Here is a 55,522-nt window from a genome sequence, read left to right as displayed (position 1 = left end):
GTGGCCCAGCACCCGCGGGAAGCTGCCCCACAGGCGCGGATGCGGCGAGGCGTCGTGCGGCAGGCCGTCGGAGCCGATCATGGTGTGGTCGAATTTCAGGATGCGCTGCACGTCGTTCTCGTCGAGCCGGAAGTAGATGCCGCCAGCGGGGCTGAGCCGGCGGATCGCTTCTTCCTCGCCGACGCCCATCTCCTTCGCGATGGCATCGAGATCCCGGCCCGCATGCTCGGGCATGGGTTTGGACCAGCTTACGATCACGCGCGACGAAGTCGCCGCGCGGTCGGCCGAGAGGATGGTCGAGCCGGCCGTGTACGGGTAGCAGTCCAGGCAGATCGGCTGCTTCGCCATGTTCTTCTCGACGAAGGCCAGCGCTTCCTCCGAACGGCCGTGGTTCGCCGGCCCGACCACCTTCATGTGCGAGATCACCACCTGCACGCCGACCTCGCGGCCGACGCGGAAGGTCTCTTCCAGCGAGTCGATCACGCGGTCCGCCTCGTCGCGCATGTGGGTGCAGTACACGCCGCCGAAGTCCTTGAGGGGGCGGCAGGTCTCGATCACCTCCTCGGTCGGGGCTGCGACCGAGGGCTCGTAGAAGAGCCCCGTGGAGACGCCGATGGCGCCGGCTTCGAGCGCCTCCTGCACCAGGGCGCGCATGCGGACGATCTGTTCCTCCGTGGCCGGCAGGCCCAGGTCGTCCAGCGTCGCGACGCGCAAGGTGGTGTGGCCCACGAGCAGCGCGCAGTTGGTCGCCGCGGGCTTGGCGCGCAGTGCCTCGATGTACGAGGCGAAGGTGGGGAAGGAGAACCAGCCGCCTTCCTCGTCGAGCAGGTTCAATGGCGGCGTGACCGGTTGGGTGATTCCGCCCGGCATCGGGGCCAGCGAGATCCCGCAGTTGCCCGCGATGACGGTGGTGATGCCCTGGCTGACCTTGGGCGCCATGTCGGGATTGGAGAGCATGAGGCGGTCGTCGTGCGTGTGCGCATCGATGAAACCGGGCGCCGCGATGCGGCCGCCCTGGTCGATCTCGACCTGGCCGTGCATCGCCGACAGATCGCCGATGCGCGCGATGCGCTCGCCGCGAATGCCGATGTCGCCCGCGAAGCGCGGCGCGCCGCTGCCGTCGACGATGCTGGCGTTGCGGATCAGTAGGTCGAATTTTTCCTGCATGGGGTGTCTCGGGTTGAAAGGGATCACAGCAGCGCGCCGCGCGCGGCGATCGGCCAGAGGGCCTCGACCCGCTCGCCGCGCACGCAGACCAGTTCGTCGTAGAGGTTGACGGTCGGGTCGCAATGGCCGGGCACCAGCATCAGCGGGTCGCCCAGCGTGAGCGCCGCGGCATCGGGGGTGGCCAGTACGCCATGCTCGTCGGAGGCTTTCACATAGCGCAGGTCGGGTCGCTGCCACACGATGGGCAGGCCCGAATCCACGCTGGATGCCTTGAGGCCGGCATCGACCACCGCTCGCTCGGGCGTGGCGCGGCTCATGACCGTGGTGCGAACGAACAGCGCATGCTCGAAGGCGACGTCGTTCTCGCCACGCTGGTTGTCGCCGTAGTCGCGGTCCATGAACACATAGGAGCCGGCCTGGATCTCGTTGAAGACGCCGGAGTCGCGCTCGTGCAGGAAGGTGCCGGTGCCCGCGCCGGTCACACGCTCGACGGGCAAGCCGCTGGCCTCGATGGCCTCGCGGGTCGTGCGTGCGGCTTGCGCGGCCCCGGCAATGGCGGCCGCGCGCTCCTGGGGCGAGCGCATGTGCTGGGCCGGGCCGTGATAGCAGTGCAGGCCCATGAAGCGCAGCGGCGTGCTGGCGGCAACCTGGCGCGCGAGGCGCACCGCCTCCTCGCCGGGGGCGACGCCGCAGCGGTTGGCGCCGACGTTGACCTCCACATAGACATCCAGCGTGACCGCATGCGCCTGCGCCGCGGCGGCGAGCGCCTGCACCTGCAGCGGGTGATCGACCAGCACGCCGATGCGCGCCCTGCGGCCCAGGGCCGCGAGATGGCGCAGCTTGGCGTCGCCCACCACCTGGTTGGTGACCAGGACGTCCTCGATGCCGGCCTCCACGAACACCGCCGCCTCGCTGACCTTCTGGCAGCAGATGCCGACGGCGCCCAGTGCCACCTGGCGCCGCGCGATCTCCGGGGTCTTGTGGCACTTGGCATGGGCGCGCAGCCGCACCTTGCTGCCGCGCAGCGCCTCGGCCATGCGCATCAGGTTGCGCTCGAAGGCGTCGAGGTCGAGCACCAGCGCCGGCGTGTCGATGGCGACCAGAGGGTCGCCGGGCCTTGCGGCTTTCCAGGGGAGCATGGGGACAGCCTCGCGTTCAATCGATCTTCGCGCCCGATTCCTTGACGATCCTGGCCCACTTGGCCGTCTCGCGGCGCGAGAGATCGAGGAACTGCTCGGGCGTGCTGGGGTCGGTCTCGGCGCCCAGCACCTTGAAGCGCTCGCGCAACGCCGGGTTGGCCAGCGCGGTGCGGATCTCGGCATTGAGGCGGGTGACGACGTCGTTGGGCATGTGGGCCGGCCCGACGATGCCGCCCCAGGCGGTCACCTCGAAGCCCGGCACGCCGGCCTCGGCGATGGTGGGAATGTCCGGGTAGGTGGACGAGCGCTTGCTCGATGAAATTCCCAGCGCCCGCACGCGGCCCGACTGCGCCTGCGGTCCCGACACCGGCGTGTTGATCATCATGAGCTGGACGCCGCCGCCGATCAGGTCGGTCATGGCCGCGGTCGCGGCCTTGTAGGGGACATGCAGCATGCTGGTGCCGGTCACGGACTTGAAGAGCTCCACCCCGAGATGGGCGGTGGTGCCGTTGCCGTCCGAGGCGAAGGCCAGCTTGTCCGGGTTCTTCTTTGCGTAGGCGATCAGCTCGGGGACACTCTTGACCGGCAAGTCGTTGTTGACGACCAGCAGATTGGACAGTCGCAAGGTGTTGGCGATCAGCGTCAGATCCTTCTCCACGTCGTACGGCACGTTGCTCAGCAGCGAGCGGTTGGTGGCCAGCGAGACGACGTTGCCATAGGCCAGCGTGTAGCCGTCGGGCGCAGAGCGCACCAGGTCCATCGTCCCGATCGTGTAGGAGCCGCCGGGCTTGTTGTCGATCACGATGGGCACGCCCATCTGCTGCGACAGTTGCGTGCCCAGTGCGCGCATCAGCGCGTCGGGTGCGCCGCCCGCGGCCGACGGCACGATCAGGCGGATCGGCTTGTCGGGATAGGCTGCGAGCGCCGGCAGCGAGAGGGCCGACAGCGTGGCGAGGACAAGGGCAGGCAGCAGGGAGCGCAGACGCATGGCAGTAACCTCCGGCAATGTGGAACGACGGGCCGGAAAGCACGGCCTGAGGCGAGTGTCAGGTCACGCATTCAAAAAATAAACTACCTGAAACTACATCTATCCTTCATTTTTTCTTACGAAGAGAACGCCATCGCCTCGGCCTCCTTCACGATCCAGTCCTCGAAGGCGCGCACCCGCTCGGGCAGCGGCGCCTGGTCGCGCCAGGCCAGGTAATAGGCGCCCTCCGTCCGCACCTTCAGCGCGAAGGGCGCGACCAGCCGGCCCGCGGCCAGGTCGTCGCGCACGAAGGCGTCGAGCGCGACCATCACGCCCAGCTGGTCGGCCGCGGCCTGGTAGGCCAGCGCGGCGTTCTCGAATCGGAGGCCGCTGTTGCCGTCGATCTGCGGCGCGCCGGCCTCGGCCAGCCAGGCCGGCCAGTCCTTGGGCCGGTTCATCGAGCACAGCAGCACGTGCCGCGCGAGGTCGGCCGGCTTGCGAAGCTGCGGGCCCCGCTCCAGCAGGCCCGGCGCGCACACCGGCAGCAGCGTCTCCCCGAACAGGCGCCGCAAGCCCGGGCCAGCGGGCGGCTGGGGCTCGGAATGGATGCTCACGTCCACCTCCTCGCGCGCGAAATCGGCGCGCTCGTGCGAGGTGGTGATCTGCACGTCGATGCGCGGGTGCAGCGCATGGAAGCGCGCCAGCCGCGGCACCAGCCAGCGGATCGCGAAGGTGGGCGGCAGCTTGATGCGCAGGCGCCGCTCGTCGGGGCCGGCCTGCAGCTGGCGCGTGCCGTAGTCGATCTGGTCCAGCGCCGCGCGCGCGGTGTCGAAGTAGCGCTGCCCCGCGGGCGTGAGCGCGATGCCGTGCCGGCCGCGCTCGAACAGCGCGAGGCCGAGCCAGCCTTCCAGCGTGGCGATGTGGCGGCTGACCGCGCCCTGCGTCACGCACAGCTCCTGCGCCGCGCGCGTGAAGTTGCCGCAGCGGGCCGCGGCTTCGAAGGCGCGCAGGGCGTTGAGGGGTGGAAGACGGCGCGTCATGGTTTGGAGTAGCCATGAGCTTTGCTCATGGGGTGCATGCCTTAATTGTGATTGCCGCAGCGCCGCCGCGTCCATAGCATCGACCCCATTACAAGTCCAGGAGACGAGCCCATGGTGACGATGAAGAAAGCGCATGCCTGCCTGCATGCCGGCCTGGCCGCCGCGCTGCTCGCTCTCGCGGGCGCTGCCGCAGCCGACAGCGTCTATCCCAGCCAGCCGATCAAGCTCATGGTGCCGTGGCCCGCCGGCGGCGGCGTCGACACCACCGCACGCATGATCTCCGAGCCGCTGGCACAGAAGCTGGGCCAGCCGATCGTCATCGACAACCGCGGCGGCGCCGGCGGCAACATCGGCACCGAGCTCGCGGCCCGCGTCAAGCCCGACGGCTACAACCTGCTGATGGGTTCGATCAGCCCGAACGCGGTCAACCTGCATCTCTACACCAAGCTGGGCTTCGACCCGGTGAAGGACTTCGCCCCCATCGTCTACGTCTCGGCCGTGCCGAACATCCTGGTGGTGCCGGCCTCCTCGCCCTACAAGACGGTCAAGGAGCTGATCGACGCGGCCCAGGCTAACCCCGGCAAGCTCAACTACGGCTCGGGCGGCGTCGGCTCCTCGCAGCACCTGGCGGCGGTGCAGTTCATGTCGGCCGCAAAGATCGACATCGTGCACGTGCCCTACAAGGGCACCGCGCCGGCCGAGGCGGACCTCGCGGCGGGCCATATCTCGCTGATGCTGGACACCACGACCTGCCTGCCTTTCGTGGCGAGCGGCCGGATGCGCGCCCTGGCCGTGGCCTCGAAGAAGCGCAACCCGGCGCTGCCGAACGTGCCCACCTTCGACGAGGTCGGGCTGCCCGGCATCTACGCCTCTTCGTGGTATGGCCTCATGGCGCCGGCCGGCACGCCGCGGCCCATCATCGACAAGCTCAACGCCCACGCCAACGAGGTGCTGCAGTCGGCCGACATGAAGCGGCGCATGGCCGAGTTCGGTGCCGAGATCGGCGGCGGCACGCCGGAGGAGTTCGGGCAGTTCATCGTGTCGGAGATCAAGCGTTACGAATCGATCGTGCGGCTCTCGGGCGCCAAGCTGGATTGATGCCGATGCCCGATTCGCTGTCTCCCCGCACCCTGTTCGACAAGATCTGGGCGCAGCACGTCGTGATGCAGCGCGACGACGGCCAGAGCCTGCTCTACGTCGACCGCCACCTGGTGCAGGACGGCTCGGCGCCGGCCTTCCAGATGCTGCGCCAGCGCGGCCTGCCGGTACGCCGGCCCGATTTGGCCTTCGCCACGCCGGACCACTATGTGCCCACGGCCTCGCGCGACCTGGCGCGCATCGCCGATCCGGATAAGCGCGCCATGGCCCAGGCGCTGGCCGACGACTGCGCCGCATCCGGCATTCGCTTCTTCGGGCTGGACGATGCGCGCCAGGGCATCGTGCACGTGGTCGGCCCCGAGCAGGGCCTGAGCCTGCCGGGCATGCTGATCGTCTGCGGCGACAGCCACACCTCCACCCATGGCGCGCTGGGGGCGCTGGCCTTCGGCATCGGTGCCTCGGAAGTGGCGCATGTGCTGGCCACGCAGACCCTGTGGCAGCGCAAGCCGCGCACGCTGCGCGTCAGCGTGGACGGCCGGCTCGGGGACGGCGTAACCGCCAAGGACCTGATACTTGCCATCATCGGCCGCATCGGCGCCGCGGGCGCGACCGGGCATGTCGTCGAGTACGCGGGCGAGGCGATCCGCGCGCTGTCGATGGAAGCGCGCATGACCGTGTGCAACATGTCCATCGAGGCCGGCGCGCGCGCCGGGATGATCGCGCCCGACGACACCACCTTCGCCTGGCTCGCCGGTCGCCCGCAGGCGCCGGCGGGCGCCGACTGGGACGCTGCCCTCGCGCGCTGGCGCCTGCTGCCCGGCGACGAGGGCGCCGCCTTCGACCGCGAGCTGGCGCTGCATGCCGGCGAGATCGCCCCCATGGTCACCTGGGGCACCAGCCCCGAGGACGTGCTACCCATCTCCGGCCGCGTGCCCGATCCGGCCCAGGCCGGCGACGCCGACCGGCGCGCAGCGATGCAGGGCGCCCTCGCCTACATGGGCCTCGCGCCCGGCCAGCGGCTGGAGGACATCGCGGTGCAGCGCGTCTTCATCGGCTCCTGCACCAACGGCCGCATCGAGGACCTGCGCAGCGCCGCCGCGGTGGCACGCGGCCGCCGCGTGGCCGAGGGCGTGGAGGCCTGGGTCGTGCCCGGCTCCGGCCTGGTCAAGCAGCAGGCCGAGGACGAGGGCCTCGATGCCGTGTTCCGTGCCGCCGGCTTCCAGTGGCGGCATGCGGGCTGCTCGATGTGCCTGGGCACCAACGGCGACCAGGTCGCGCCGGGCCAGCGCTGCGCCTCCACCTCCAACCGCAACTTCGTCGGCCGCCAGGGCCCGGGCGCGCGCACCCATCTGATGAGCCCGGCCATGGCCGCCGCGGCCGCGGTGACCGGGCGGCTGACCGACGTGCGCGGCCTGCTGCCGGCGCATTGAGGACGAGCCCCATGCAAGCCTTCACCCAGCTCGATGCCGTGGCCGCGCCGCTGCCCCGCATCAACGTCGACACCGACCAGATCGTGCCGGCGCTCTACCTGCAGAAGCCGCGCGCCGCCGACTTCGGCGCCTTCCTCTTTCGCGACGTGCGGCACGATGCGCAGGGCGCGCGGCGCCCGGACTTCCCGCTCAACGATCCGGCGTATGCGCAGGCCCGCATCCTCGTGGCCGGCCGCAACTTCGGCTGTGGCTCCTCGCGCGAGCATGCCGTGTGGGCGCTGGCCGACGGCGGCTTTCGCGCGGTGGTCGCGCCGAGCTTCGGCGACATCTTCTTCTCCAACGCGCTGAAGAACGGGCTGCTGCCGGTGCGCCTGCCCGAGCCGCGCGTCGAGGCGCTGCTGGCCCTGCTGCAGCGCGAGCCCGGCACGCGCCTTCGCATCGACCTGGCTGCGCAGCGCGTGCATGCGGGCGACGGCGGCTGCGATGCCTTCGAGATCGATCCCTTCGCGCGCCACTGCCTGCTCGAGGGCCTGGACGAGCTGGACTACACGCTCGGCCAGTCCGGGCGCATCGAAGCCTTCGAGCGCGAGCGCGCCTTGTCCTTTTCACCCATTCCATCGGCCTGAAGAAAGAGTTGTCCTCCATGAAGATCGCAGTGTTGCCGGGCGACGGCATCGGTCCCGAAGTCACGGCCGAGGCCGTGCGCGTGTTGAAGGCCGTGCTGGGCTCCGGCCAGGCCGTGGAGCTGGTGGAAGCGCCCATCGGTCAGGCCGGCATCGACAGCGCGGGCGACCCGTTGCCGCAGGCCACGCTCGAGATCGCACGGGCCGCCGACGCCATCCTGTTCGGTTCTGCCGGTATGCCGGGCGACGAGGCCATTCCCTTCGCCGTGCGGCCGGGCGCCAGCCTGCTGCGGCTGCGCCAGGACCTGGGCTTGTTCGCCAACTTCCGGCCGGCCTTTCTTTTTCCCGAGCTGATCGGCGCCTCGACCCTCAAGCCCGAAGTGGTCGAGGGCCTGGACCTGATGATCCTGCGCGAGCTCACCGGCGACGTCTACTTCGGCGAGCCGCGCGGCAGCGGCACGAACGCGCGCGGCGAGCGCGAGGCGTTCAACACGATGCGCTATTCCGAGCCCGAGGTGGAGCGCATCGCGCACGTGGCCTTCCGCACCGCGCGTGCGCGCAAACGCAAGCTGTGCTCCGTCGACAAGGCCAACGTGCTGGAGGTGATGCAGCTGTGGCGCGAGGTGGTGACACGCGTGGGCGCCGAGTATCCGGACGTCGAGCTCACGCATCACTTTGTCGACGCCGCGGCGATGCAGCTGATGCGCGCACCGAAGCAGTTCGACGTGATCGTCACCGGCAACATCTTCGGCGACATCCTCTCGGATGCGGCCGCGATGCTGACCGGCTCGATCGGCATGCTGCCTTCGGCCTCGATGGCCGCCGGCACGAAGGGGCTGTACGAGCCGGTGCACGGCACCGCGCCCGACATCGCGGGCAAGGACCTGGCGAACCCGCTTGCCGCCATCCTCTCGATGGCGATGATGCTGCGCTATTCCTTCGGCCTTGCCGAGCAGGCGGACCGCGTCGAGGCCGCGGTGCGCCGGGTGCTGGCGGAGGGTCTGCGCACGGGCGACATCTTCCAGGGCGGCTGCCGCCGCGTAGGCACGCGCGAGATGGGTGAGGCGGTGGTCGCGGCAGTGCGAGGCTGACCGATGGCTCGGGTCCGCGTGCTGTCGCCGCTTTCGCCCAGCAGTGGCCGGCTTCAGCGCGCCAGCATGGCCTTGAGCTGCACGTACGCCTTCGGGTCCTCCTGCCGCAGCGCCTCGATGTCCTTCTGCAGCCGTTCCAGCCGGGGCAGGCGCGCGTTCTCCTTGATCTGCGCGACCTCCTTCGCCAGCGCCAGGAAGTCCTTGATGCGCCGGTCGTCCTTCGCGCCCGCCGGCAGGCGCTCGACCAGCACCGAGAGCGCGTCCATCAGCCGCCCGATCTGGCGCCCGTAGCTGTGCTGCTGCAGCACGTCACGCTCGATGGCGGGTGCGGAGGAGTTGTTGTAGGTGACGTTGAAGAAGGACCAGCCGCTGTTGATCGGCTGGGTCAGCTCGCTGGGCGCGAGCGAGGGCGGGCTCCAGGCTTGCAGGGGCCAGCCCCACCAGGTGCCTCGGGTTGCTGCCGCGCCGTCGCCATTTGTCGTCGCCATGGGTCCTCCTGCCAGGCACACTTCGCGCCCCGCGCATCGTAGCCCTGCGGCGCCTCGTGCGCCACTTCGCGCGCTCAGCGCACGAAGCGCCCTTCCGGCGTCACCCGAACCATCTCGATGAAGCGTGACCCGGTCCCGTTGCCGGCCGTGAAGTCGATGTCCATGCCGGCCAGCCGGAGCTTGAAGGCGCGCAGCGCCGCATGCAGGCGCGCGCGCGTCAGGTCGCGGCCCGTGCGCTTGAGCGCCTCGATCATCACCAGCCCGTTCAGGTAGCCCTCGAAGCTGCCGTAGCCCACCGGCACCTGCGCGCGCTCCGCCAGGCGGCGGTAGTCGCGCGCCACGGTCTCCACCTCGCCCCAGGGATAGGGCATGACCTGCGAGATGGCCAGGCCGCTTGCCTGCAGTTGCACCACCTTGGCCGTGACCTCGCCCGGCACGATCGACATGCCATAGAACATCGGCTTGCTGCCGGCGGCGTACGTGGCCTTGATCACCTCGCCGGCCACGGTGCCGGCCAGGTACATCAGCACGGCCTGGGGCTGGCTGTCCGCCAGCGTCTTGCCGGCCTCGGCGGCGTTCGAGCCGTCGCCCTTGACCGAGATCGCGGCCGCGGGCGTGAGCTTATGGGTGGTCATGGCCGCGCCGATCAGCTTGACCGCCTCGGCGCCGCCGGGGTTGTCGAGGTGGGCGATGGCGATCTTGTTGACGCCGACGGTGGTCAGGTGCTCGACCAGGGCCTGCGCCTCGCGCGCATTGCTGGCGCGCACGAAGTAGGCCGAGCCCGCGACGCGTTCGCGTGCCGAGTCGCCCACCCCGTAGCCGCCCACGCTGGGCGCGCCGCTTTGCTGCAGCAGCTTGGCCGCGGCAGCCGTGGTGCCGGAGCCGACGCAGCCGAAGAAGGCGAACACGCGGTGGTCGTTCAGCAGCTTGGTGTAGTTCTCGACCGCCTTCTCGGGCTTCAGCTCGTCGTCGAGCGCCACCAGCTTGATCTTGCGGCCCCCGATGCCGCCCTGCTCGTTGACGGCGTCGAAGGCGAGTCCGGCGCCGTTGTGGACGACCTTGATCTGCGAGCCGAGGGGTCCGCTCAGGACGGCGGAGCTGCCCAGCACGATCTCGCCGTCGCTCACGCCGTTCTCGGCGGCCCGCACGGACGACAGCGGCACCAGGCCGGCGGCAAATGCCGCGCTGGACGCGACAAAACTTCTGCGTTGCATGAAACGAATCCTCTTCCCGGGTGATGGTTATGGTGGATAAGGATTGGACGTGCGGCGCGAAGCGCGTCCGGTCAGGGTTTACCCAGCCTGCCCCGGGCTTATTTCACGATGCACTGGCGCCCGGGGCGTTGCGTGAGGAAGATCGGCCGGCGCTCAATCGCCACCTGGTGCACTGACCCATGAAAGGAAATGCCATGGATTGCGATGTCCTGATCGTCGGCGCTGGCCCCACCGGCCTCATGCTGGCCAACCAGCTCGCACGCCGCGGCGTGCGCACGCTGATCATCGACCGCCATGCCGGCCCCGCGCGCGAAACGCGGGCCCTGGGCGTGCAGGCGCGCACATTGGAGATCTATTCGAAGCTGGGCGTCGTGGATCGCGCGCTCGCGCTCGGCAAGCGCGGCGACGGCGCCAACATGTGGGCCGAGGGCCGCCGCATGGCGCGTGTGCCGCTGGCAGACGCCGGCGCGCGGCTCACGCCCTATCCCTACATCCTCGTGCTCGGCCAGGACGACAACGAGAAGATCCTGGGCGAGCGGCTGCACGACTTCGGCCTGTCGGTGCAATGGAACACCGAGCTGCTGGCGCTCACGCAGACGCCCGAGCGCGCCGTGGCCACGCTCAAGCAGCCCGACGGCAGCCTGCGCGAGATCGAGGCCGCCTGGGTGGCCGGCTGCGACGGTGCCCGCAGCGCGGTGCGCGAGCAAAGCGGCATCGGCTTCCCCGGCGCGCCCTACGAGCACGTGTTCTTCGTCGCCGACGTGGAAGCGACCGGCAGCATGGTGCCCGACGAGGTCAACGTCTACCTGTGGAAGGACGGCTTCCACCTGCTCTTCCCGATGCGCGGCCAGGACCACTGGCGCATCGTCGGCATCCTGCCGCCCGCGCTGCGCGGCAAGGAGGATGTGCGCTTCGAGGACGTGATCCCCTCGCTGCGCGAGGAGGCGGGCGCGGGCCTGGCCTTCAAGGAGTGCAGCTGGTTCTCCACCTACCGCATCCATCACCGCAGCGCCTCGCACTTTCGCGAGGGCCGCGCCTTCGTGCTCGGCGATGCGGCCCACATCCACAGCCCGGTCGGCGCGCAGGGCATGAACACGGGCCTGCAGGATGCCTACAACCTCGGCTGGAAGCTGGCGCTGGTCACGCAGGGCCGTGCCGATGCGGCGCTGCTGGATTCGTACGAGGCCGAGCGCCTGCCGGTCGCGCGCCGGCTGCTGGACACCACCGACCGCGGCTTCAAGCTGGTGGTGTCGGACAGCTGGTGGGCCGGCCTGCTGCGCACCGAAGTGCTGGCGCGCGTCGGCGCGCTGGCGATGGGCCGGCCGCGCATCCAGCAGACGGCCTTCCGGGTGATCTCGCAGATCGGCATCAACTACCGCGCGAGCGCCCTGTCGGTGTCGCTGGACGACCCGCCCCAGGGCGCGCCGCGCGCGGGCGATCGCTTCCCGTGGATGCGCTTGCGCTTCTCGGCGAACGGGCCGCAGGAGGACCTGTTCGACAAGCTCGACGACCTGCATTTCCATCTGCTCGTGTTGGGGCAGCCCGCGCCGCAGCAGCCCCTGTTGCTTCCTGCCGAGCTCGTTCGCGTCCACGCCTTGCCTTCGGACCCGGACAACGCAGCGGACCTGACACGCCAGAAGCTGCCGATGACTTCGTTCTACCTGCTGCGGCCCGATGGGTATGTGGCGCTGTGCGGCGCGCAGCTCGACCTCGCGGCCCTCGCGCGCCACGCCGCCGGGCCGCTGGGTCTGCTGACTCTCCCCCTTGGATAGGATTGCGAGGGCCGCCCGCGCACGCTAAGGTGTGCCGCCCAATGCCGAAGGACGGTGCACCATGGTCTCTACGCTGACGCGCTGCGTCGCCATCGCCCTGTTCGGGCTGCTCGTGCTGGCGGGCACATGGCGGCCCGCCCAGGCCGGCACCACCAGCGCCTTCACCCTCTCCCCGCAAAGCTACGCCGGCTCGCGCGAGCGGCAATACAAGGTCTACGTGCCGGACGGCATCGCCACCCCGGCGCCGATGGTGATGGCGCTGCACGGCTGCCAGCAGACGCACGACGACGTGCTGCGCGACTGGGGGCTCACGGCCGCGGCCGACCGCTTCGGCTTCGTCCTGGTCGCGCCCTTCATCACCAGCTACGACGGGCTGCGCAACACCAACTGCTGGGGCTTCTGGCTCGACCAGCACCGCCACCAGGGCCGCGGCGAGCCCGAGGACCTGCACCAGATCGCGCGGCAGGTGGAGGCGCGCTTCGGCATCGACCCGCGGCGGCGCTATGTCACCGGGCTGTCCTCGGGCGCGGCGATGGCGGTGGTGCTCTCGGTCACGCACAACGAGTACTTCGCCGCGGCGGCCAGCGCCTCGGGCCTGCCCTATGGCGAGGATGCGGCCTCGGTGTCTTTCTCGGGCTGCCCCGGCAGCGCCACCTTCCACGCGGTGAGCCAGGTGGTGGCCGACATGCGGCGCGAACGCAATGCAAGCTACGCGATCCCGCTGCTGGTGCTGCAGAACAACGTGGACTGCACCGTGATCCAGCCCGCCGGCCGCAACCTGCGCGATGCGCAGCTGCAGCTCAACGGCGATGCCGCGCATGACACGCCGGCCGAGGCACTGGCGCGGCAGCGGCCCTGCACGCCGGTCAACGGGCCGGACTACGCCTGCCAGCAAAGCTTCTACACCGTCGATGCGCAGCCCGGCAGCCGCTCGCTGGTGGAGACCGTGTTCTACAACGGGCCGACCGCCACGCCCGCTCGCGGCGACACCGATCACGGCCACTACTGGATCGGCGGGCAGGCGGGCCGCGACGGCAACTGGCCCCTGCAGCGGGCCGAGCTATCCGGACATCGTGTGGGATTTCTTCTCGCGCCATGTGGCCGATACCGGCGGCCCCGTACGCCGCCGCCTCCACCGCCCCCCGCCGCCGCCCAGTTGCACCAGCGGTGGTCGCCGCGCCGGGCGCATGGAGCGGGCCGCGCGACCTTGGGCGGATTCTTCAACCTGCGCGCGATCAGCACGGGCGACCTGCGCGACATCGGCTTCGCCTGGGACTACTTCTTCACGAGCGTCGCCCTCCACCAGGGCGCGGATGGGCGCTGGTTCGTGCAGCCGCCGGCCGGCTGCGGCTGAACGACGGGCTCAGCCGCGCGCCGCTGCGCCGGCGACGGCTTCCTCGGGCCGCTCTTCGCGCCCGTCCGGATGCCGCGCAAAGCGCGCCGGGCTGCGTCCATGCACCGGCGCGGTGTCGCCCCAGGGCCAGCCGCCGAACTGCGTGCGGCGGTAGTCGGCCATGGCCTGCGCGATCTCGGCCTGCGTGTTCATCACGAAGGGGCCGTACTGCGCCACCGGCTCGCCGATGGGGCGGCCCTGCAGCACCAGGAACTCGCTTTCCTCGTCGCCGTTGATCAGTTCCACCCGCGCTTCCGCGCGCAGTTCGATCGCGGCATGGTGGTCGACCTGCCCCCCCGCCACGCCGACCGAGCGGCCCTTGAAGAAGTACAGCGTGCGCCGCGTGCCCTCGCCCGTCGCGGCCGGCAGCACCCAGCAGGCCTGGGGCTCCATCTTCACGGTCCAGATGGCCAGGTCCGCATCGGGCTGCGCGGCCCAGGAATCGGGCGGCGGCGCCAGCGGACCCCCGGCACCCGGCTCGCCCTCGATCGGCGCGATGCGCCCGGCAATGCTCGCCACCTCGGTCGAGCGGCCGTCGGCGTCCATCGCGGTGAAGCGGGGGATGTCCTCGGCCCAGAACATCGTGAAATGCGGCTGCGCCATCTTGTTGCGCGCCGGCAGGTTGAGCCAGATCTGGAACAGCTCCAGCGGATTGGGCGCGGCCTTGTCGAGCAGCGGGAACATCTCCGCATGCACGATGCCGCGGCCGGCGGTGAGCCATTGCACATCGCCGCCGCCGAAGCGGGCGGTTGCGCCCAGCGAATCGGAATGGTCGATCAGGCCCTTGCGCACCAGGGTCACGGTCTCGAAGCCGCGATGCGGATGACCCGGGAAGCCCGGCACCGTCGTGCCGTGGTACATGCTCCAGCCGTCCTTGCGGCTGAAGTCCTGGCCCAGGTCGCGGCCGGCCAGCGGGGCCTCGGGGCCCATCTGCGCGTTGGCGCGCGGATAGGCGTCGTCGTGGTAGGCGCAGAAGAGGAAGGGGTCGACGGTTTTCCAGGGGAAGCCCAGGGCTTCGATGCGTACGATGGGGCTGGCGGTGCTCATGATGTTTTTCCTGCTTGACAGAGGCTCATTCTGTTCCGATCGATGCGACGGAAAGTGGTTCGCCCCAGATGAGGACGATGCAGCCCGGGTGAAGTGCCGGCCGCAGGACGCTGTCGCCCCGGCAGCGCAACGATCTGCGGGCGCATTGCGCTTCTGTTCGACGAATGGGCGTCGGCAGGGCGGGCCCACAATTCCGGCGCGTACCAGCGCCTCCAGGCCCGACACGGCAGGCAGCGGCGAGAGAGACCGCCGCGATTTCCACGAACAGAACGACATGGACCAGCAGCCACTTCAGCAGAGTTACCCGGACCGCCGCCATGGGGATGGCGGCGTCCCTACCCGCACCATGCGCACCCAACCCTTGGCGCTCGTGCCGGCAGCGGCGTGGCGTCCGGCGCGAAGCCGGCTGACGCGCTTCGCAGTGCCGTTCCTGGCCGTGCTCGCGTATTACGCGCTGGGCATCTGCACCTTCGCGGTGATGGCCGCGGGCAACGTGCCCGGCGGCGGCGACGTGCCGCAGCTGGCCTGGTACGCCACCGAGATCACCAGCCCGATCGCCCTGGCCATTGCGCTGGCGGCCGGGCGCTGGTGGGTCTGACACCCAACCCGGACGGCTTCCCGTTCCGGCCACGGTGCCTTCCTACAGCGCGGAGGCGGGGCCGGGGACTACCTTGCAAGCAAGGAGTCACGCATCATGCCCATCGCCACGCCACCCCCGGATTTCGATCCCACCATCGTGCCGCCATCGCACAAGGAGCCCACGCAAGCCGAGGCCTGGGAGACCGGGATCGCGACGGACCCGCCCATGAAGACCGATGCGCCAGCGGGTGAAGAGAAGCGGCTCACCGACCTCGTCAAGCTCTGGCCCGAGGACCGGGCGAAGGCTTCTTGGCTGCTCAGTCAGGCGGATGTTCCCGGAGAGGGAGCGCCGTGATGGCCGCCATCCTCGCCGTGCGCTATCTGTGGATCCGCTGCGTGCGGACGACGGAGGCGCGGACCCAGTGACAGTGACCGTGCTCGCCATCGGCTGGCGATGCGCGACCACGCGAACTACAGGCGCTCAAGACCAGGGCGGGTCGCCGGCGCGCTAAAGCGGCCATGGCCATCGCGGTATTTGAGGGTACGGCAGTACATCGGCTTTCGGAGAGAGGCGCCAATGGGTAACCGCGAAGGCGCGAAAGTTCCGACTCAGTGATGGTGCCCGTGCTCTCCATGCACATGGCGATGCGCGATTTCCTCCGCCGTCGCGGTGCGCACGCCGGTCACGGTCAGGCTGAACTTGAGCGACTTGCCGGCCAGCGGATGGTTGCCGTCGAGGATCACCTGCGGGCCCTTGATCTTCACGACGTTGAAGACCTGCGGCTGGCCCTGGTCGTCCCGGCCCTCGAGTTGGCCGCCGACCTTGACGCCGGGCGGGAATTCCGCCTTCGAGATGGTGCGCATCAGCGACTCGTCGCGCTGGCCGAAGGCGTCGTCGGGCGCCAGGTGCAGCGTGGCCTGGAAGCCCGTTTCCTTGCCTTCGAGCGCAGCCTCGATCTTGGGGAAAGTGTTGTCGTAGCCGCCATGGAGGTAGACCATGGGGTCGTGGCTTTCGTCGATCAGCTTTTGGGTGGTGGCGTCGGCGACCTTGTAGCGCAGGGTGACGACGGTGTCTTTCTGGATTTTCATGGCGGAGGAGGGCTGGACTGTCGGAAGCGGGATTTTCGGTCAGGTCGGGGGCAGCCTCCTCCGGGCGCTCAGAACTCCTGCGACACCGGGCGCAGCACCACCTCGTTGATGTCGACGTTCGCCGGCTGCTCGACTGCGTAGACCACGGCGCGCGCCACGGAATCCGCCGGGATCTGGTTCGCGTCGTAGAAGGCCTTCACGCCGGCCGCGGCCTCCGCATCGCTGCTGCCGAACTTGAGCTCGGACTCCACCGCGCCCGGCGACACGATGGTCACGCGCACGCCGCTGTTGCCCACCTCCACGCGCAGGCCCTCGGAGATCGCGCGCACCGCATGCTTGGTGGCGCTATACACGGTGCCGATCGGCGTGAACACCTTCAGCCCGGCGATCGAGGCCACGTTGACGATGTGGCCGCTGCCCTGCGCCTGCATGCGCGGCAGCACCGCGGCGATGCCGTAGAGCACGCCCTTGATGTTGACATCGATGGTGCGGTCCCACTCGTCGACCCGGAGCCTGGCCAAGGGCGACAGCGGCATCACGCCCGCGTTGTTGACCAGCACGTCGATGCGGCCGAAGGCCTCGACGGTGGCGGCCGCCAGCTTCTCGAGATCGGCGCGCTTCGCCACGTCGGTGGCGACGGCGATGGCCTCGCCGCCGGCCTCGCGGATCTCGGCGACCAGCTGCTCGAGCCGGTCGGTGCGCCGCGCCGCCAGCACCAGCTTCGCGCCGCGTGCGGCCAGGTGGCGCGCGGTCGATTCGCCGAGCCCGCTGCTCGCGCCGGTGACGATGGCAACCTTGCCGCGGATGTTGTCTTGAACGGATGTCATGGAAGCTTCCTTTCGAGGAGGGGTTGAGGAGGAGTGACGTGAGTGTGGAAAATTCTGGCGTTCCCGTAAATGAAACTCCAGCGCGTTCAGAATTCGCATTTTCGGAACACTCCGCTCTTGACGCTCTTGAAGAAGGCCGCGCCCCATGTCCAACCGCCTCGAAGCCCTGCGTGTCTTCTGCACCGCCGCCGACGCGGCCAACTTCCGCGATGCGGCGATCCGCCTCTCGGTCTCGCCCCAGGTGGTGACGCGTGCGGTGCGCGAACTGGAGGAGGAGCTGGGCGAGCCGCTGTTCCACCGCAGCACCCGCGGCGTGCAGCTCACCGACTTCGGGCGCGCCCTTGCCGAGCGGGCGCGCACGGCGGTGGGCGGCGTGGATGCGCTCTTCCACCGCACCGACCGGCGCGCGCTCTCGCAGCACGCGGGCACGGTGCGCGTGACTGCGCCCAGCGTGCTCGGCCGCCGTTGGATCCCGCAGGCCCTGGCGCCGGTGCTGGCGGGGCACCCCGGGCTGGTGCTGGACCTGCGCCTGTCGGAACAGCTGGCCGATGCGGTGGGGCAGCAGATCGACGTCGGCGTGCGTGTGGGCGGGCAGCCCGGCGGCCGCTTCGTGGCCCGCACGGTGGAGCGCATGGCGTTGATGGTGGTGGCGGCGCCGGCGCTGGTCGCGCGCACCGGGGTGCCGCGCAGCGTCGAGGAGCTCCAGCGCCTGCCGCTCACGGCCCTGGTCGACCGCGATTCGGGACGGCTCTGGCCCTGGTCCTTCAGCCGCAAGCGGCAGATGCCGGTGTCCGCGCCGGCCTTCGTCACCGACGACACCGATGCCGAATGCACCGCCGTGCTGGCCGGCCTGGGCTTCGGCCAGCTGGTGGCGCCGCTGGCCGAGCCCTGGCTGCAGACGGGGCAGCTGGTGTCGGTGCTCGAGGCCGAGGCGCCCGAGCCCTGGCCGGTGCACGTGTGGCGTGCACAGCGCTCGCCCGTGCCGGCGCGCGTGCGGCTGGTGTACGACGCGCTGGTGCGGGCGTTGGGCGGCGGGGCCAGGCCGGCGCGCTGAGCCGGCGACGCGCGGCTGGGGTTCGCGCCTACTCGAACTTGCAAGCTTGCCGCATGGCGATGGCCGCTGCGCGGAAGACAGTGGCCGCACCAACCACGAGGCCGCCTCCATGAAGCCCAAGCAGCTCTTCGAACTCTGCCGCCAGTCCGTCGTGGCCTGGGTCGACGACTACGCGCCGAGCATGGGCGCCGCGATCTCCTACTACACGATCTTCTCGCTCGCTCCGCTGCTGGTGATCGTGATCGCAATCGCGGGCGCGCTGTTCGGGCGCGAGGCGGCGCAGGGCCGCATCGTGGCTCAGATTTCGGGCCTGGTGGGGCGCGAGGGCGCCACCGCCGTCGAGGCCATGCTGCGCAGCGTGAGCGAGCCCGACAAGGGGCTGATCGCGGGGCTGGTCAGTGCGGTGGTGCTGCTGGTCGGCGCGACCACCGTCTTCGCCGAGCTGCAAAGTGCGCTCGACCGCATCTGGCACGTGCCGGAGCGCGAGAAGCCTTCGGGCATCTGGGCGGTGCTGCGCGCGCGGTTGCTGTCCTTCGGCCTGATCCTGGGCCTGGCTTTCCTGTTGATGGTGTCGCTGGTGGTGAGCGCGGCCCTGGCGGCCTTCGGCAGCTGGTTCGGCGGACTGATGCCGGGATGGGAGCTGCTGCTGCAGGGGCTCAACGTGCTGATCTCGCTGGGCATCGTGACGCTCCTCTTCGCGCTGATCTACAAGCTGATGCCGACGGCGCGCATCGCATGGCGAGACGTGTGGATCGGCGCCATGGTGACCGCCGTGCTCTTCGAGCTCGGCAAGCTGGGCATCGGGCTGTACCTGGGCAAGAGCGGCGTCAACGAGTCCTTTGCCGCGGCGGGCTCGCTGGTGCTGCTGGTGGCGTGGGTGTACTACGCCGCGCAGATCTTCTTGCTGGGGGCGGAGTTCACCAAGGTCTATGCCAACGCGCACGGCTCGGTCTCGGGCACGAAGGCGGTGGCCGCCACCGAGGCCGCAGCGGAAGATGCGGCGGCAGGCACGGATCGCGTCGAGGCCGGGAACATCCCTGGGGCTGCGACGCCGCCGCCTGCGGACTACGCGGGCCTCGGCCGCACGGCGCGCGCGCAGGAGGAGATCGATCGCCGTGTCGATCGTGCAAGCGCCGCGTTGCTGCGCCAGCTGATGTGGCTGGGGGCGCTCACCCTCGGCAATGTCCTGGCCAATCACTGGACGCGGCGCCAGCGCAAGGCCGGCCGGCGCCGCGCCGCACGGCACTGAAGCGAGCGCGATCCGCGCGCCCGCCCCTTACTCCGCGCCCACGCTCCCGGTGATCGGCAGCACGATCCCGGTGATGTAGCTGGCGCAGCAAGGCGCCGCCAGGAACACATAGGCCGGCGACAGCTCCTCCGGCTGGGCCGGCCGCTTCATGTCGGTGTGCTTGCCGAAGTTCTGCACCTCCTCGCCCGAGCGGTCGGCGGGATTGAGTGGCGTCCACACCGGGCCCGGTGCCACCGCGTTGACGCGAATGCCCTTGTCCAGCAGGTTGCTGGCCAGCGACTTGGTGAAGGCATGGATCGCGCCCTTGGTGGTCGAATAGTCCAGCAGGTGCGCGCTGCCTTCCAGCCCTGTCACCGAGCCTGTGTTGATGATGGAGCCGCCGCGCGGCAGGTGCGGCACCGCGGCGCGCGCCATCTGGAAGTAGCCGTAGATGTTGGTCTTGAAGGTGAGGTCCAGCCGCTCGTCCGTGATGTCCTCGATGCTCGCCGCGTGCAGCTGGAAGGCGGCGTTGTTGACCAGGATGTCGAGCTTGCCGAAGGCCTCGATGGTTTCCTTGACCGCGCGCCGGCAGAAGTCCGGGTCGCGCACGTCGCCGGGGATCAGCACGCAGTGCCGGCCCTCGTCGTGGATGCAGCGGCGCGTCTCCTCGGCATCGACCTGTTCGTCCTCGAGGTAGACGATGGCCACGTCCGCGCCTTCGCGTGCATAGAGCAGCGCCACCGCGCGCCCGATGCCGGAGTCGCCGCCGGTCACCAGCGCCACCATGCCGTCGAGCTTGCCGCTGCCGAGATAGCCCGAGGCCTGGAAGCGCGGCTGCAGGTCCATATCGGACTCGAGGCCGGGCTTCTTCAGGTGCTGGGCCGGCATCGGGTTCTCGGGCTCGGGGCGGTGGCCGGCCTGCACGGCCTTCTTGCTGGGCTTGGCGTCGCCGGCCTTGCGGTCCTTGGCGTCCTGTTCGCGCTGCACCTTGCGCTGCTGCTCGGCGACCTCGCTGGTGTCCGAAGAGAGAGTGTCCGGGGTGGAAGGCATGGAAAGGCTCCTGCTGGATGAGGGGAATGGAACTCACCGTAGCCAGCCCTCGGGAGGCGCCATGTCGTCCGATGCCGCATCGCCCGCGCAGACTCGATGACGTCCCACAGCGGGATGCGGCCGGGGCCGATGCGGCCTTCGATGCGGCCCGGCGAACTTGCGCCATCCAACGAAGAACGATCGCAGCGCCTCCTCAGTACCTCCAGCAGCCCCGCGAAGGCCGGGAACGATGGTGGACGCGGTCGAACCAGGGCTCATCACCGGCGCCGCCGACGACGACCCGAGCGGCATCGCCACCTATTCGCAGGCCGGCGCGCAGCTGGGCTACGGCGCGTGCTGGACGCTGCTCTTCGCCTACCCGCTGATGGTGGGCATCCAGCTCGCCAGCGCACGCATCGGCCGCGTCACCGGCAGGAGCCTGATCGCGAACTTCGCGCAGTTCTGCCCCCGCTGGCTGGTGGCCGCGCTGGTGCTGCTGCTGCTGACCGCCAACGTCATCAACCTGGGAGCCGATCTCAATGCGATGGGCGCCGCCGCCGCGCTGGTGCTGCCGGGCCGCGCCGCCTGGTACGTGCTGGGTTTCGGGCTGGTGTCGCTGCTGCTGCAGGTCTTCCTGCCCTACGAGCGCTATGTGCGCGTGCTCAAGTGGCTGACCCTCTCGCTCTTCGCCTACGTGGCGGTGGTGTTCGCGGTGGATGTGGACTGGCCTGCCGCGCTGAAGGGCACCTTCATGCCGTCCGTGCAATGGAACAAGGAGTACGTGACGACGGTGGTCGCGATCCTGGGCACCACCATCAGTCCCTACCTCTTCTTCTGGCAGGCGGAGCAGGAGGTCGAGGAGATCAAGCGCGTGCCGCGCGACCAGCCGCTGCGCGTGGCCCCCGAGCAGGCGCGGCGCCAGCTGCGGCGACTGCGCATCGATACCGCGGTCGGCATGGGCTTCTCCAACCTGGTGGCCTTCTCCATGATCGTCGCCACCGCCGCCACGCTGCACGCCCACGGCATCACCGACATCGAGACCACCGAGCAGGCGGCGGAGGCCTTGCGCCCCATCGCGGGCGAGGCGGCCTTCCTGCTCTTCGCGCTCGGCATCGTCGGTACCGGCCTGCTGGCCTTGCCCGTGCTCGCCGGTTCGGCGGCGGATGCGGTGGCCTGCTATTTCCATGTGCGCAGAGGCCTGGATCTGCCGCTGGCCGAGGGCCGCAGCTTCTACGGCATCCTGGCCGCGGCCATGGTCATCGGCCTGGTCATCGGGCTCTCGGGCGTGAACCCGATCTCGGCGCTTTACTGGTCGGCGGTGATCAACGCCGTCATCTCGGTGCCGGTGATGGTGGCGGTGATGATCGCGGCCACCAGCCGCAAGGTGATGGGCCCGATGGTCCTGCCGCTCAAGTGGAAGGTGCTGGGCTGGCTGGCCACAGCCGCGATGGCGGCGGCTTCACTGGCGCTGCTGGTCGTCTCCGTCGGCTGAGCCGTCAGGCCTTGAAGCGGCGGTGGTAGTGCGCGATGCGCTCCAGCGCATAGTCGGCGGCGGCTTCGCGGATCGTGTTGCGATCCCCCTGGAAGCGCTTCGTCTCGGTGAAGCTCTGCGTGCGGCTGCCGTCCCGGAAGGCCCAGGCGAAGCACTGCGTACCGGCCGGGATGCCCGCGTCGGTATCGTCCGCCACGCCGGTGTTGGCGATCGCCACGTTGGCGCCGCTGTGCGAGAGGGCGCCGCGCGCCATCTCCAGCGCCACCGGTTCGCTGGTGAGGTTGAAGCGCTCCAGCGTCGCCTGCCGAACGCCGAGGTGGCGGTGCTTGGCCTTCGGGTCATAGACCACGAAGGCCGATTCCAGCACCTGGCCCGCGCCAGGCGCCGAGGCCAGGCGGGAGGCGATCAGTCCCGCCGTGCAGGACTCGGCGGTCACCAGCACCAGGCCGTGTTCCTGCAGGTACTGCGCCGCGGCATGGCCGGCGCCGTTGCCATCCGTATTCGCCATGGGGTTGTCTCCTGAACGCGGGGGTTCACTACGCTAGGAAGCGGGGGCGGCACGGCGTGTCCGTGGCGCGCGGGGGCTGCTGTAGGACGAGGCTTGGAAGGGCGGGCACTGTATATTCATCCAGATTGCCCCATGTCCGCCGATCCCCCCTCCTCTTCGCCCGCCGAGCCGCTGCCCGGCGCCGGGCTCGCGGTCTCGGTCAAGACCCTGTGCGCCTTCGCCGCCCGGGCCGGTGACCTGGATCTGCGCTTCGTGCCCGCACCCAGCGCGCAGGAAGGCGTGGCCGGCCATCGCCTGGTGCAGGGCCGGCGCGGCGCGGACTACGAAAGCGAGCTGGGCCTGAGTTCGCGTTTCGGCCGCCTGCAGGTGCGCGGCCGGGCCGACGGCTACGACCCGCTGCGTCGCCGGGTGGAGGAAATCAAGACCTTCCGCGGCGACTTCGAGGCGATTCGCGCGAACCACCGCGCGCTGCACTGGGCGCAGGCGCGCTGCTACGCGTGGATGCTGTGCGAGGCGCGCGGCCTGGACAACCTCGAGGTGGCGCTGGTCTACCTCGACCTGGGCTCGGACGACGAGCACATGCTCACCGAGACGATGACGCGCGAGGCCTTGTGCGCGCACTTCGAGGCGCTGTGCGGGCGCTACCTGGACTGGGCCGAACAGGAGGCTGCGCACCGCACGGCGCGCGACGCCGCGCTGGACGCGCTGGCCTTTCCGCATGCAGCCTTCAGGCCCGGTCAACGCGAGCTGGCCCAGGCGGTCTATCGCTCGGCCGTCGCCGAACGCTGCCTGCTCGCGCAGGCGCCCACCGGCATCGGCAAGACCGTCGCCACCCTCTTCCCAATGCTGAAGGCCGTCAAGGCCGGCGGCCGGCAGCGCATCGACAAGCTTTTCTTCCTCACCGCCAAGACCTCGGGCCGCGCGGTCGCGCTGGAAGGCCTGCGTCTTCTGCGCGACGGCGCGGGCCGGCCGCTGCGCGTGCTGGAACTGGCGGCGCGCGAGAAGGTCTGCGAGCACCCGGACAAGGCCTGCCACGGCGAATCCTGCCCGCTGGCGCGCGGCTTCTACGACCGCTTGCCGGCCGCGCGTGCCGAGGCCGTGGGCGCGGCCTGGCTGGACCGCGCTGCGCTGCGGCGCATCGCGCTGGCGCACGAGGTCTGCCCCTACTTCCTCGCGCAGGAGCTGGCGCGTTGGTGCGACGCCATCGTCGGCGACTACAACTACTACTTCGACGCCAGCGCCTTCCTGTGGGCGCTGACCCAGGAGGAGGGATGGCGCGCGGCCGTGCTGGTCGACGAGGCGCACAACCTGCTGGACCGGGCGCGCGGCATGTACAGCGCGCAGCTCGATGCGGCGGCGCTGGTCGCGGTGCGCCGCCTGGCGCCTCCGCTCGTCAGGAAGGCGCTGGGCAAGCTCCAGCGCGAGTGGCGGCGGCAGCAGCAGACGCAGCTCGAGGCCTACCGCGCCTCGGACAGCATCCCGGGCGCCTTCGCGCGGGCCTTGCAGGAGGCGGTGGTCAGCCTCGGCGACCACTTCGCGGCGCAGCCGCAAGAGGCGCAGGGCGCGCTGCAGCAGTGCTTCTTCGACCTGGTGCAGTTCGCGCGGCTGGCGGAGTCTTTCGGGGAGCACTCGGTCTTCGAGTCCACGCTGGAAGAAGACGGCCACCGCGAGGCGCTCGCCATCCGCAACCTGGTGCCCGCGCCCTTCCTGCGCGGCCGCTTCGCCGGCAGCCTCAGCAGCACTTGCTTTTCCGGGACGCTGGCGCCGTTTTCGTTCTACCGCGACATGCTGGGCCTGCCGGAGGACACGGCCACGCTGGACGTGGGCTCGCCCTTCCGCAGCGAGCAGCTGAAGGTGCGCATCGCGATGGATGTGTCGACGCGCTTTCGCGATCGCACGCGTTCGCTGGAACGCCTGGTGGGCATCATCGCCGCGCAGTACGCGCAGCAGCCGGGCAACTACCTGGCCTTCTTCAGCAGCTTCGACTATCTCGGCAGTGCCTTCGAGGCTTTCGCCCGGCGGCATCCCGAGGTGCCGGCCTGGGCCCAGGCGCGAGGCATGCGCGAGCCCGAGCGCGAGGCCTTCGTGGCGCGTTTCGCGCCTGGCGGGCGCGGCATCGGCTTCGCGGTGCTGGGCGGCGCCTTCGGCGAGGGCATCGACCTGCCCGGCGACCGGCTGGTCGGCGCCTTCGTCGCCAGCCTGGGCCTGCCTCAGCACAACGCGGCCAACGAACGCATGCGCGAGCGCATGCAGGCGCTGTTCGGCGAGGGCTATGCCTACACCTATGTGTACCCGGGCCTGCAGAAGGTGGTGCAGGCGGCGGGGCGGGTCATCCGCACCGAGCAGGACGCCGGGGTTCTTTACCTGCTCGACGATCGCTTCGCGCGGCAGGACATCCGGGCGTTGCTGCCCGCCTGGTGGCGGGTGCAGCCGCTGGAAGTCCCGGTTACTGCGGCTCTTCCTTCTTCTTCGGCGTGATGACCTTGTCCACGGTGACCGAGACGGGGTCGCTGGCCGGGAAGGATTCCTCCACGCCGTTGTCCAGCGCCTGTTCGCTCGGCTCTTCCTTCACCGGCTTGTGATGCTCGACCGGAGTGTCGTGCTTCTCCGAAGTCGGGAAGGGGAAGGGATCGGTCCGTGTGGTGCTGCTCATGAGGCCTCCTCGAAGTCGGGGAAATCCAAGCTAGGGCCCGCGGCGGCGCGGCCCTGTAGGAAGCCGCGCCAAGGCCCTGCCGAGATTCACCCCGCGGCCGCGCGCGCGAATTCGCCTACGGCGCCGGGGAATGCCGGACTGCGCCGCGCGTACGGCGCCGGTCGCAGGCTGGTCGCATCGATCGGACTCGATCGTGTCATGTGATGACCAAATGAAAGGAGATGTCAATGACCGACACCACCACTCCCCTCCCCGCGCCCCTCGGACCGCTCGGAGAGAACGAGGCTCGACTCGGCGACCGCGGCGCGGCCTCGGGTCGCAACATCGAGCAGAACCGCGCGCTGGGCCAGGACGATCCGCTGCACGGCAGCCGCATGGGACGCCGGCTGTACGACGGCACGGGCCAGCCCGGCATTCCCGACATCGGCACCGATGCGGCGCAACTCGAGGAAGCGGAGCGGATGGCGCGTGACAAACGCTGAGAAGCCGAGACTGCGCGCCTTGCCGCTGCGCCGGAGCGCACTGACGCGCAGCGCGTCCCCGCTCCTACCCGCGTGAGCCTTCACGCGCGCAGGATGCGGGGCTCAACCTCATCCAAGGAGTGACACATGCCCAGAGGTGACAAATCGTCCTATACGGACAAGCAGAAGCGCAAGGCCGAACACATCGAGGAAGGCTACGAGAAGCGCGGCGTGGGCGAGAAGGAAGCCGAGCGCCGCGCGTGGGCCACGGTGAACGCGGAGACCGGCGGCGGCAAGAAGAGCGGCTCCGGCCGCGGCAAGGCCGAGAACCATGCGCCCTCGCGCAAGGGTGGGCACAAGGGCGGTGCTGCTTCGGCCGGCCGCACCGCGGCTCAGCGCTCGGCTTCAGCCAAAAAGGCGGCCGCCACGCGCAAGCGCAACGCAGCCGCCCATTGAGCGCGGCAGCTTGGTCAGGGCAAGGGCTGCGCCCCGCCGCGCTTGAGCACCTCAGCCAGCTGCAGCTCGACGGCGAAGAGGCGCTCGTTGAGCACCGCCGTCTGAAGCCGAATCGCTTCGATGATGGCGCGCGTCGCCGGATCGGGTGCGTTGTTCGAGAGTTCCTGAAGCTCGTGCAGCTTCCTGCGCAGTTCGTTGCTCATCGCGGTCTCCTCCATGACGATGATCGGATGCGCCGATCGTAGAGGCAGAGGTGCATGGCGCCAAGCGCGGCATGCCAGCCTGCGCCAGAATGCGTGGCGAACTTCCCGCCCCGCCCCCCATGAACCTCGCCGACTCCTTCGCCGACTTCACCCGTTTCGTCGACATCCGCCGCGACATCCATGCCCACCCCGAGCTGGGCTTCGAGGAACATCGCACCTCCGACAAGGCGGCCAGGCTGCTGGCCGAATGGGGCATCGAGGTGCACCGCGGCATCGCCGGCACCGGCCTCGTGGGCGTGTTGCGCCGGGGCAGCGGCACGCGCAGCATCGGGCTGCGCGCCGACATGGACGCGCTGCCGCTGCACGAGGCCAACCAGTTCGCGCACCGCTCCACGCATGAGGGGCGCATGCACGCCTGCGGCCACGACGGCCACACCACCATGCTGCTGGCGGCAGCCTGGCACCTCGCGCAGCAGGGCAGCCGCTTCGACGGCACGGTGAACTTCATCTTCCAGCCGGCCGAGGAGATGGGCAAGGCGGGCGCAAAGAAGATGATCGAGGACGGGCTCTTCGAGCGCTTCCCCTGCGACGCGGTCTTCGCGCTGCACAACTTCCCGGTCGGCGAGGTCGGCCGCTTCGCGCTCAACGAGGGCGCGCTGATGGCCTCGAGCAACACCTACAAGATCACGCTGCGCGGGCGCGGCACGCACGCCTCGATGCCGCACACGGGCGTGGACCCGGTCGGTGCGGTGATCGCGCTGGCCCAGCAGCTGCAGACCATCGTGCCGCGCAACGTCGCCAGCACCGAGCGCGCGCTGGTCGCGGTCACGCAGCTGCAGGGCTCCGATGCGCCCAACGTGATCCCGGACGTCGCCTCGGTCGGCGGCACGGTGCGCACCTTCTCGATTCCCGCGCTGGACCGCATCGAGCAGCGCCTGCGCACGCTGGCCGAGCACATCGCGCTGGCCCACGAGTGCAGTGCCGAGGTGAGCTTCCTGCGCGCCTCGCCGCCGGTCGTGAACCACCGCGACGAGGCCCGCTTCGCTGCCGCCGTGATGCGCGAGGTGGTGGGCGAGCAGATGGTCACCGACGACTTCCCGGCCGTGATGGGCGCCGAGGACTTCGCTCACATGCTGCTGGCGCGGCCGGGCTGCTACGCTTTCCTGGGCAACGGCGACGGCGATCACCGGCTCGAGGGGCACGGGCCGGGGCCGTGCATCATCCACAACACTTCCTTCGACTTCAACGACGAGATCATCCCGATCGGCGCCAGCTACTTCGTGAAGCTGGTGGAGCGCTGGCTCCCTGCCGTCCCCTGAATCCCTCCACCACGAAAGCGGCCGCGACGATGTCCTTCTCCTCCCATCGACGTTCCCTGGTCCTTCTCGCCGCCGGCCTGCCCGCGCTGGCGGGCCTCGGCCGCGCGCAGGCGCAGCAGCAACAGCGCGTGATCCGCATGGTGGTGCCCTTCGGCACCGGCGCCGTGCAGGACACGGTGGCGCGCGCCTTCAACAGCGAACTGGGGGCGGCGCTCAACGCCAGCGTGATCGTCGAGAACCGCGCGGGCGCCGGCGGCACGGTGGGCGCGTCGCTCGTGGCCAAGGCGCCGGCGGACGGCAACACGCTGATCCTGGCGGCGGCCAGCCACCACATCGCCGGCCATCTCTACAGCAAGCTGCCCTACGACCCGCTCAAGGACTTCGTCGGCGTGGCCGAGATCGGCAGCGCGGGCTACGTGGTCGTGGCCTCGAGCGAGCTCAAGGTGGCGAACACGGCCGAGTTCATCCGCGAGGTCAAGGCGCATCCCGGCAAGTACAACTACGCCTCGGCCGGCAACGGCAGCGCCACGCACCTGGCCATGGCCTCCTTCCTCGCCAAGGCCGGGCTGCAGATGACGCACATCCCGATGAAGTCCACCGGCGAGGCGGTGAACGAGCTGCTGGCCGGGCGCGTGCAGGCCGTCACCTCGTCGAGCATCGGCGTGATCGGGCTGCAGAGCGATGCGCGCATCAAGCCGTTGGCTTCCACCGGCAAGGTGCGCAGCCCCTTCCTGCCCAACTTGCCGACCGCGCACGAGAGCGGCCTGCCGGGCTATGAGTTCGACTCCTGGATCGGCGTGCTCGCGCCGGCCGGCACGTCCCCGGCCGAAGTCGAGAAGCTCCATGCGGCGATCGCCAAGGTGATCGCCGAGCCCGCGATGCAGGAGCGCCTCACGCGCCTGGGGATCGAGCCGCGCAGCTCGAGCACGGCGGCTTTCCAGAAGCTGCTGCGGGCGGACTGGGACACCATGGGCGCGGTAGTGAAGGCGTCGGGCGCGAAGATCGATTAGGGCGTCAGCTCGACGTGGTGCGCGCCATGCGGCACCGCGATGCGGCCCAGATGCGTCAAGCCCGGCTGGCCGGCGCCGCCCACGCGCCAGACCTCGACGCCGCCTTGCGGCGCGGTGCCGTCTGGGTACTCGAACACCGTCGCCAGGAAATGCCGGCCCGTGGCATCGAAGCTGCCGCCCTCCGGCAGCATGCCCTCGAAGGGGTAGTCGCCGATCTTGGTGAGCGCGCTGCGCCCGGCGTCAAAGCGGAAATAGCTGATCGATGCCTGCCTCGTGTAGCGCGGCGAATCGGGCGCGAGCGCGGTCTCGCGCATGTTGACCGTGGCCACATGCCGGCCGTCGCGGCTGATCGCGAGGCCTTCGGAGGAGCGGTCGCTGTCCACACGGGCGACGACTTCGTGCCGGGCCGAAGGACCCGTGCGCTCGCGCGGCGCCAGCTTGATCAGCGACAGCCGCGAGGGCGTCGAAGGCAGCCGGCCTTCCAGAGTCCTGGCTTCGAAATCGCGGCCCCAGTCGGCGCTGAGGTAGTGGCCGCCGTCCGGCGTGAAGCGTCCGACGAAGGGATCGCGCCCGACCTCGACCGGCACGCCCCAGGGCGTGAGCCTCACCCGGCCGTCCGCCATGGATGTCACTTCGAGGAAGAGGACCTGGTTGCGCGTGTTGAGGTTCACCGAGAGGAAGCGTCCGGACGGATGCCAGTCGGCAAAGCTCGCGTCGATGCCGCCGCGCGGGGCGCCTTCCCTGCGCGCAATGCCCAGCTCGGCCAACTTGAAGGATTGCGGCACGCCGAGCCTGCTGTCGTTCGTGGGCAGGATCTGCACCATCGCCTCCTCCGCGCTGTTCGCGGTGAGGGCGAGGAAACGGCCGTCAGGGCTGACGCGCACGGATTCGAGCATCGGCCCGGCCTCGGCCGTCCCGGCGATCTTCGGCTTCGCCGGGTCGCGGATGTCGATCGCGCTGATGCGCCGGCCGGGTGCCAGGTCCCGGACCCGCTGCACGCTCTCGCTGCGTTGGCCGAGCCGTTCGGCCACGTACACGAAGCCGCCGTCCGGCGAGATGGCCATGACTTCCGGTGGCGCGGTCACGGAGTTCGACACCGGGATCGCGACGCGCGACGCCGGCCGGCCGGGGCGGATGAGGGTCAGCAGGTCGCGCCGCTCGGGCGACAGTGCAGCAAGCTCGCCGTCGCGGTAGCTCCTGGCGCGGAAGTCGCCGTCCGAGATCACGGCGATCGCCTTCGCATCGATCTGGGACGCAAAGGCCGGGAGCGCTTCGTCGGCCGCTGCCGGCGACGCGAGGCCGAGCGCGAACACGCCGGCCGCCAGGGGGAATGCGGTGGAGAGGAAGTTCATGGCTGCTAGCCTATGGACTTTCGGCTTTGGCAAGCCATCGGCTTTTCGAATACCGGCATGGACCTCAAGCAATGGCGATGCTTCGTCACGCTGGCCGAGATCGGCAACATCCGGCGCGCCGCCTCGCTGCTGGCGCTGTCGCAGCCGGCCCTGAGCGTGCGCATCCAGCGCCTGGAGGAGGCGCTCGGCTATCCGCTCTTCGACCGCCAGGCGCGCGGCGTGCGGCTGACGGAAAGCGGCACGCGGCTGCTGCGGCATGCGCGGCAGCTGCTGTCGCGCGCCGCCGAAACCGAGGAGGCCGCACGTGCCATCGGCCGCGGCGCCTTCGACCGGCTGGAGATCGGCGTCACGCCGATCGCGGCCCTGTCTTTTTTCCCCGACGCCGTGCGCGCTTTCGCCGCCGCACAGCCGGGGGTGGCGCTGGCGCTCACCGAAGGCTTGTCGGACGAGCTCGAGGAGGCGGTGGCGCATCGGCGGCTCGACTTCGCACTGGTCCACCCGCCCTCCTCGCGTGACGACCTGGTGGTGCGCGAGGTGGCGCGCGAGCGCTTCGTGGCGGTGGTCCCGGCCGCGCATCCGCTGGCGGGTGCGGCCAGCATCGGCGCGGCCGAGCTGCGCAGGTACCCCCTGCTGGGCGTGCGGCGCGAGGTCGGACCGGTGGTCTTCGATCGCATCGTCGGCTACTTCTCGCGCGCGGGGGTCACGGCGCAGATCAGCCAGTGCGCGACCTCCTCGATCTCGCTGGTGGGGCTGGTCGCGGCGGGCGTGGGCATCGGCCTGGTCGTCGAGTCGCTGCGCTGCATCGCACGGCCCGACATCCGCTTCGTGCCGCTGGCCGGCGAGCCGCCCAGCCTGGGCTATGCGCTGTGCCATCGGCCCGACCTGCCGGATGACTTGCGCCATGGCTTCGCGCGCGCCATCGCGACGGCCGTGGCCGGCCGTTAGCGGCTACGCCGGCGGCAAGCTCTTCAGATAGAGAAAGAGCGCCCGCACGTCGGTGTCGTTCATCTGGCCGAGCGAGCCGAAGGGCATGACCTTGATCGGCGTGCCGTCGGGTCGGTTGCCGGTCTTGAACATACGCGCGAAGGCGCCGGCATCGGGATAGCGCGGCATCGCGCTGTCCGTGCCTGGCGTGAGCTTCGCCGCGGGCGGCCAGTCGGGCGGACCGCCGGGGATCTTGCCGCCGGCCAGCCTGGCGCCATGGCAGCCCAGGCACATGTTCGCCACATAGGCGCCATGCGCCGCGTTCACGCCGTCGGCCACCGGCTGGGCCGGCGGAAGCGCGTGGTCGATCTTGGCGGCGGCATCGTGCATGAGGCCGAAGCCGTAGAAGGCGCGCACCGGCAGCGGCAGCTCGACCACGGCAGCGCCGCCCTTCACGGGCGCGAGCTTTCGGATGTAGGCCACCAGCGAGGCCAGGTCCTCGTCGGTCAGGCGGTTGTAGTCCTCGCTGGGCATCACCATCAGCGGCCGGCCGCCGCGGGCGACGCCGTGGCGGATGGCGCGCACCCAGTCCGCGGGCGCGTAGCCGGCCACCACGCTGCCGGGGCCGGGGCTGATGTTGGGGCCGGCTATGCGCATGCCCTTGCCGTTGTCGAGGAACGTGCGGCCGTTGCCCTGGGCGCCGTGGCAGTCGACGCAGCCGCGCGAGGCGAAGAGGTAGCGCCCGCGCTCGACGGCCGCCGCGTCCTCGCGGTAGGCCACGGGCTCGGCCGCGATGTCGAGCTTGCGCAGCATCTTGTGGCGCGCGAGCTGCTCGCCCGCGAAGAGCGCGGCGGCGGCGAGCGCGACCAGGACCAGCAGCGCCAGCGCGCCGCGCTTGAGCCAGCGCCGGGTCCCTGTCGTCATGCGAGCTCCTTCGCGCGGCGCGGCGCGCCGGAGACCTTGCGGGCGATCAGGCCGGCGGCCATCTTCAGCTGCAGTCGCAGCTTCGGCTTGTGGCCCCAGGCGCTGGTCACGCCGGTGTGCTGGGTCTGCCAGCCGTCGGGGTCGATGGTCTGCGTGCCGGCGCCGATCTCAAAGTCGAAGCCCGAGGGCGTGGCGCCGTAGAAGGAGAAGGTGCCGTCCGGGTCCGGATGCTGGCCCAGCTCCAGCGACAGCGGCACCTTGTGGCGCTGCGCCCGCTCGAAGGCGATGCCGATGTCGCTGAAGCGCCGGGCCTGCAGCATGAAGTGGTGGATGCGCTTGGAAAGCGGCATGTCGAAGAGCGCGATCGAATGGTGGCGCCGGTTGCAGTGCAGGAACACGCCGCGGATGTCGATCGGGCCGACGCGGGTGGCAAGCCGCTCGGTCACGCCGAAGCCCAGGAGGCCGGCGTAGAAGGCTTCCGTCGCCGCCAGGTCGTGCGACACGAGCACAGCATGGCCCAGGCCCAGCTCGCCGGTGCGAAAGCCCTCGGGGAAGGCCTCCGACGCGAAGGGCTGCGCGGCGGGCGCGAGACCGGTGAACAGCTCGACCGTGTTGCCGGCCGGGTCGGTGCATCGATGCAGGCGCTGCACGCGGCGGGCGCCGCGTAGCGCGGCATCCGCCGCCTCGACTGCGACGCCGCCTTGCCGCAGGCGCGCGAGCAGGCGCTCCAGCACCGCCTCGTCGGCACATTCGAGGCCGAGCGCGGCCAGGTCGTCGGCCGGGCCCTCCTGCACGATCAGCCGCTGGGCGGCCTCGTCGAGCCGCCAGCCGCGGCTGCCGTCGGCGTTGTCGACGGGTGCGGGCAGGCCGAGCATGTGCTGGCAGAAGCTCGCCCATCGCGCAGGGCGGCGCGCGTCGAAGACCAGATAGCCGAGACGGAGATCGGGGGGCATGGCAAACTCTCTTTCGTGGACGGTTCGAGTAAAAATGGTTGATGTGTCTAAAAATGGATGATGCTGTGAATTTCGTAAACCCGTCAATACCACTTTTGCCAGATGCCCTGGCCGAAAGCCTGTGGCGGCCGCAGCCGGGCCTGGCCAAGCGCGAGCGCACGCGGGTGCAGCTGGTGCAGGCGGCCATCCAGGTGTTCACGGCGCGCGGTTTCGCCGGCGCGACCATGCAGGAGCTGGCGGCGGTCGCGGGCATGACCACCGGCACGGTCTACAACCACTTCAAGACCAAGGAGGAGGTGGCGAGCGCGGTGGCGCTGCTCCTGGCCGACACGCTGTGCCGCCGCATCGACGACAGCCAGCAGGGCATCGCCGAGGGCGCGCAGCGCATGGCCATCGGCAACCAGCGCTACATCTGGCTGGCCGAGCAGAGCCCGCAATGGGCGCTGATGACGCTGGACGTGGCGGCCGCCGCGCCCGAGCTGCTGCTGGAGATCCGCGACTACGTGCTGGCCGACCTGCGGCTGGGGGTGAAGCAGAAGGCCTTTCGCATCCCCAGCGAGGCGGCGGCGATGGACATGATCAACGGCACCATCGCGCAGGCCATGCGCAGCGTGGCGCTGGGGCTGGCGCCTCCGAACCATGGCCGCGAAGTCGCGACCTGCGTGCTGCGGGGGCTGGGGATGGAGCCCGCGGCTGCCAAAGAGGTGGCGTACCGGCCGCTGCCGCCTTTTCCGCCGATCGGCGAGGCGGCGCCTGCCGCGCGGGCGAAGGCGCCGGCGAGGGCGAAGCGGGGGTAGGGCGCGTCTGCGTGGACAGTCGCAACGCTCTCACGCGAGCGCGTACCGCGCCGCCTGCACGATGCTCGCCGCATCGACCCCGAAGAAGCGCCGCAGCGCGGCACGCGTGTCGCTACGCCCGAAGCCGTCCGTGCCCAGCGTGAGATAGCGCCGGTCCGCGGGCAGGAAGGCGCGGATGCTTTCGGGCACGGCGCGCACGTAGTCCGTGGCGGCGACCACCGGCCCGCTGCCGCCCGCGAGCTGCTGCGCGATGAAGGGCCGGCCCGGCTCGGCTTCGCCCGCCAACGCGCGCGCCTCGCAGGCTTGCCCGTCGCGCGCCAGCTCGCTCCAGCTGGTGACGCTGAAGACCTCGGCAGCGATGCCCTCTTCAGCCAGTTGCTGCGCGGCCTTGAGCACCTCGGTGAGGATCGCGCCCGAGCCCAGCAGCGTGATCCTGCGGCCGTCTCCCGCGGCCGCCTGGAAGCGATAACACCCGCGCAGCACATCGGCCTGCACGCCCGGCGGCAGGTCGGGCTGGGCGTAGTTCTCGTTCATCAGCGTGACGTAGTAGAACGCGTCCTTCTGCTCGACCATCATCTCGCGGATGCCGGCGTCGACGATCACCGCCATCTCGCCCGCAAAGGCCGGGTCGTAGGCCTTGCAGTTGGGAATGGTGGCCGCGACCAGGTGGCTGGTGCCGTCCTGGTGCTGCAGCCCCTCGCCGCCCAGCGTGGTGCGGCCGGATGTGGCGCCCAGCAGGAAGCCGCGCGGGCGCTGGTCGGCCGCGGCCCAGATCTGGTCGCCCACGCGCTGGAAGCCGAACATCGAGTAGTAGATGTAGAAGGGCAGCATCGCCAGCCCGTGCACGCTGTAGCTGGTGGCCGCAGCGGTCCAGCTCGCGATGGCGCCGGCCTCGCTGATGCCCTCCTCCAGGATCTGGCCGTCGGTCGCCTCGCGGTACGAGAGCACCGAGCCGATGTCTTCCGGCGCATAGCGCTGGCCCACGCTCGAATAGATGCCCACCTGCTTGAAGAGATTGGCCATGCCGAAGGTGCGCGCCTCGTCGGCCACGATGGGCACGATGCGCGGGCCCAGCGCCGCGTCCTTCATGAGGTTGCCCAGCATGCGCACGAAGGCCATGGTGGTGCTCATCTCCTTGCCGGCGGCAGCCACGGCGAACTGGGCGTAGGCCGCGATGTCGGGCTTGGCGACCGGCTCGCACGCGGTCTCGCGCCGCGGCATGCTGCCGCCGAGCGCGGCGCGCTTGTCCTTCAGGTAGCGCATCTCGGGGCTGTCCTCGGCCGGCTTGTAGAAGGCGGCCTGCGCGGCCTGCTCGTCGGACAGCGGCAGGGCGAAGCGGTTGCGGAACTCGATCAGGTCCTGCTCGTCCAGCTTCTTCTGCGAGTGCGTGGTCATCTTGCCCTGGCCCGCGCTACCCATGCCGTAGCCCTTCTTGGTGTGAGCCAGGATCACCGTGGGCTGGCCGCGGTGCGCGGCGGCCGCGGCGTAGGCGGCGTGGATCTTCACCAGGTCATGGCCGCCGCGCTTGAGGCGGTCGATCTGCTCGTCGGTCAGGCCCTCCACCAGCCGCGCGAGCGCCTCGTTCTGGCCGAAGAAGGTGTCGCGGTTGTAGCGGCCGTCCTTGGCGGCGAAGGTCTGCATCTGGCCATCCACCGTGTTGGCGAAGGCGCGCATCAGCGCGCCGTCGGTGTCGCGCGCGAACAGGCCGTCCCAGTCGCTGCCCCAGACCAGCTTGATCACGTTCCAGCCGGCGCCGGCGAAGAGCTTTTCCAGCTCGTCGATGATGCGGCCGTTGCCGCGCACCGGTCCATCGAGCCGCTGCAGGTTGCAGTTGACCACCCACACGAGGTTGTCCAGGCGCTCGCGCGCGGCCAGTGTCAGGGCGCTCATCGATTCGGGCTCGTCCATCTCGCCGTCGCCGAACACGCCCCACACCTTGCGGCCTTCGCAGTCGAGCAGCCCGCGGTGCGTGAGGTAGCGCATGAAGCGCGCGTGGTAGATCGAGCTGATGGGGCCGATGCCCATCGAGCCGGTGGGGAACTGCCAGAAGTCCGGCATCAGGTACGGGTGCGGATAGCTGGAGAGGCCGCGCGCGCCGCTGCCGCTTTCGAAGGCGGGTGCCGTGAGCTCCTGGCGGTAGTGTTGGAGATCCTCTCCGCTCAAGCGCCCTTCGAGAAAGGCCCGCGCATAGACGCCCGGCGCGCTGTGCGGCTGGAAGAACACGAGATCGCCGCGATGCGCATCGGTCCTTGCGTGGAAGAAATGGTTGAAGCCCGTCTCGAACAGATCCGCCGCGCTGGCATAGCTGGCGATATGGCCACCCAGCTCGCCATAGGCCTTGTTGGCGCGCACCACCATCGCCAGCGCGTTCCAGCGCATCAGCGAGGCCAGGCGCTCCTCGATCGCGAGGTCGCCGGGGAACGCCGGCTGCTGCTCAACGGCGATGGTGTTGGCATAGGGCGTGGCCAGCTCGGGCTGCCAGCCGATGCGCCGGGTGCGCGCGATGCGCGCCAATTCGTCCAGCATCCAGCGCGCGCGCTCGGGGCCGTGCGTCTCGGCCAGCGCTGCAAAAGACTCGCGCCATTCGGCGGTTTCGGCCGGGTCGGGGTCGTTCAGGGGCGTGTCGAGCAGCGCGCGCAATTGGTCGGCGGGAATCGGAGCGTTCATGAGCCGCACTTTAGGCCGTGATCCCTGGAATGAGCTGCCGTTCGAGCAGCATCCATCCTCATATCGCGGCATAAGATGCTGCGATTGGGTCACTTCAAGGCATTTCATGCAACTGGACGCGATCGACCTGCGCATCCTCGACGAACTGCAGCGCGACGGCGCGCTCTCCAACGTGGCGCTCGCGCGGCGCGTCCACCTGTCGCCCTCGCCCTGCCTGGCGCGCGTGAAGGCGCTGGAGGCCGCGGGCGTGATCCAGCGCTACGTGGCGCTGGCCAATGCCGCGGCACTGGGCCTGGGGCTCAACGTGTTCATCTCGATCAGCCTGCGCACGCAGAGCAAGCAGTCGCTGGCCGACTTCGAGCAGCGCATCGCCGAGCACGACGAGGTGATGGAGTGCTACCTGATGACCGGCGACAGCGACTACCTGATCCGGGTCGCCGTGGCCGACATCGCGGCGCTCGAGAAGTTCATCCTCGAGCAGCTGACGCCCATTGCGGGCATCGAGAAGATCCGCTCGAGCTTTGCGCTCAAGCAGGTGCGCTACAAGACGGCGCTGCCGTTGCCGGCGGCGCCGTCTTGAAGGCGCTTACAAGCCGACGAGCCCGCCGTCGTCCTTGGTGATGACGATGGTGGCCGAGCGCGGGCGAGCATTGCCGCCGTCGGGCCAGTGGCTGCCGAACAGCGCCGGGTTGCCGATATTCGCCACCGGCGTGGTCTCGCCCGGATGCTGGATGTTGACGAACAGCGCGCGGCCATCGCCCGATTCGGCGATGCCGGTGATCTCGCAGTCCTTCGGGCCCACCAGGAAGCGGCGCAGGCCGTCCGTGCCCGGCGCCTTGCCGACGAAGGTGGCCTGTTGCCGCGTGGTCGCGCCGTCGACGTTGCTGATGGTCTTGGCCGCGCCGTCGCCGACTTTGCCCGGCAGGGCGGCCAGCAGCATGCAGTTGGTGACGTCGGTGTAGGCGCCGTCGTCGGTCTCCAGCCACAGCAGGCCGCCCGTGGCCTGGCTGAACCACAGGCCGTCGGGGCTGGAGAAGTCGTTGTCGGCGACCAGGCCCGAGAGGTTGATGTCGGCCGAGGCGCCGGCGCGGGCGCCGAACAGGTAGACGTCCCACTTGAAGCTCGTGGCCGCCGGGTCGGCGTTGTCGTCCGCGAAGCGCACGATGTGGCCGTTCGGATTGCCGGTCTGCGCGGTTGCGGCGGCGCCCTTCGGGTCGTTGTAGTAGCGCGGGTTGGCGGCGTCGGTGGCGGTGATCGGGCGCGAGGCGGCGTTGGTGTTGGTGAGCGTCACGTAGACCTCGCCGGTCTTCGGATTGACGGCCGTCCACTCGGGGCGGTCCATCTTGGTGGCGCCGGCCGCATCGGCCGCGAGGCGCGCGTTGACCACCACGTCGGCCGCGTCGGCGAAGGCATACGCCGCGTTGCTCGCCGTGATGCCGTTGACGCCCAGCTTGAGCTCCAGCCACGCGCCGGTGCCGTCGGCGTTGAACTTGGCGACGTAGAGCCGGCCGTCGTCCATGTACTTGTCGCCGGCGGCCAGGCCGCCGTTGACATCGGCCGCGTCCCAGTTCTTCGTCGACACGAACTTGTAGATGTACTCGTTGCGCGAGTCGTCGCCCATGTACCAGACGAGGGGCTTGCCGACCACCACCGGGCCGAGGCAGGCGCCTTCGTGGCCCATGCGGCCGAGCGCGGTGCGCTTCTTCGGCGTGCTGCCGGGCGTGAAGGGATCGATCTCCACCACCCAGCCGTAGGTGTTGGCGCCGTTGCGGTAGTCGGCTGTGGCATTGGCGGCGCCGGTGATGACCTCGGTGTTCCAGCGGCCGTAGAGGTTGTCGCTCGTGTCGGGCGTGGGAGTGGCCCACAGCTCGCGGCCGGTGCCGGCCACGCCGTAGCGGGTGAATGAGGCGAGCTCCTTGGCGCTGCGGTTCGGGTTGTCGGTGGCCGTGATGCGGCGGAAGTAGCCGGCCCAGTTCTCCTCGCAGGTCAGGTAAGTGCCCCAGGGCGTGCTGCCGTTGGCGCAGTTGTTGAGCGTGCCGCGGGTCTTGCTGCCGTCGGTGGAGAACTTGGTCACCAGGTAGGGGGTGCCGGCGGCGGGGCCAGAGAAGCTCATCTCGGTCAGCGTGTGGACGCGGCGGTTGAAGCTGGAGTCGTGCTTATAGCTCCAGCCGCTCGTGCCCTTGTTGACCTCGATCACGCTCACGCCGTGCAGGTAGAACTCGCGCAGCACTTCGTCCGTCACGGTGCGCACCTGCGCATTGCCGGTGCCGGTGGTCGTCTGGCCGGTCGGGTGCAGGAAGAGCGGCGTGATGGCTTCGTGGTTCATCGCCAGCAGGCCGCGCGAGGCGGCGCTCGCGCTCCACTTGTTCGAGGCATCCATGCCGAAGAAAGTCATGCCGTCGTGGTGGTCGCCGGCACGGCGGTCGAAGGTGGCGGCGGCGTCGGTGCCGTCGTTCGCGTAGGCCGGCACGCCGGTCGCGATCGGGTCGCCGAGGCGGTACAGCACGGTGGCGGTGTAGCCCGCCGGCACGGCGACGACGTCGGCCAGGCTCTTCGAGACCGCGGTGAAGCCGAGCTTCGGCGCGGCGGGGCCCGGTGCAGGCGCAGGCGCGGGTGCAGGAGGAGCAGGGGCGGGCGCCGGGGCGGCCGGCAGCACCGGGAAGCCGCCGCTGCCGCCGCCACCGCAGGCCTGCAGCAGGGCGGTGCCGGCGGTGCCGACGCCCAGGCCGAACAGGTGGCGTCGGCTCAGGCGCGAAGCGATCAGGTCGTTGAACGAGGGGTTGGAACTCTTGTTGTGGCCGATGTCGTCGGGGTCGATGGCGGCGACTTCATGGCGTGTCTTGGCGGTCATGCGCGAATCTTTCAGTGGGGCACGGTTGTTGAAAAACCCCGGTACGCTAAAAGTTCCACATGACGCCAGGAAGTCAGGCGTTGGTCAGATTCCTGACAAGGCCGCCCCGCGCGGCGATGCCGCGCGCCGCTCAGCGCGCGTGCTGCAGGAGGCCGGTCGCGGCCTCGTACATCGCGGCGTTGTGGAAGGCCGCGAGGCCGGCCGTCAGCAGGGCCGTCGCCGCGGCCAGCGTGGGCGGCAGGGCGCGCGTGGCGAACACCGCCACCGCCATCAGCAGCGGCAGGAAATGCGCGGCATAGAGGAAGGTCTCGTCGCCATAGACCAGGTGCAGCGCCACCTGCGCCGCCAGCGTGAGCCCGAGCACCGCGGCGAAGCTCCGCCAGCGTGGGGTGCGCAGCAGGCCCACGACACCGGCCGCGAGCAGCAGGCTCCACAGGAGCAGGGCAGCGCCGCCGGCCCAGCCGCCCGAGGCCGGCGTGCTCAGCTGCACCGTGAGCCAGTTGAGCTTGGGCGGAACGGAGGCCACGCTCAGCACCTCGGGCAGGCTGAGCGGATGCCAGAACATGGCGGCCAGCTTGTTCAGCACCGTGCCGGCGCGCTCCAAATTCACGTAGTCGGCCTCCTCGCGGCTGCCGAGAAAGAACAGCTTGGCGAAGCTGTAGAGGAAGCGCTGCGCCACCGCGAGGACGGCGACGATGACAAAGGCCGCCGCGCTGATCGCCAGCGCGCGCCGCCACGGCCGCTGCACCACGGCCAGCGCCAGTCCCGCCACCCAGTTGGTGACCGTGATGGCGAGGCTGGCGATGCTGGCGGCGAGCAGCAGCCCATCGCTCACCGGCCGGTGCACCGCGAGCGCCGCGACCAGCAGCACCCACAGCAGGCTCAGCGAGCCGAGGGCGTAGGTCTCGGGTACCGAGAACCAGAACTGAAAGGCCGCGCTGCCGATGGCCAGCAGCGAGAAGCACATCGCCACGAAGCGCCCGTTGCCGAGCACGCGGCACAGGACGTAGAAGCACAGCACCCACAGCGCCGCCACGAGGTAGGCGAAGCGCATCGCGGCCTGCAGGTCGCTGCCGGGCCAGAGCGCGCGCAGGCCGGTCACCATCGGATGGATGAGGATCGAGGCGATCGGGTGGACCTTGGTGCGGTAGTGGTTGCTCTGCGCATCGACCATGTTGGCCAGCACGCGCGGCGTGTCTGACTGGAACCAGGCGTCGAGGCCGCTGTCGCGGGCGAAGAGCTCGGGCGGCAGTTGGCGCGAGAGCGTCGTCAGCAGCAGCACGGCCGCGAGCGCGAGCAGCGCCGCGACAAGCGCGTCCCAGCCGAGCGCGCGTCTGGGCACTAGTCGGCCATCCACAGCGCAAGCGCGGCGATGCCCACCGTCCAGCGGCTGACCCAGTCGCGCGCGGCGAAGACCACCGGGTCGTCGTGCAGCGCGCCGCGGATCGCCTTGAGCCACACGCGCATGGTCCAGAACAGGAACAGGGGAATCAGAATCCACAGGTACTCGGGGTCGTCGTAGCGCGCCAGGACCTCCTTGTCGTGCAGGTAGAGGCCGAGCAGCAGGACCGCCATCTGGCCGGCCGCGATGCCGGTGCACAGCACGAAGGGGGCGTCCACCGGGTGGTAGCCGCGGTCGCGCTTCATGCGCTGCACCTCGAGCGGCGGGCCGCTCAGCTCCACGTAGCGCTTGGCCAGCGCCAGGCTCAGGAAGATGAACATCGAGAAGGACAGGATCCAGAAGGACAGCGGCAGCCCGGTTGCCGCGGTGCCGGCCGCCACGCGGATCGTGTAGAGGCCCGCCAGCGCGAACACGTCGACCACCGCGCGGCGCTTGAGGTGCAGCGAATAGGCGCAGGTCAGGGCCATGTAGAGCAGCAGCACGCTCACGAAGGCGCCGGGCAGCAGCGCGAGCGACAGGGCCAGCGAAGCCGCGCACAGCAGCCCCGCCATGACCAGCCCTTCGCGCGCCGTGATCTCGCCGGCGGCGAAGGGCCGCAGGCGCTTGCGGTGGTGCCGCCGGTCCGACTCCAGGTCGAGCAGGTCGTTGAGCACGTAGATGCCCGAGGCCATCAATCCGAAGGCCAGGAAGGCCAGCGCTGCATGCAGCAGGATCGGCTGCGTGAGCTCGTGCAGCACCGGCATCAACGGCAGGAAGACCAGCACGTTCTTGAGCCACTGGTGCAGCCGCACGCCGTACAGGTAGCGCTTGAGCGGGGTGCGCGGCGGCACGATCCGTGCCTCGACCGCGGTCAGCCCGGCCACGCGGCGCGCCAGCGCTTCGGAGCGGCTCACCACCACCGCGGCCTCGGCCTCGCGCCAGACCGCGAGGTCCACGTGGTCATTGCCGGCATAGCTGTAGGCCCGGCTGCCGGCATCGGCCTCGATGGCGGCGCGCTTGCCCGCGCCGCGCAGGTTGTGCTCGCCGTCGGAAGCGAGCACCGCGTCGAACAGGCCCAGGTGCGAGGCCACGGCGCGCGCCACCTGGCCGTCGGTGGCCGTCGCCAGAACGGTGCGCCGGCCGGCGGCGCGGGCGCTGCGCACCAGTTCGAGCACTTCCGGCCGGTAGGGAAGCGTTTGCACGTCGATGGCGGTGCGCTGCGCCACTTCCTTCTTGAGCACGGCCTTGCCGCGCAGCAGCCACAAGGGGAGCGCAAGCAGCGACGCCGGCGAGGCACGTACCAGTTGCAGCAGCGATTCGTGCAGCGAGTCGGTGGCGATCAACGTGCCATCCAGATCCACATAGAGCGGGCGCATGGCATCACCCACGGCTCAAGACGACCACGCCGACCAGGATGATCGCGATGCCCATCAAGCGCGTGGGGTTCAGCGATTCGCCGAAGAACTGCCACGCGAGCAGGGCGGCGATCACGTAGCCCATGGACAGCATGGGGTAGGCGACGGTCACGTCCACCCGCGTGAGTGCGAGGATCCACAGCCCGGCGCTGACGAAATAGCACACGAGCCCCAGCACGATCCAGGGCTGCGTGGCCGCGTTCCAGGCCGCTGTCGTCAGCGAGGCGCTGCTGCCCATCGCGACGGTGCCGAGCGTCCTGGCGCCGGCCTTGAGCATCAGCTGCGCGGCCGAGTTCAGCAGCACGCCGGCGAAGATGATCGAGAAGGTGTGAAGGTTCATGACGCTCCCTGTCTGTGTCAAAGCCCAGGCAGGAATCATGCCGCGTCACCATGTCATTTCGGCCACAACACCCACAAGCGAAGTGGCTGATTCATGCGCGCCGCCAGCCGCCCCGCCTCGGCGCCGGTGCCGGCGAAGTAGTCGGCGCGCACCGCGCCCACGATCGCGCTGCCGGTGTCCTGCGCCACCACCAGCCGCGCCAGCGGCACGGCCGGCCCCGGCGAGGCCAGCCACACCGGCGTGCCATAGGGAATGCTCTCGCGGTCGACCGCGATCGAGCGGCCCGCGGTGAGCGGCACGCCCTGTGCGCCGATCGGGCCGGTGCCGGCATCGATGTCGGCCAGCGGCTCCTCGCGGAAGAAGACGTAGCGCGGATTGCTCCACAGCAGCTGCGACAGGCGCTGCGGGTTCTGCGCCACCCATTGCTTGGTGTCGTCGGGCCACAGGCTGACCTTGGTCGCGCCCTGGCTCTGCAGCCATTGCTGCACGCTGCGGTAGGGCTGCTCGTTGGTGGCCGAGAAAGCCACGCGCACCGTGCGCTGCGAGCCGTCGGCCTCGGTGATGCGCAGCCGGCCCGAGCCCTGAATGTGCAGCATCAGCACGTCGATCGGGTCGGCCAGCCAGGCGATCTCGCGCCCGCGCAGCGCGGCCTGGGCCTGCGGCAGGGTGTCGATCTCCTGGCGCGTGAACCAGGGGCGGCGCGCCACCAGGCCGGCGGGCGCCTGGTAGAGCGGCACGGTGTGCTGCGCGGTGGGCCGGCGCGAGGCTTCGAACACCGGCTCGTAGTAGCTGGTGAGCTTGCCGTCGACCGGGCCCGTTGGCGATTCCACGCGATAGGGCTGCAGGCGCTCGCGCATCCACTGGCGCTGCTCGTCGGTCTCGGCCAGCGCCAGCTGGCGCACCTCGCGACACAGCGGCGCGAAGGCGGCGTTGGGGCGGGCGCAGTTGGTGATCATCGCGCCCCAGCCTTCGTGCAGCGCGTCGTCCTCGAAGCCGGGCAGCTCCGACCAGGGCACCGGCACCCAGCGGCTCTTCGGATGGTTGAGCGAGCCGGTCAGCGGGCCCAGCTCGCGCGCGGGCGCCGCGCTCGAGGGCGCGGTCGCCACCGGTGCCTCGGGTTGCAGGGTGCCGACGGAACAGCCGGCCAGCGTTGCTACGATCGCGAGCCCGACCAGCCACTGGAGTCCTCTTTTCATGGGTTTGATTTTGCTCGAAGCGCTAGGCGCCGGAATCGTGCTGGTCCTGATCGTGTGGTGGACGATGTTCTCGGGCCGCAAGGGCGGCGAATTGCATGACGAGGACGAGGCCGAAAAAGCGCCTCCGTCCGACGAGCCGCCGGCGGGCGGGTCCAGATAATCGCGAGTCGCTGATTCAACAAGGAGATTGCATGAAGAAGTTCGTCCTCGCCACCACCGCCGCTGCCATTGTCCTGTCAGGCTGCGCCGGCATGAGCGACACGCAACGCAACACCGGCATCGGTGCCGGGATCGGCGCCCTCGGCGGCGCCGTGATCGGCTCCGCAACCGGCGGCGACAGCAAGGCCATCGGCACCGGCGCTGCCGTGGGTGCGGCTGCCGGCGCGCTCGGCGGCTACCTCTGGTCGCAGCGCATGGAAGCGCAGAAGCGCGAGATGCAGGCCGCCACCCAGGGCACCGGCGTTGCGGTCACGCAGACCCCGAACAACGAGCTCAAGCTCGCAATCCCGAGCGACGTCTCCTTCGACACCGGCCGCTCCACGATCAAGCCGAATTTCGTGCCCATCCTCAACCAGTTCGCCAACGGCCTGCGCAACAACCCGAATGCGGAAGTGCGCATCATCGGCCACACCGACAGTACGGGCACGGACGCCATCAACAACCCGCTGTCGGTGGACCGTGCGGCCAGCACGCGCGACTATCTGATCTCGCGGGGCGTGTCGCAGCAGGCCTTCCGTATCGAGGGGCGCGGCTCGCGCGAGCCGGTTGCGGACAACGGCAGCGATGCCGGGCGGGCACAGAACCGGCGGGTGGAGATTTATGTGGGTGAGCGGCCGCAGGGGTGATGCCCAGACGTGGTCCGTTTCGGGCGAGGACCGACCGTGGCGACACGGTCTTTACAGCCCGCTAGTTCAACGTGACCACGACGTTGGTTTGCGGTCCGCCGCGCATGACGTAGTTGACCGGATGCAGCGCCTCGCCGCGATCGCATGCGACTGCTGAACTCAGCATGGGCGCGAGGGCTCCAGGCAGCTTTTTCTTGAACGGCCCGGCAGGCATGCACGCGGTGACGTTGACGACGCCAGAGTTCTTCTCGTTCCTGTCCTTGTGGAACCTGTCGTTGACTGGGAAGGTTTCTGGCCTGTACTGGCCGGCCGCCGTATCCTTGATGAAGATCGACAGATAGGATTCCCATTGATTTCCCACGTCGACGTCCATGCAGGCTCCCGGCCTCATGGTGTACCAGCCTTGGAGCGTCACGTAGCACCGCGATCCCTGAAGCTCGCATCTCGAACCCGAATCGTCCGAAGTCTCATGGATGACAGCAAAGACGATGTCCGTCTGTCGTCCGTTGCAGAGCTTGTTCGTCCCCGTTGCGCCGGCGTGGAACGCCACGGCAGAAAGCAGCACAACGCCGAGCGCGAGATGCACGATCGATTTCATCTTTTCCCCTACTTCGGCGCGATTCTTCGCTTATGCGGGTAGCGCGGTCAAGCCTCGGGCTACCCGGGTGGCGCGATCACGGCAACGGGCGTTGGCTTGACCGTCGGGGAATCCATCTTTTCGGCGCATTCCGGCTTGTTCCAGTACATCCCGCTGGTCAGCACGTCGTCGTTGAAACGAACCATGTACTGGCAGGTGACGTACTCGGGGCCGCTGCCCGTACGAAAGTGGAAGATATAGTTCCATGTGCGAACGCCGCGCAGGCCCTCGCTGAAGTGCGGCCAGCTCAGCAGCTGCCGCACTTGATCCTTGCCCATGCCGGTCCGCATGGCACGCAACGCTTCCAGGCTGGGGAATGCCCCCTGCTGCCATTTGGCTGAATCAATCGCAGGAAAGTCTTCGGCACTGGGGAGCGATGACTGGGTGGAAGCCGCGCGCGTCTGTGCGGCAGGATCGATGGAGTAGCTCGGGCCCGCGCAGCCCAGGAGTGCCATCGTGGCACCAGCGGCAAGCATGACATTGACCGTCAGGATGAACGATTTGCTCTTCATGTGTTCTCTTCTCGTTCTCAGTTGAATACCCACTCGGCCCCGACGGTGGCGGCGGGGCCGGCGCGGCTCAAGCCCACGCCACCCGTCACGCTCCAGCCGTTGTTCTCCGCGGTACGGCGGAAGCTCACGCCGACCGCGCTCTCGCCCTTGAAGATGCCGTAGCCGAGGCGCATCACCGTCTTCCCGGGCACATAGCTGCCGGGCATCTGCACCGCCATGGCGGCTGCGACGCCGGCATAGGCATTGCGCGCGACACCATGCAGTTCGTTGCCGAGCGCATTGACCCGCGCATCGGTGTAGGCGGCGGAAGCGGCGGAGGCGCTGCGCAGCTGATTGACGTTGACGGCATCGTTGCCTGCCACGCCGTCGGCGACGTTGTGGAGGGTCACCGGGGCGTTCGTGTTCGTTCCGCCCAGCTTCACGCTGTTGTAGTTCGTCGTGCCGTCGGCGTTGGTTTCGTACTTCACTGCGGATTGGTCGATGCTGGCCACCGTCGTCTGCACCGCCTTCAGTTGCGACACGTTGACCGCGTCGCTGTCCAGCGAACCCGCTGCCACCCCGGTGATCTGGCGGAACTGGCCGTTGGCCGCATCGCCCACCGACACCGCCGACAGCGTGCTGGTGGTGGCGTTGATGGCTGCGGTCTGCGAGGTGGACGCACCCGTGGGTACATAGCCGGCCGCGCCGGCCGCAGTGGAGGCGACCGAGCCTGCGCCCAATGCAACGCCGCCGGCCTGGGTCACGCTGCTGCCTGCACCGATCGCAACGCCCTGCACCGCTGCCGCTGAAGACTGCGTGCCGATCGCGACGGAATCCGCCCGGTGCGAGGTCGCGCCCTGGCCGATCGCCACGCCGCCGGGCGCAGTCTGCTGCACCACCGCGCCGTTGCCGATGCCCACGCCGCTGTCGCCGTTGACCACCGTCCGAGGGCCGACCGCCACCGATTCGGCGCCGATGGCGAGCGAGTCCATCGCGGTCGAGTTGGCGTGGAAGTACTGGATCGGCGTGACGGCGAAGGATTGCAGCGCACCGCTGAGCTGGCGCACCGTCACGGCATCCTGCGCCTCGGTGCCGTCGGCCACGTTGGTGATCTGGCGGTAGGTCGTCGCACTGCCGACGGAAACGGCGCCCAGCAGCGTCCGGTCGGTGGTGTTGTACGGAATCAGCGAGCTGCCCGCGGGAATGTCGCCGGTGCTGCCTGCGACCGCGCGATCGGAGACCGAGGCTGAACCGAGTGCCACCGAACCATCGACGGTTGCGCTCGCGCCAAGGCCCTGCGCAATGCTGCTGGCTCCGTTGGCCACGGCGTTCGGGCCGACGGCGATCGAATCCGTGCCCAGGGCCTGCGAGTCGGGCAGGGTCGAGCTGGCGTGGAAGTACTTGATGCCGGCGCCGGCGTTGATGTCGCCGATCGTGTTGCCGAGATTGGTGATCGCGGTCGTGTTCGCCGTCACCTGCTGGTTCGTGGCCCACAGCTGCGAGCCATTGATCACATCGGTCGAGGTGTTGGAAATCCTGCCGGCCGCCACGTTGGTGATGGTGCGCTCGGCACCGGGCGCGCCGACGCTCACGGTGGAGGTCGGCGTCGTGCCCTGGAAGGTGTACGGCGTGCCGCCGATCACGGTACCGGGCGTGCCGACCGCGGCGGCCGTCGTGGAGCCGAAGCCCAGGGCGATGTCGCCTGCATTGTTGGCGACAGCGTTCGGGCCGATGGCGACCGAATCCGCGCCCAAGGCCTGCGAGTCGGGCAGGGTCGAGCTGGCGTGGAAGTACTTGATGCCGGCGCCGGCGTTGATGTCGCCGATCGTGTTGCCGAGATCGGTGATCGCGGTCGTGTTCGCCGTCACCTGCTGGTTCGTGGCCCACAGCTGCGAGCCGTTGATCGCATCGGTCGAGGTGTTGGAAATCCTGCCGGCCGCCACGTTGGTGATGGTGCGCTCGGCACCGGGCGCGCCGACGCTCACCGTGGAGGTCGGCGTCGTGCCTTCGAAGGTGTAGGGCGTGCCGCCGATCACGGTACCGGCCGTGCCGACCGCAGCGGCGGTAGTCGAGCCCGAGCCCAGGGCCACGTCGCCCGCGTTGTTCGCCACCGCCGTATCGCCGAAGGCGACCGCGCCCGCCGCCAGCGCGCTGCTGGTGCTGCCGATCGCGACGCTGCCCTGGCCGACCACCGTGTTCTGGTAGCCGATGCCGACCGCGCCCTGCGCTGCCGTGCCGGCCACGCCCACCGCCTGGCCGCCGCCGCCCACCATGTTGGTGTTGCCCATCGCCACCGAACCGTTGCCGGTGGCGGTGTTGTCCAGGCCCTGGGCGATGGCGCCGTTGCCGGTGGCGGTGTTGGGGTCGCCGATCGCGACTGCGCCATTGCCGCTGGCGAAGTTGCCGGCGCCGATGGCCACCGCCCTGCCGCCGGTGGCCGTCGAGCCGTTGCCGATCGCCACTGCGTCGGCCGAGTTCGCGACTGCGGTAGTGCCCAATGCGATCGCGTTGTCGGCGGTCGCATTGGCCTGGGTGCCGATGGCGAGCGCATTGAGGCCGGTCGCCTGGGCCAAGGCCGAGATGGCTACGGCATTGGTGGCGGTCGCATCGGTATCGACACCCAGCGTGATCGCGTTGACGGCACTCGATGTGCTGTTGCGTCCGATCGCGATGGCGCTCTTGTCCGTCGACGCGGCGCTTTGGCCCAGTGCGATGGCGTCCGCACCGGTCGCTTGGCTGATGCGCCCGATCGCGATGGCGTCTTCCTGGGATGCCGTCACGTCCGTGCCAATGCCGATGGCGCTGATCGCAGTGGCACCCGTTCCCGCGGCAGTGCGCGAGCCGAGGTAGACCGAGTTCAGCTTGGACGCGATCGTCTGGAAACCGATGGCGATGGCATTCTGGCCGCCTGCGCTGGCGCTGTTGCCCTGCGCAATGGCATCCAGGACGGTCGCGTTGGCCTGGTTGCCGATGGCGATGCTGCGCAGCCCGGCCGCATTCGCTTGCAGCCCGAGAGAGACGGCTCTATCCCCGGTGGCCTTGGTCTGCAAGCCGACGGCAATGGCGAGGTCACCACTGGACGTCACGTCGGTGCCGATTCCGATGGCACCCTCACCCAGTGCGCCTGTCCCGGGGGCGGTGCGGGCGCCCAGATAGATGGAGTTGGTGCCGGTGGAAAAAGCCCCGTAACCAATCGCGATGGCATTGACTCCGGTGGTATGGGTGAGAAACCCGACGGCGACCCCACCGTTGGTGTCGACAGTCGCGGAAGAGCCCAGCGCGGTGGACCCCTGCCCCGTGGCAATGGCGCCGGCGCCCATGCACGAGGCGGTGCCGTTGTACTCGTCCCAAGGGGCCGTATCGCAGGTGACCGCTTGTGCCTGCACCAGTGGCGACCACCCGAGGCCGCCCAGCGCCAGCAGCGCGGTCACGATCCCCGCGCGCAAGGGGCCCGATCGGAGCGATGCAAGCACGCCAGCTCCGGCGTTCGCCACGCGGCTGCCGCCGCGCTTGCCCCGGGCGCTAGTGATCTCGGACGCAGCGACCCAAGCGCCGATGGCTTCGTTCCAGACAGTGAGGTAGCTTTGGTTCATGGCCCCGGCTTGTAAACAATGTTATTAACTATTACGAAAGAAACAAATATTTTCTCCTAAATGTTAAGGTAAATGGCGTGCCGCAAGAGTGCTGGCGGCGCGTTTGACAATGTTTGACATTTCCCATTCGCACGCCGCTCGAAGCGAGGTCGGCGCGCGGAGGTCAATAAGAGAACTTTTGCGCTTTTTGAAGTAGTAAATACTTATTAAAATTTAATTACTTGTAATGAAAAGGTGGCCCAAAACCCCTGCCGAAGGGGCATGTGCTTTATTTCCAACATAGATCGGACGGCTGATCGAAGATGCCGGTCATCGGGTCCCTTGGACACGATGTGTCTTGCGATTACAGGCACTGCACACGCGGGTGCATCCGCGTTGGACGCCTTGCGAAAACGTCGAGCAGGCTGCGTCCGACCCCTGTGATTTCGTCGACCGTTGCAGGCACCTGCCCCTGCGATGGGGCGAGCCCGCCCGGTATGCGCGTCGCATCAGGAATGGCCGCCTTGATCGAACCGCCCAGCTTCAGAATCCTCAAGGTTTCGATCTCGGCGTGGTCCACGACATGAACGGGCAGTCTTGCGTTCGCCAGACGTCGCAGCAATTCGATAGGTTGTGGAAATGACCCGACGAGGCCTTCGTTGCCTGGCGTTCTGTGTGACTTGTTCATGCGTTGCATTGAGGTTGGAGCGCGAATGTAATGACGGGGTTTGTGCTTCGCAATCGAGTTGACAATGCCTGAGAATTGGCGCGCGCAAGACGGGACCATGGAGCTCGAAGGCCTGCGCCGCCCGGTGCTTGCGGCAAAAGGCGGAGCGAATTGACATTGCTTGACATTCCGCGCCCGAACCAGCTTGGTGGGCCGCCGTACACTTCGTCGCTTAGCAAAACCCGGCAGTCGGCGCCGGGCACTCAGTAGAAGGTTGAAGAAGAAAATGCGAGTCGCGGCACTGGACGACGATGTCGATCAGCTGGATCTCGTCAAGTGCACCTTGCAGGCCGTCGGGCATGACTGCCATGTCTTTGCCGAAGGGGCTGCGTTGCGCCGCGCGTTGCAACGCGAGACCTTCGATCTCCTCGTTCTGGACTGGCACCTGCCCGACATCACGGGGCCGGAGATCGTTCGCTGGGTCCGAACCAATCTGCGCGACCGTATCCCCGTTCTGTTCGTGACCAACCGCCATGAAGAGCGCGACATCATCGAGGGGCTGGCAGCGGGAGCGGACGACTTCATGGTCAAACCCATGCGGGTCGGCGAGCTGGCCGCTCGGGTGCGCGCGCTGCTGCGACGCGCCTACTCGGAGTCGCAGCCCGACGAGCAGGTCTGGGGGCGCTACCGCTTCTTGCTTGCCAATCGGCAACTGGAAATCGACGGCAGTCCCGTTGCGTTGACGCAGAAGGAGTTCGATCTCGCCTTGTTCCTGTTTCGCAACCCGGGGCGTCTTGTTTCGCGGCAGCACCTGCTGGAGACGATCTGGGGCGCGAGCAATCCGCCGGGAACCGATCTGATGTCGCGCTCTCTGGACACGCACGTCTCGCGCGTGCGCAAGGTGCTCGGCCTGCGACCGGAGAGCGGCTACCGCCTGGCCTCGATCTACGGGCAGGGGTATCGATTCGAGTCCCTCGGCACCGATGAGAGCAGTGCCGGCTGAGCCTGCGGCGGGCGCCGCAAGCCGTCGGGCGGGCATTCGCTTCGCGCGATGGATCGTCAGCGTGCATGTGGCACTGCACGCCGGGTTGGCGCTGTCGCAGGCTACGGCGCAATGGTCCGACGTCGTGCATGCGGTGCAGCCGGGAGAAACGCTCTTCGCTCTTGCCGCTCGGTACACGGGCCGCTCCGACAGCTGGCTTCAATTGCAGCAGTACAACGGCATCGCCGATCCGCATCGCATCGCCTTGGGCAGTCGAGTGCGCATTCCCGCTGCGCTGCTGGCCTCCGCCTCGACTTTTGCGACGGCGAGCTACGTCGCGGGCAGAGTTCGCCAGGTCCCGCCGCACGGCGCACAGGCGCAGTTCCTGCAGTCAGGCGCACGGCTGGGCGAGGGCACGCGCATCGAGGTGGGCGCCGATGGCTATGTGCGGCTTCAGATGAGCGATGGCTCGACGGTGCGCATCCCCGCGAACTCGCAGGTCCGACTGGTCAGGGTGCGACGGCAGGACGCCTCGCAGTCCAGCGATACCCTGATCCAGCTGGAAGCGGGCCGGGTGGACGCCTCGGCGCGTCCGCAGCGCAACAAGGCCAGCCGCTTCGAGATCCGGACGCCGCTGGCAGTGGCCAGCGTCCGCGGCACCGAATTCGGCGTCGCCATGCAACCCGACGCCGGCATCACCGGTGAGGTCACGCAGGGCGTTGTCGACCTGAAGAGCCTGCACGGCAAGCAGGGTAGCCGGCAGCACAGGCTGCGAGAGGGACAGGGTGCGCGCGTGAGCAGCGCTGGCGTGATGGGACCGGTGCGCTCGTTGCCGGAAGCGCCTGACTTGGTGGCGCTGCCCGACACGGTGACCGACATCGATTTCGTCCGCCTGCCGCTTCCTGCCGTTCCCGGCATTGCCGCCTACCGCATCCGGATCTCCAGGGATCCGGCGATGGAGCAGATCGTGCGCAATGGTGTGTCCACAGGAGCCGCAGCGCAGTTCGCCGGCCTCGAGGATGGCGACTACGTGGTCGGCGCACGCGCCATGGATGATTCGGGCCTCTCGGGCCGTGAAAGCACGCGCAAGCTGCGGGTCAAGGCGCGTCCGGTAGCGCCGCTGTCCCAGCGACCCGCACCTGGAGACCAGGTCATCGGCCGTGTGGTCGAGTTCAGCTGCGCGCAGCCCGCCGGCGTTCGGCGCTTCAGGTTGCAGGTCGCGAGCGACGAAAGCTTCCAGACGCTCCTGATCGACGATTCGGCACTCACCGAGTGCCGGCATTCGGCCTTGCTGCCGCGTGGGCGGTACTTCTGGCGCGTGGCATCCGTGGGGGCGACGCCGGACGGGACGCAGGACCAGGGCCCCTTCAGCGGCAGCCGGGCCTTCGAGGTGGTCGAGCCGCCTCCGGCAGCGCCACCGCCCAAGGCGAGCAGCGACGACGGCGCGCTGCAGGTCTACTGGTCCGCCCAGGCAGGCTACCGCTATCTCGTTCAGGTCTCGCGCGGCGAGGACTTTGCCGACCTCGTGTTTGCCGACACGCGGTCGGAGGCATCCCTGCGTCTGGCGGACCTGGCGCCGGGCACCTACCACGTGCGGATTCAGGCGATTGCACCCGACGGCGAGGCCGGCAGCTTCTCTCCACCGCAGGTCGTGCGGATCGGTGCGGTGCTGCGCGACGCCAGCGGCGGCGCCGTCCGCGACGCTGGCGGCAATCCTGTCGGCCGGCAGTAGCGTTCCGGAGGCAGTTTCTCGTGCAAAGCAAGATCGTCGACGCCGCACCGCTTCGCCTGCCCACGCGCTGGACCGAATGGTTGACGTTCTCGATGATTGCCGTCGGCCTGGTGCTCGCACTGGAGCATTCCGGGTGGCTGCAGGCGCCGAACCGGCTCTTCCACGACACGCTGATGTCCCTGCAGGGGCACGAGGTCGATCGCGGCGACGTGATCATCGTCGGCATCGACGACAAGAGCATTGCCGCGTTGGGACGATGGCCGTGGCGGCGATCCTTCCACGCCGAGCTGATCGACCGCATCGACAAGGATGCGCCGCAGGCGATCGGATTGGACGTGCTCCTGACCGAAGCGGATGAGCGCTTTCCCGGCGATGATGCTGCGCTCGCCGCCGCCGTGTCGCGCAGCGGCAAGGTGGTGCTGCCGCTGATGATGCAAAGCCTGAACGGAGCGCCCTTTGTCGTCGAGCCGATCCCTGCGCTGCGGCGCGCTGCAAGACGTCTTGGGCATGTGCACATCGCAGTCGATGACGACGGCATCGCCCGCAGCGTGTACTTGCGCGAGGGCTTCGGCGATCGGGCATGGGACCATTTGAGCGTTGCCATGCGCACGGCCGGCGCCGGCGGGCGGCCTGAGCCCGTGGCCGCCCCCGAGGAACGGGCGTCCGAGGCAGAAACAGCGAACTCGGACCCCATCGCTGCCTGGCACCGTTCGCGCAAGATGATCGTGCCCTTCGCCGGACCGCCCGGACATTTCCCGCAGGTGTCATACGTCGACGTGCTGGACGGCGCTGTCGCCCCGGGAACCTTCAAGGGCAAGCATGTGCTGATCGGGGCCACCGCCGCGGGCACAGGCGAGCTGTACGCCACGCCCGTTTCGGGCAGACGCTCGAAGCTGATGTCCGGGGCCGAATTCTCCGCCAACGTGCTCGACAGCCTGGAGAGCCGACGCAGCATCACCCGGTTGCCTGGATGGCTCAACGCAGCCCTCAACATCCTCCCTGCACTGCTGGGTCTCGCGGGCATGGCCTTCATCGGCCCGTTGCCTGCGCTGTTGTTGACCCTTGGACTGATGGTGGCGCTGCCTGCGGCAGCGGCCGCTGCCGCAGGCTTCGGCCTGCAATTCGGGCCGGCAGCAGGGATGCTCGCCCTGGGGGCGAACTATGCCTTGTGGAGTTGGCGCAAGCTGGACGCCTCCACGCGCTACCTCATGGACGAATTCAGCCGCCTGCACAGCAACGGCCGCTTGGTGGCCATGTCCCCCGGCACTGCCGCATCGGGCGATTTCCTGGGGCGTCGCATCCATGCGCTCCGGCAGGTGGCCGAGCAACTGAGCAACCTGCACCGCTTCGTGAGCGATAGCCTGGAAGGCCTGCCCGATGCGACGCTCGTGTGCGACAGAAATGGGACCGTGCTGCTGGCCAACGCCGCTGCGGCCCGGCACTTCGAGGCCGCTTCGGGCGAGATGCTGCGGGGCGCAAAGGCCGCGACGCTGATGAAGGATGTGCTGTCGCAGGCGGATCGCCAACCCGTCGTGATCCCGGCGATCTTTGCCGGCCCGCCCACGGCGGGCAGCACCGCGGCGCACGATGGCCGGGAGCGCGACCTGCTGGTCAAGCGGGCGCCCTCGTTCAGCGGCTCCGGCGAGCACCTGGGCTGGATTCTTTCGCTCATCGACGTGACCCAGATCCGCCAGGCGCAGCGCCAGCGCGACCACGCCATGCGCTTTCTCAGCCATGACATGCGCGCACCGCTCGCCTCCGTTCTCACGCTGCTGAATCTGCAGCGACAGAACCCCTCCGCGATGCCGCAGGAGCAGTTCCACGAGCGCATCGAGCGTCACGCGAAGAAGGCCCTGGGGCTGGCGGATGACTTCACCCAGTTGGTCCGTGCCCAGTCGTACAACTATCACTTCGAGCGCTACAACCTCGTGGATGTGCTGCTCGAGTGCGTGGATGACGCGTGGGAGGCGACGCGCCGGCACCGGATACGCGTGACGATGGCGCCGTCACCGGAGGAGGCGCACAGCCTGATCAACCGCGAGCTCATTGCCCGCGCAATCAACAATCTCCTGGGTAACGCGCTCAAGTTCTCGCCGGCGGGCTCGTCGATCGTCTGCGCGGTCGAACCGCATCCCCGCGCATGGGCCGTGCTGGTGAGGGATGAAGGGCCCGGCATCGCAGAAGAACTCCGGGCTCAGGTGTTCGAGCCGTTCATTCGGGGCAGCGCCGCAGCCGACATCGACGGAGCGGGGCTTGGGCTGGCCTTCGTCAAAACTGTGGCGCAACGGCACGGCGGCAAGGTGCTGCTCGACAGCACACCAGGGCACGGCAGTGCTTTTCGGCTTGTGCTTCCGCGCGATGAGCTTCCTTGACGTGCGGAGCCGACTCGGCAGTCTTCAAACGTCCCTCAACAGATTCGCCAACTCCACCGCCGACTTGACCTCCATCTTCTCGAACACCCGCGCCCGGTGCACCTCCACCGTCCGCACGCTGATCGAGAGCTGATCGGCGATCAGCTTGTTGGGCAGGCCCTCGACCACGCGCCGCATCACCTCGCGCTCGCGCTCCGTCAGTTCCTCGACGCGGCGCAGCAGCAGGCGTCGTGCGCGCTGCGCCTCCACCGCGCGCAGCGAGCCGCCGAGTGCCTGCTCGATGCGGTCGACCAGCGCGTTGTCGGAGAAGGGCTTCTCGCAGAAATCGAAAGCACCGCGCTTGACCGCATCGACGGCGGTGGGCACGTCGGCATGGCCGGTCAGGAAGATCACCGGCAGCACCTCGAGCAGGCCGCGCTCGGCCAGCCGGTCGAACAGCACCAGCCCGCTCATGCCGGGCATGCGCACGTCGAGCAGCAGGCAGTGCGGCTGATCGGCCAGCGGGCCCTCGGCCAGGCGCAGCTCGAAGTCCTCCGCGCTCGCGTATTGCTCGCTCACGAGCCGCCGCGAGCGCAGCAGCCAGGCCAGCGCTTCGCGCACGCTGGCGTCGTCGTCGACGATGAAGATCAGGGCATCGATCAAGGGTTGCATCGCAGGTAAGAGCTCAAGGCAGTTTCATGCCGCAGGGAGCGTGAATCGGAAGACCGTGCCGCGCGGCCGCTGCGGCTCGAACACCAGCGCGCCGCCATGCTGCTCGACCACCGTGCGGCACAGGCTGAGGCCCAGGCCCATGCCGTCGGGCCGCGTGGTGAAGAAGGGCGTGAAGAGCCGCGCCGCCACCTCCTCGCTGATGCCGGCACCGCGGTCGGCCACCGAGAACTCGACCCAGCGGCGCACGTCGGCCTTGTCGGGCGTGTCGCCGCTTTCGCCGACGGCGCGGGCGCGCGCCACGCGCATGTGCAGCACGCGCTCGCTCAGCTCGGGCAGGTCCATGGCCTGCATGGCGTTGCGCGCCAGGTTCAGCAGCACCTGCTCGACCAGCGTGCG

At 69.5% G+C, this 55,522-nt stretch carries 52 protein-coding genes (2 of these 52 running past the window's edge); 24 read left to right on the top strand and 28 right to left on the bottom strand.

Annotated features, from left to right (window positions below):
- The 4 genes from GXN78_RS11720 to gcvA all read right to left on the bottom strand — a co-directional run.
- Positions 1 to 1,167, bottom strand: the 5' portion of a protein-coding gene (locus GXN78_RS11720) for a D-aminoacylase (protein ID WP_106556080.1). It extends 300 nt beyond the left edge of the window; the window shows 1,167 of its 1,467 coding nt (coding positions 1-1,167); the start codon lies at positions 1,165 to 1,167; its stop codon lies off the left edge, out of view.
- A 23-nt stretch (positions 1,168 to 1,190) separates the two neighbouring features.
- Entirely contained in the window at positions 1,191 to 2,306 is a 1,116-nt protein-coding gene (locus tag GXN78_RS11715; RefSeq protein ID WP_106556081.1) for a DSD1 family PLP-dependent enzyme, read from the bottom strand.
- 16 nt (positions 2,307 to 2,322) lie between these two features.
- Entirely contained in the window at positions 2,323 to 3,294 is a 972-nt protein-coding gene (locus GXN78_RS11710; protein WP_106556082.1) for a tripartite tricarboxylate transporter substrate binding protein, read from the bottom strand.
- Positions 3,295 to 3,410: 116 nt separating this feature from the next.
- Complete coding sequence (gcvA, locus tag GXN78_RS11705; protein ID WP_164255425.1) at positions 3,411 to 4,313, bottom strand: transcriptional regulator GcvA; 903 nt, start codon at positions 4,311 to 4,313, stop codon at positions 3,411 to 3,413.
- Positions 4,314 to 4,424: 111 nt separating this feature from the next.
- Between gcvA and GXN78_RS11700 the strand changes: the two genes are divergently transcribed.
- Genes GXN78_RS11700 through leuB form a run of 4 tightly spaced genes read left to right on the top strand, consistent with a single transcriptional unit; the run spans position 4,425 to position 8,555 of the window.
- Positions 4,425 to 5,411, top strand: a complete 987-nt coding sequence (locus GXN78_RS11700) for a tripartite tricarboxylate transporter substrate binding protein (RefSeq protein ID WP_239142671.1) — start codon at positions 4,425 to 4,427, stop codon at positions 5,409 to 5,411.
- A 5-nt stretch (positions 5,412 to 5,416) separates the two neighbouring features.
- The gene (gene leuC, locus GXN78_RS11695) at positions 5,417 to 6,841 is read left to right on the top strand and encodes a 3-isopropylmalate dehydratase large subunit (protein ID WP_164255424.1); all 1,425 of its coding nucleotides are present in this window, start codon (positions 5,417 to 5,419) and stop codon (positions 6,839 to 6,841) included.
- 11 nt (positions 6,842 to 6,852) lie between these two features.
- Entirely contained in the window at positions 6,853 to 7,467 is a 615-nt protein-coding gene (gene leuD, locus GXN78_RS11690; RefSeq protein ID WP_106556085.1) for a 3-isopropylmalate dehydratase small subunit, read from the top strand.
- Positions 7,468 to 7,484: 17 nt separating this feature from the next.
- Positions 7,485 to 8,555, top strand: coding sequence for a 3-isopropylmalate dehydrogenase (leuB, locus tag GXN78_RS11685; RefSeq protein ID WP_106556086.1), 1,071 nt, complete (start codon positions 7,485 to 7,487; stop codon positions 8,553 to 8,555).
- Between the two features lie 53 nt (positions 8,556 to 8,608).
- Here the strand turns inward: leuB and GXN78_RS11680 are convergent, their stop codons facing one another.
- On the bottom strand, positions 8,609 to 9,043 hold the full coding sequence (locus tag GXN78_RS11680) for a hypothetical protein (protein WP_106556087.1): 435 nt from the start codon (positions 9,041 to 9,043) through the stop codon (positions 8,609 to 8,611).
- A gap of 74 nt (positions 9,044 to 9,117) precedes the next feature.
- Positions 9,118 to 10,257, bottom strand: a complete 1,140-nt coding sequence (locus GXN78_RS11675) for an ABC transporter substrate-binding protein (RefSeq protein WP_106556088.1) — start codon at positions 10,255 to 10,257, stop codon at positions 9,118 to 9,120.
- A gap of 194 nt (positions 10,258 to 10,451) precedes the next feature.
- On the opposite strand from GXN78_RS11675, the gene GXN78_RS11670 reads away from it, so the two are divergent.
- Positions 10,452 to 12,029 (top strand): FAD-dependent oxidoreductase, encoded by a 1,578-nt coding sequence (locus GXN78_RS11670; RefSeq protein WP_106556089.1) that lies wholly within the window; start codon positions 10,452 to 10,454, stop codon positions 12,027 to 12,029.
- A gap of 61 nt (positions 12,030 to 12,090) precedes the next feature.
- Positions 12,091 to 13,383 carry a PHB depolymerase family esterase gene (locus tag GXN78_RS11665; RefSeq protein WP_204162213.1) on the top strand — a complete coding sequence of 431 codons (1,293 nt, stop codon included), beginning with the start codon at positions 12,091 to 12,093 and terminating at the stop codon, positions 13,381 to 13,383.
- A 9-nt stretch (positions 13,384 to 13,392) separates the two neighbouring features.
- Here the strand turns inward: GXN78_RS11665 and GXN78_RS11660 are convergent, their stop codons facing one another.
- Positions 13,393 to 14,469, bottom strand: coding sequence for a pirin family protein (locus GXN78_RS11660; protein WP_106556091.1), 1,077 nt, complete (start codon positions 14,467 to 14,469; stop codon positions 13,393 to 13,395).
- A gap of 346 nt (positions 14,470 to 14,815) precedes the next feature.
- Here GXN78_RS11660 and GXN78_RS11655 point away from each other — a divergent pair, with 346 nt between their 5' ends.
- Positions 14,816 to 15,067 (top strand): hypothetical protein, encoded by a 252-nt coding sequence (locus GXN78_RS11655; protein WP_106556092.1) that lies wholly within the window; start codon positions 14,816 to 14,818, stop codon positions 15,065 to 15,067.
- A 96-nt stretch (positions 15,068 to 15,163) separates the two neighbouring features.
- The gene (locus GXN78_RS11650; protein WP_106556093.1) at positions 15,164 to 15,403 is read left to right on the top strand and encodes a hypothetical protein; all 240 of its coding nucleotides are present in this window, start codon (positions 15,164 to 15,166) and stop codon (positions 15,401 to 15,403) included.
- 254 nt (positions 15,404 to 15,657) lie between these two features.
- Here the strand turns inward: GXN78_RS11650 and GXN78_RS11645 are convergent, their stop codons facing one another.
- Entirely contained in the window at positions 15,658 to 16,137 is a 480-nt protein-coding gene (locus tag GXN78_RS11645; RefSeq protein ID WP_106556094.1) for a peptidylprolyl isomerase, read from the bottom strand.
- Positions 16,138 to 16,205: 68 nt separating this feature from the next.
- A complete protein-coding gene (locus GXN78_RS11640; protein ID WP_106556095.1) occupies positions 16,206 to 16,964 on the bottom strand; it encodes an SDR family oxidoreductase in 759 nt (252 codons plus the stop codon).
- Positions 16,965 to 17,109: 145 nt separating this feature from the next.
- On the opposite strand from GXN78_RS11640, the gene GXN78_RS11635 reads away from it, so the two are divergent.
- Both GXN78_RS11635 and GXN78_RS11630 read left to right on the top strand, forming a co-directional pair.
- Positions 17,110 to 18,018 (top strand): LysR family transcriptional regulator, encoded by a 909-nt coding sequence (locus GXN78_RS11635; RefSeq protein WP_106556096.1) that lies wholly within the window; start codon positions 17,110 to 17,112, stop codon positions 18,016 to 18,018.
- A gap of 109 nt (positions 18,019 to 18,127) precedes the next feature.
- Positions 18,128 to 19,267: a YihY/virulence factor BrkB family protein gene (locus GXN78_RS11630; RefSeq protein ID WP_106556187.1), complete on the top strand. Its 1,140-nt coding sequence runs from the start codon at positions 18,128 to 18,130 to the stop codon at positions 19,265 to 19,267.
- Positions 19,268 to 19,294: 27 nt separating this feature from the next.
- On the opposite strand, the gene GXN78_RS11625 is transcribed toward GXN78_RS11630, so the two are convergent.
- The gene (locus GXN78_RS11625; protein WP_106556097.1) at positions 19,295 to 20,296 is read right to left on the bottom strand and encodes an SDR family oxidoreductase; all 1,002 of its coding nucleotides are present in this window, start codon (positions 20,294 to 20,296) and stop codon (positions 19,295 to 19,297) included.
- A 229-nt stretch (positions 20,297 to 20,525) separates the two neighbouring features.
- On the opposite strand from GXN78_RS11625, the gene GXN78_RS11620 reads away from it, so the two are divergent.
- Positions 20,526 to 21,767: an Nramp family divalent metal transporter gene (locus GXN78_RS11620; protein WP_164255423.1), complete on the top strand. Its 1,242-nt coding sequence runs from the start codon at positions 20,526 to 20,528 to the stop codon at positions 21,765 to 21,767.
- 4 nt (positions 21,768 to 21,771) lie between these two features.
- Here GXN78_RS11620 and GXN78_RS11615 read toward each other — a convergent pair whose 3' ends face one another.
- Positions 21,772 to 22,275, bottom strand: a complete 504-nt coding sequence (locus GXN78_RS11615) for a CinA family protein (RefSeq protein ID WP_106556099.1) — start codon at positions 22,273 to 22,275, stop codon at positions 21,772 to 21,774.
- Positions 22,276 to 22,407: 132 nt separating this feature from the next.
- Here GXN78_RS11615 and GXN78_RS11610 point away from each other — a divergent pair, with 132 nt between their 5' ends.
- Positions 22,408 to 24,753, top strand: a complete 2,346-nt coding sequence (locus GXN78_RS11610) for an ATP-dependent DNA helicase (RefSeq protein ID WP_106556100.1) — start codon at positions 22,408 to 22,410, stop codon at positions 24,751 to 24,753.
- Here GXN78_RS11610 and GXN78_RS11605 read toward each other — a convergent pair.
- Positions 24,722 to 24,928: a hypothetical protein gene (locus GXN78_RS11605; protein WP_106556101.1), complete on the bottom strand. Its 207-nt coding sequence runs from the start codon at positions 24,926 to 24,928 to the stop codon at positions 24,722 to 24,724. The two genes, GXN78_RS11610 and GXN78_RS11605, sit on opposite strands and share 32 nt — an antisense overlap.
- Before the next feature lie 227 nt (positions 24,929 to 25,155).
- Here GXN78_RS11605 and GXN78_RS11600 point away from each other — a divergent pair, with 227 nt between their 5' ends.
- Complete coding sequence (locus GXN78_RS11600; protein ID WP_106556102.1) at positions 25,156 to 25,410, top strand: hypothetical protein; 255 nt, start codon at positions 25,156 to 25,158, stop codon at positions 25,408 to 25,410.
- Positions 25,411 to 25,536: 126 nt separating this feature from the next.
- Entirely contained in the window at positions 25,537 to 25,845 is a 309-nt protein-coding gene (locus tag GXN78_RS11595; RefSeq protein WP_106556103.1) for a plasmid stabilization protein, read from the top strand.
- A gap of 14 nt (positions 25,846 to 25,859) precedes the next feature.
- Here GXN78_RS11595 and GXN78_RS11590 read toward each other — a convergent pair whose 3' ends face one another.
- Positions 25,860 to 26,048, bottom strand: a complete 189-nt coding sequence (locus GXN78_RS11590) for a hypothetical protein (protein WP_106556104.1) — start codon at positions 26,046 to 26,048, stop codon at positions 25,860 to 25,862.
- A gap of 119 nt (positions 26,049 to 26,167) precedes the next feature.
- Between GXN78_RS11590 and GXN78_RS11585 the strand changes: the two genes are divergently transcribed.
- Positions 26,168 to 27,367: a M20 aminoacylase family protein gene (locus GXN78_RS11585; protein ID WP_106556105.1), complete on the top strand. Its 1,200-nt coding sequence runs from the start codon at positions 26,168 to 26,170 to the stop codon at positions 27,365 to 27,367.
- A gap of 29 nt (positions 27,368 to 27,396) precedes the next feature.
- On the top strand, positions 27,397 to 28,377 hold the full coding sequence (locus GXN78_RS11580) for a tripartite tricarboxylate transporter substrate binding protein (protein WP_106556106.1): 981 nt from the start codon (positions 27,397 to 27,399) through the stop codon (positions 28,375 to 28,377).
- Here GXN78_RS11580 and GXN78_RS11575 read toward each other — a convergent pair.
- Positions 28,374 to 29,729 (bottom strand): hypothetical protein, encoded by a 1,356-nt coding sequence (locus GXN78_RS11575; protein WP_106556107.1) that lies wholly within the window; start codon positions 29,727 to 29,729, stop codon positions 28,374 to 28,376. The genes GXN78_RS11580 and GXN78_RS11575 overlap by 4 nt on opposite strands.
- A 57-nt stretch (positions 29,730 to 29,786) precedes the next feature.
- Between GXN78_RS11575 and GXN78_RS11570 the strand changes: the two genes are divergently transcribed.
- Positions 29,787 to 30,674, top strand: coding sequence for a LysR family transcriptional regulator (locus GXN78_RS11570; RefSeq protein WP_106556188.1), 888 nt, complete (start codon positions 29,787 to 29,789; stop codon positions 30,672 to 30,674).
- A gap of 3 nt (positions 30,675 to 30,677) precedes the next feature.
- Here the strand turns inward: GXN78_RS11570 and GXN78_RS11565 are convergent, their stop codons facing one another.
- A complete protein-coding gene (locus GXN78_RS11565) occupies positions 30,678 to 31,577 on the bottom strand; it encodes a c-type cytochrome (RefSeq protein WP_106556108.1) in 900 nt (299 codons plus the stop codon).
- Positions 31,574 to 32,530 carry a VOC family protein gene (locus GXN78_RS11560; RefSeq protein ID WP_106556109.1) on the bottom strand — a complete coding sequence of 319 codons (957 nt, stop codon included), beginning with the start codon at positions 32,528 to 32,530 and terminating at the stop codon, positions 31,574 to 31,576. The genes GXN78_RS11565 and GXN78_RS11560 overlap by 4 nt, the downstream gene beginning before the upstream one ends.
- Before the next feature lie 95 nt (positions 32,531 to 32,625).
- Between GXN78_RS11560 and GXN78_RS11555 the strand changes: the two genes are divergently transcribed.
- Positions 32,626 to 33,327 (top strand): TetR/AcrR family transcriptional regulator, encoded by a 702-nt coding sequence (locus GXN78_RS11555; RefSeq protein ID WP_164255422.1) that lies wholly within the window; start codon positions 32,626 to 32,628, stop codon positions 33,325 to 33,327.
- A 30-nt stretch (positions 33,328 to 33,357) separates the two neighbouring features.
- Here the strand turns inward: GXN78_RS11555 and mdeB are convergent, their stop codons facing one another.
- Positions 33,358 to 35,994: an alpha-ketoglutarate dehydrogenase gene (mdeB, locus tag GXN78_RS11550; RefSeq protein WP_106556111.1), complete on the bottom strand. Its 2,637-nt coding sequence runs from the start codon at positions 35,992 to 35,994 to the stop codon at positions 33,358 to 33,360.
- Positions 35,995 to 36,100: 106 nt separating this feature from the next.
- Between mdeB and GXN78_RS11545 the strand changes: the two genes are divergently transcribed.
- On the top strand, positions 36,101 to 36,574 hold the full coding sequence (locus GXN78_RS11545; RefSeq protein ID WP_106556112.1) for an Lrp/AsnC family transcriptional regulator: 474 nt from the start codon (positions 36,101 to 36,103) through the stop codon (positions 36,572 to 36,574).
- Between the two features lie 6 nt (positions 36,575 to 36,580).
- On the opposite strand, the gene GXN78_RS11540 is transcribed toward GXN78_RS11545, so the two are convergent.
- The 5 genes from GXN78_RS11540 to GXN78_RS11520 all read right to left on the bottom strand — a co-directional run bounded on the left by GXN78_RS11540 (position 36,581) and on the right by GXN78_RS11520 (position 43,177).
- Positions 36,581 to 38,845, bottom strand: a complete 2,265-nt coding sequence (locus GXN78_RS11540) for a PhoX family phosphatase (protein ID WP_106556113.1) — start codon at positions 38,843 to 38,845, stop codon at positions 36,581 to 36,583.
- A gap of 130 nt (positions 38,846 to 38,975) precedes the next feature.
- Positions 38,976 to 40,187, bottom strand: coding sequence for a hypothetical protein (locus tag GXN78_RS11535; RefSeq protein ID WP_106556114.1), 1,212 nt, complete (start codon positions 40,185 to 40,187; stop codon positions 38,976 to 38,978).
- Complete coding sequence (locus GXN78_RS11530; protein WP_106556115.1) at positions 40,187 to 41,602, bottom strand: UbiA family prenyltransferase; 1,416 nt, start codon at positions 41,600 to 41,602, stop codon at positions 40,187 to 40,189. The genes GXN78_RS11535 and GXN78_RS11530 overlap by 1 nt, the downstream gene beginning before the upstream one ends.
- A gap of 4 nt (positions 41,603 to 41,606) precedes the next feature.
- On the bottom strand, positions 41,607 to 41,981 hold the full coding sequence (locus tag GXN78_RS11525) for an SMR family transporter (RefSeq protein ID WP_106556116.1): 375 nt from the start codon (positions 41,979 to 41,981) through the stop codon (positions 41,607 to 41,609).
- A 53-nt stretch (positions 41,982 to 42,034) separates the two neighbouring features.
- Positions 42,035 to 43,177: an MltA domain-containing protein gene (locus tag GXN78_RS11520; RefSeq protein WP_106556117.1), complete on the bottom strand. Its 1,143-nt coding sequence runs from the start codon at positions 43,175 to 43,177 to the stop codon at positions 42,035 to 42,037.
- Positions 43,178 to 43,214: 37 nt separating this feature from the next.
- Between GXN78_RS11520 and GXN78_RS41915 the strand changes: the two genes are divergently transcribed.
- Both GXN78_RS41915 and GXN78_RS11515 read left to right on the top strand, forming a co-directional pair.
- A complete protein-coding gene (locus GXN78_RS41915; protein WP_275407584.1) occupies positions 43,215 to 43,337 on the top strand; it encodes a hypothetical protein in 123 nt (40 codons plus the stop codon).
- A 31-nt stretch (positions 43,338 to 43,368) separates the two neighbouring features.
- The gene (locus GXN78_RS11515; protein ID WP_106556118.1) at positions 43,369 to 44,022 is read left to right on the top strand and encodes an OmpA family protein; all 654 of its coding nucleotides are present in this window, start codon (positions 43,369 to 43,371) and stop codon (positions 44,020 to 44,022) included.
- 61 nt (positions 44,023 to 44,083) lie between these two features.
- Here GXN78_RS11515 and GXN78_RS11510 read toward each other — a convergent pair whose 3' ends face one another.
- The 4 genes from GXN78_RS11510 to GXN78_RS11495 form a co-directional block, all read right to left on the bottom strand.
- Complete coding sequence (locus GXN78_RS11510; protein WP_106556119.1) at positions 44,084 to 44,620, bottom strand: hypothetical protein; 537 nt, start codon at positions 44,618 to 44,620, stop codon at positions 44,084 to 44,086.
- 59 nt (positions 44,621 to 44,679) lie between these two features.
- Positions 44,680 to 45,171 (bottom strand): outer membrane protein assembly factor BamE, encoded by a 492-nt coding sequence (bamE, locus tag GXN78_RS11505; protein ID WP_106556120.1) that lies wholly within the window; start codon positions 45,169 to 45,171, stop codon positions 44,680 to 44,682.
- Positions 45,172 to 45,188: 17 nt separating this feature from the next.
- Entirely contained in the window at positions 45,189 to 48,743 is a 3,555-nt protein-coding gene (locus GXN78_RS11500; RefSeq protein WP_106556121.1) for an ESPR-type extended signal peptide-containing protein, read from the bottom strand.
- Positions 48,744 to 49,086: 343 nt separating this feature from the next.
- Positions 49,087 to 49,410, bottom strand: a complete 324-nt coding sequence (locus tag GXN78_RS11495) for a hypothetical protein (protein WP_146163020.1) — start codon at positions 49,408 to 49,410, stop codon at positions 49,087 to 49,089.
- 265 nt (positions 49,411 to 49,675) lie between these two features.
- Between GXN78_RS11495 and GXN78_RS11490 the strand changes: the two genes are divergently transcribed.
- From GXN78_RS11490 to GXN78_RS11480, 3 genes are all read left to right on the top strand, one after another.
- Entirely contained in the window at positions 49,676 to 50,392 is a 717-nt protein-coding gene (locus GXN78_RS11490; RefSeq protein ID WP_106556123.1) for a response regulator transcription factor, read from the top strand.
- Positions 50,393 to 50,453: 61 nt separating this feature from the next.
- On the top strand, positions 50,454 to 52,103 hold the full coding sequence (locus GXN78_RS11485) for a FecR domain-containing protein (protein WP_164255421.1): 1,650 nt from the start codon (positions 50,454 to 50,456) through the stop codon (positions 52,101 to 52,103).
- A gap of 20 nt (positions 52,104 to 52,123) precedes the next feature.
- Complete coding sequence (locus GXN78_RS11480) at positions 52,124 to 54,475, top strand: CHASE2 domain-containing protein (RefSeq protein WP_106556125.1); 2,352 nt, start codon at positions 52,124 to 52,126, stop codon at positions 54,473 to 54,475.
- Between the two features lie 24 nt (positions 54,476 to 54,499).
- On the opposite strand, the gene GXN78_RS11475 is transcribed toward GXN78_RS11480, so the two are convergent.
- Positions 54,500 to 55,126 carry a response regulator gene (locus GXN78_RS11475; protein WP_106556126.1) on the bottom strand — a complete coding sequence of 209 codons (627 nt, stop codon included), beginning with the start codon at positions 55,124 to 55,126 and terminating at the stop codon, positions 54,500 to 54,502.
- A gap of 24 nt (positions 55,127 to 55,150) precedes the next feature.
- Positions 55,151 to 55,522, bottom strand: partial view of an ATP-binding protein gene (locus GXN78_RS11470; protein ID WP_239142821.1) — the end only. It continues 1,647 nt past the right edge of the window; 372 of the gene's 2,019 nt are visible here — the last part of the coding sequence; the start codon falls outside the window, past its right edge; its stop codon occupies positions 55,151 to 55,153.

Source organism: Variovorax sp. WS11, assembly GCF_010499245.1.
Taxonomy (GTDB): domain Bacteria; phylum Pseudomonadota; class Gammaproteobacteria; order Burkholderiales; family Burkholderiaceae_C; genus Variovorax.
The sequence above is the reverse complement of the archived record's forward strand: the minus strand, read 5'-3'. Positions and strand labels throughout refer to the sequence as shown.

Coding starts and splice junctions, on each gene's coding strand:
- GXN78_RS11520 (WP_106556117.1), bottom strand. CDS start 43,177: ATGAAAAGAGGACTCCAGTGGCTGGTCGGGCTCGCGATCGTAGCAACG.
- leuD (WP_106556085.1), top strand. CDS start 6,853: ATGCAAGCCTTCACCCAGCTCGATGCCGTGGCCGCGCCGCTGCCCCGC.
- GXN78_RS11515 (WP_106556118.1), top strand. CDS start 43,369: ATGAAGAAGTTCGTCCTCGCCACCACCGCCGCTGCCATTGTCCTGTCA.
- GXN78_RS11605 (WP_106556101.1), bottom strand. CDS start 24,928: ATGAGCAGCACCACACGGACCGATCCCTTCCCCTTCCCGACTTCGGAG.
- GXN78_RS11665 (WP_204162213.1), top strand. CDS start 12,091: ATGGTCTCTACGCTGACGCGCTGCGTCGCCATCGCCCTGTTCGGGCTG.
- GXN78_RS11580 (WP_106556106.1), top strand. CDS start 27,397: ATGTCCTTCTCCTCCCATCGACGTTCCCTGGTCCTTCTCGCCGCCGGC.
- GXN78_RS11495 (WP_146163020.1), bottom strand. CDS start 49,410: ATGAACAAGTCACACAGAACGCCAGGCAACGAAGGCCTCGTCGGGTCA.
- GXN78_RS11620 (WP_164255423.1), top strand. CDS start 20,526: ATGGTGGACGCGGTCGAACCAGGGCTCATCACCGGCGCCGCCGACGAC.
- gcvA (WP_164255425.1), bottom strand. CDS start 4,313: ATGACGCGCCGTCTTCCACCCCTCAACGCCCTGCGCGCCTTCGAAGCC.
- GXN78_RS11710 (WP_106556082.1), bottom strand. CDS start 3,294: ATGCGTCTGCGCTCCCTGCTGCCTGCCCTTGTCCTCGCCACGCTGTCG.
- GXN78_RS11655 (WP_106556092.1), top strand. CDS start 14,816: ATGCGCACCCAACCCTTGGCGCTCGTGCCGGCAGCGGCGTGGCGTCCG.
- GXN78_RS11715 (WP_106556081.1), bottom strand. CDS start 2,306: ATGCTCCCCTGGAAAGCCGCAAGGCCCGGCGACCCTCTGGTCGCCATC.
- GXN78_RS11545 (WP_106556112.1), top strand. CDS start 36,101: ATGCAACTGGACGCGATCGACCTGCGCATCCTCGACGAACTGCAGCGC.
- GXN78_RS11700 (WP_239142671.1), top strand. CDS start 4,425: ATGGTGACGATGAAGAAAGCGCATGCCTGCCTGCATGCCGGCCTGGCC.
- GXN78_RS11670 (WP_106556089.1), top strand. CDS start 10,452: ATGGATTGCGATGTCCTGATCGTCGGCGCTGGCCCCACCGGCCTCATG.
- GXN78_RS11680 (WP_106556087.1), bottom strand. CDS start 9,043: ATGGCGACGACAAATGGCGACGGCGCGGCAGCAACCCGAGGCACCTGG.
- GXN78_RS11640 (WP_106556095.1), bottom strand. CDS start 16,964: ATGACATCCGTTCAAGACAACATCCGCGGCAAGGTTGCCATCGTCACC.
- GXN78_RS11510 (WP_106556119.1), bottom strand. CDS start 44,620: ATGAAATCGATCGTGCATCTCGCGCTCGGCGTTGTGCTGCTTTCTGCC.
- GXN78_RS11490 (WP_106556123.1), top strand. CDS start 49,676: ATGCGAGTCGCGGCACTGGACGACGATGTCGATCAGCTGGATCTCGTC.
- GXN78_RS11635 (WP_106556096.1), top strand. CDS start 17,110: ATGTCCAACCGCCTCGAAGCCCTGCGTGTCTTCTGCACCGCCGCCGAC.
- GXN78_RS11525 (WP_106556116.1), bottom strand. CDS start 41,981: ATGAACCTTCACACCTTCTCGATCATCTTCGCCGGCGTGCTGCTGAAC.
- bamE (WP_106556120.1), bottom strand. CDS start 45,171: ATGAAGAGCAAATCGTTCATCCTGACGGTCAATGTCATGCTTGCCGCT.
- GXN78_RS11675 (WP_106556088.1), bottom strand. CDS start 10,257: ATGCAACGCAGAAGTTTTGTCGCGTCCAGCGCGGCATTTGCCGCCGGC.
- leuC (WP_164255424.1), top strand. CDS start 5,417: ATGCCCGATTCGCTGTCTCCCCGCACCCTGTTCGACAAGATCTGGGCG.
- GXN78_RS11585 (WP_106556105.1), top strand. CDS start 26,168: ATGAACCTCGCCGACTCCTTCGCCGACTTCACCCGTTTCGTCGACATC.
- GXN78_RS11595 (WP_106556103.1), top strand. CDS start 25,537: ATGCCCAGAGGTGACAAATCGTCCTATACGGACAAGCAGAAGCGCAAG.
- GXN78_RS11575 (WP_106556107.1), bottom strand. CDS start 29,729: ATGAACTTCCTCTCCACCGCATTCCCCCTGGCGGCCGGCGTGTTCGCG.
- GXN78_RS11570 (WP_106556188.1), top strand. CDS start 29,787: ATGGACCTCAAGCAATGGCGATGCTTCGTCACGCTGGCCGAGATCGGC.
- mdeB (WP_106556111.1), bottom strand. CDS start 35,994: ATGAACGCTCCGATTCCCGCCGACCAATTGCGCGCGCTGCTCGACACG.
- GXN78_RS11600 (WP_106556102.1), top strand. CDS start 25,156: ATGACCGACACCACCACTCCCCTCCCCGCGCCCCTCGGACCGCTCGGA.
- GXN78_RS11660 (WP_106556091.1), bottom strand. CDS start 14,469: ATGAGCACCGCCAGCCCCATCGTACGCATCGAAGCCCTGGGCTTCCCC.
- GXN78_RS11560 (WP_106556109.1), bottom strand. CDS start 32,530: ATGCCCCCCGATCTCCGTCTCGGCTATCTGGTCTTCGACGCGCGCCGC.
- GXN78_RS11615 (WP_106556099.1), bottom strand. CDS start 22,275: ATGGCGAATACGGATGGCAACGGCGCCGGCCATGCCGCGGCGCAGTAC.
- GXN78_RS11565 (WP_106556108.1), bottom strand. CDS start 31,577: ATGACGACAGGGACCCGGCGCTGGCTCAAGCGCGGCGCGCTGGCGCTG.
- GXN78_RS11630 (WP_106556187.1), top strand. CDS start 18,128: ATGAAGCCCAAGCAGCTCTTCGAACTCTGCCGCCAGTCCGTCGTGGCC.
- GXN78_RS11590 (WP_106556104.1), bottom strand. CDS start 26,048: ATGAGCAACGAACTGCGCAGGAAGCTGCACGAGCTTCAGGAACTCTCG.
- GXN78_RS11610 (WP_106556100.1), top strand. CDS start 22,408: ATGTCCGCCGATCCCCCCTCCTCTTCGCCCGCCGAGCCGCTGCCCGGC.
- GXN78_RS11475 (WP_106556126.1), bottom strand. CDS start 55,126: ATGCAACCCTTGATCGATGCCCTGATCTTCATCGTCGACGACGACGCC.
- GXN78_RS11540 (WP_106556113.1), bottom strand. CDS start 38,845: ATGACCGCCAAGACACGCCATGAAGTCGCCGCCATCGACCCCGACGAC.
- GXN78_RS11530 (WP_106556115.1), bottom strand. CDS start 41,602: ATGCGCCCGCTCTATGTGGATCTGGATGGCACGTTGATCGCCACCGAC.
- leuB (WP_106556086.1), top strand. CDS start 7,485: ATGAAGATCGCAGTGTTGCCGGGCGACGGCATCGGTCCCGAAGTCACG.
- GXN78_RS11500 (WP_106556121.1), bottom strand. CDS start 48,743: ATGAACCAAAGCTACCTCACTGTCTGGAACGAAGCCATCGGCGCTTGG.
- GXN78_RS11650 (WP_106556093.1), top strand. CDS start 15,164: ATGCCCATCGCCACGCCACCCCCGGATTTCGATCCCACCATCGTGCCG.
- GXN78_RS11625 (WP_106556097.1), bottom strand. CDS start 20,296: ATGCCTTCCACCCCGGACACTCTCTCTTCGGACACCAGCGAGGTCGCC.
- GXN78_RS11645 (WP_106556094.1), bottom strand. CDS start 16,137: ATGAAAATCCAGAAAGACACCGTCGTCACCCTGCGCTACAAGGTCGCC.